Genomic DNA, 54642 nt, shown 5'->3' with positions numbered 1-54642 from the left:
TAGCCTTCCGTCGCGCCGTCGCGCTGGCAGGGCAGCGCTTCAAGGACGAAGGCGAGTGGTTCTTCACGCTGTTCCAGCCGACCAAGGTCACCATCAAGGGCAAGCAGGTCGCGTTCCAGGAGGCGCCGCTGGAAGTGCTGGTGGAGTCGCCGGATTGCTGGACGCTGCGCACCGGCGAGTCGTGGCACGGCCTGCCGGATGACGTGGTGCGCGACGACTTCTGCATGCTGGACCCGACCAAGGTGACGATCCTTTGTCCGGGCACGGACGCCAAGGGCAAGCTCGCCAAGCATGGCATTCCCGGCGCCATCCTCGCCAAATTCCTGGACGCGCGGCGTCAGGCCATCGCACGCACGGGTGACTACACCATCCTCGTGCTGTTCTCGGTGGGAACGACACAGGGCAAGTGGGGCACGCTGCTCGAAACCCTGATGTCGTTCAAGCGGCTGTTCGACAGGAAGGCCGCACTGGAAGAAGCGCTTCCCGATCTGGTGCAGTCCTATCCCGAGCGCTATCGCGGCATGACCCTGCCTGATCTCTGCAACGAGATGCACGACGTGATGAGCGAGCTCAAGTTGCAGGCGATGGCAAACGAGGCCGGCGAGATCCTGTCCGAGCAGGTGCTGACGCCGGCGGAGGCCTATCAGCACCTCATCCATGGCAACACCGAAGAAGTGCGCATCGGTGATATGGCCGGCCGCATAGCCGCGCTGATGATCGTCCCATACCCGCCCGGCATTCCCGTGCTTATGCCGGGCGAACGGGTCGATCCCAAGGGCGGCACCATCGTCAACTTCCTCAAGGCGGTCGAAGCCTATGGCAGGAAGTTCCCGGGATTCGGTCGCGAGGTGCAGAACGTACACGCTGACTCGAATGGCGACATGTGGGTGCGGGTCATCAAGGAGAAGGACGCACCTGCCAAGCAAGGGAAGTCGGCCAAGAAGAAGCACTGATCTGGCAGCGAACCCTGAGGGACAGACATGGCTGAGCCAGGGAAGATCGGGGTAGTGGCGGCGACGCTCATGGTGGCTGGAAACATCATGGGCTCGGGCATCTTCATGCTTCCCGCCAACCTCGCGGCCACGGGAGGCATCGCCATCTTCGGCTGGCTGGTCACCATCCTGGGCGCCGTATCGCTGGCGATGACGTACTCCAAGCTCACCGGCGTCGTGGACAACAGCGCCGGGGGCTCTTACGCGTTCGCCCGCAAGAGCTTCGGCGACTTCTCGGGCTACGAAGTGAACGTGCTGTACTGGCTTGGCTCGTGGATCGGCAACGTCGCCATGGTCGTGGTGGGCGTGGGCTATCTCGCGTTCTTCTTCCCGGTGCTCAAGAACCCACTGATGGCCGCGTTCGCGGGCATCGCGGTGATGTGGCTGTTCACCTTCATCAACATCCTCGGCCCGATGCTGACCACGCGGGTGCAATCCGTCGCCATCGTGCTGGCGATGGTGCCGATCATCGGCGTCGCGATCTTCGGCTGGCTCAAGTTCAGTGGCGGCACCTACATGGCGGCGTGGAACGTCAGTGGACAGAGCGCCATCGGGGCCGTGCAGGGTACGCTCAACGTCACGCTGTGGTCGTTCATTGGCGTGGAGACCGCGTCCGTCGCCGCTGCCGTGGTGGAGAATCCCAAGCGCAATATCCCCATCGCGACCGTTGGCGGCGTGTTGATCGCTGCGGTGCTCTACGTGGCTTCGTGCACGGCCATCATGGGCATGATCCCGAACGGCGAGCTGGTGAAGTCCGACTCGCCTTTTGCCGACGCCATCGGTCTCGTGCTCGGCCGCTGGGGAGCCGGACTCGTGGCGTTCTGCGCGGCGGCAGGCTGCCTGGGCTCGTTGGGGGGCTGGACCCTGGTGGTGGGACAGACCGCCAAGGCGGCGGCGGACGACGGCCTGTTTCCTCCCCTGTTCGCCGAGACCAACGCGGCCGGTACGCCGGCCAAGGGTCTGATCATCGTGGCGGTAGCCATGAGCATCATCATGCTGCTGACCATCTCGCCCAGCGCGAGCAAGCAGTTCGGCGTGATTTCCTCGGTGTCGGTCATCTTCACCCTGGTCGCCTACCTCTATACCGCCGGCGCGCTGTTCGTGCTTGCCCGGGGCAAATGGGGTCCGCATGGCGCGGTCTACATCACCTTCGGCGTGATCACGGTGATCTATTCGGCCTGGGCCATTCTCGGCTCGGACTCCAAACAGGTGGTGTGGGCCTTCATCCTGACCCTGCTCACCACGCTGCTGTATGCACGCAATCTCGGCAGGCGCGCCGCGCGGCCCTCGAAGCAGCCTGCAAGCCTCGACGGCTCCAAGGCGCAAGGGCAGGGCGTCCTGCCATGACTCGAATGTATTGATACGTGGCCACCCCAGAACGGCGCCACTCACCCGCTGTCAACCAGGAGAACCGTCATGCTCGAACGTCGAAACCTGCGCCAGAAATTCCGCGTACTGATGGTTCACTCCCATATCGGCACCGAGAGCGCCGGCGGGCGCGCCTGCCGCACGCTTGCCAACGAATTCGGCGACAGGAACATCGAGACGGTCACGGCGGCCAATGTGGATGACGGCCGCTCCCTGATCATGGCCGACACGGCGCTGCATGCGATGCTCATCGACTGGTCGCTGCCCGCCTCGGACGGTCACACCGGTGAGAACAGCGCCGCCATCGACCTCATCAACACGGTCCGTTCGCGCAACGAGAACGTGCCGATCTTCCTGATGACGGAGCCGGGCAAGGCCCGCACGCTCAACGTGGAGATCGTGCAGGCGATCAACGAACTGGTGTGGATTTCCCAGGATTCGGCCACCTTCGTGGCTGGCCGCGTGCAGGCCGCGATGAAGATCTATCTGGCCGCCTTGCTCGGACCGCTCACCACCGCCCTGGCCAACTTCAACCAGGTCCATGAGTACTCCTGGCATACGCCGGGGCACACCGGCGGCACGGCCTTCCTCAAGCATCCGACCGGACGGGCCTTCTACGACTTCTACGGCGAGCATGTGTTCCGCACCGATCTTTCGATCAGCGTCGGCGAGATCGGCTCGCTGCTGGACCACACGGGACCGATCGGCGAGAGCGAGAAGTACATCTCCCGCATCTTCGGATCCCATCGCAGCTATACGGTCACCAATGGCTCGTCGACGTCGAATCGCATCATCTTCATGGCCTGCGTGGGGCGTGACCAGGTGGTGATGTGCGACCGCAATTGCCACAAGTCCATCGAGCACGGGCTCACCATGACGGGTGGCGTGCCGCATTACCTGGTGCCATCACGCAATCGCTATGGACTGATCGGGCCGATCTATCCGGACAAGTTCGTGGAGTCCAGCGTGCGCAAGGCGGTGGCCAACCACAGCCTGTCGAAGGGCCTCGCCGACCAGCAGCCCGTGTTCGTCGTCGTCACCAATTCCACCTATGACGGTCTTTGCTACAACACCAAGCGTGTGCTGGAAGAGGTCGGCGGGTGGGTGGATCGCGTGCATTTCGACGAAGCCTGGTACGGCTACGCACGCTTCAATCCGCTGTACTCCGGGAGGCTGGCCATGCACGGCCCGTCCACCGAGCACGATCCCAACGGACCGACGGTGTTCACCACGCACTCCACGCACAAGCTGCTGGCCGCGTTCTCGCAGGCGTCGTACATCCACGTGCGCGATGGACGGAGCGCGATCCCGCATGCGCGCTTCAACGAGTCGTTCATGATGCACGGCTCCACCTCGCCGTTCTATCCGATCATCGCCTCCAATGAAGTCGCCGCCTCGATGATGGACGGCGTGGGCGGCGTGTCGCTCACCCGCGAGAGCATCGACGAGGCCATCAATTTCCGTCAGGTAGTAGGGCGGCTGCATCGCGATTTCGCCAGCAAGGGATCGTGGTTCTTCCGCACCTGGAATCCGGACGAAGTGACCGACGAGGGCGGCAAGCGGATTGCGTTTGCGGATGCGTCACCCGAGTGGCTAGCCACCGACTCCAACGCCTGGGTGCTGCATCCGGGCGAAACCTGGCACGGCTTCGGTGATCTCGAAGACGGCTACTGCATGCTCGATCCGATCAAGGTGTCCGTACTGACCCCCGGCGTCCAGGACGATGAGTCGTTTGCCGAACAGGGCTTCCCAGCCACGCTGCTGACGGCCTACCTGGACGCGCGCGGCATCGAGGTGGAGAAGACCAGCGACTTCGCAGTGCTGTTCCTGTTCTCCATCGGCATCACCAAGGCGAAGTGGAGCACGCTGGTCACGGCCATGCTCGACTTCAAGCGCGACTACGACGAGAACAAGCCGCTGGAGCGGGTGATGCCCAATCTCGTCGCCAGCCACCCTGCACGTTACGCCGGCCTCGGCTTCCGCGACCTGGGTGACCAGATGTTCGCCGAACTCAAGAAAACCGGACAGACGCGCCACCTGCAAAGCGCCTACTCGAACCTGCCCGAAATTCGCCTGTCGCCGGCGGATGCGTATCAGGAACTCATCCGCGGCAAGGTCGAACGCGTGGCGCTTGCCGACCTGGCGAATCGCACGTTGGCGACCAGTGTGGTGCCGTACCCACCGGGCATTCCGATGCTGATGCCGGGCGAAGCGGCCGGCCCTGCGGACGGTCCGTATATCGGCTATCTGAAGGCCCTGCAGAGCTGGGACGACACCTTCCCGGGATTCGGCCACGACACCCACGGCGTCGAGGCGGAAGACGGGGAGTACTACGTGCAGTGCCTGAAGTCCTGAGGAGCGGTCGCCATGGTGACGGGGGGTGGCAAGAAGATGGGCCTGGTTGGCGCCTCCTCGCTGGTGGTCGCCAACATGGTCGGTACAGGCTTGTTCCTGTTGCCTTCCAGCCTCGCGAGTATCGGCAGTATCTCCATCTACGGCTGGGTGGTGGCTGCGATAGGCGCGAGTGCGCTGGGCCTGGTCTTTGCCCACATGGGCATGATCGACCCCAAGCCAGGCGGGCCGTACGCCTATGCGCGCGACTATGTGGGTCGCTTCCCGGCGTTCCAGACCAATCTGCTGTACTGGTTTGCCAACGTGATCGGCAATGTGGCGATCGCCGTGTCCGTGACCGGTTATCTTGCGATCTTCATTCCCGCACTGAAGCATCCCTGGACGGCCAACGTCTGCACCGCTGCGATCATCTGGCTGTTCATCTGGATCAATACGCGTGACGCAAAACTGGTAGGCGGCTTCACCACGATCAGCACTATTGCCGGCATCATTCCCATCGCGTTCGTGGGCCTGCTTGGCTGGTTTTGGTTCAAGCCGGACGTGTTCATGGGCAGCTGGAATCCCGACAATGCGCCAGTGGTGTCCGCCACGGCCCGCAGCGCCTCCATTGCGCTGTGGGCCTTCCTTGGCGTCGAAAGTGCAGCGGTATCGGCGGGTGTCATCGAGAATCCGAAACGCAACGTGCCTCTGGCGACCATCATTGGATTGCTGGTCTCCACGGTGATCTACATCTCCTGCTGCACCGTGCTGATGGGCATCATTCCGGGCAAGGAGCTGCGCATCTCGGGGGCGCCATTCGCCGATGCGGCGCGCATGATGCTTGGTCCGTGGGCCGCCATCGGCATTTCGCTGGCGGCGATCCTCAAGGCTTCCGGCTCGCTGGTCGGCTGGATCCTCATTGTGGCCCAGTCGGCCCAGGCGGCAGCCGACGATGGCATGTTCCCCATGCGCTTCGCACGCACCAATCGGCATGGCATGCCCGTGCAGGGCCTGGTGATTACGGGCCTCATGATGATGGTGATGCTGCTTGCCTCGACCTCCCCGGACGTGGCCACGCAGTTTGCCCATATCACCGACGCAACCGTGATCCTGATGTCGGTTCCTTACATCTACTCCGTCCTTGCGATGTGGCGACTCAATCAGACGCTGGACCTGTCCACGGCAAAGACACAGTTTTTCGTGGTCACCGGTGTCGTGGCCTGCGCCTACTGCCTCAGCGTCGTACTTGGCCAGTCCGCCGAGCTCGACCAGAAGGCGCTGCTGGTGCTGCTGATCTCGACACCACTGTTCGCCTTCATCAAAAAGCGATAGCTATCGGACTGCACCATCCGCGCATTGACGGTTTCTTACCCGCCAGGGTGACACGCTCGTGGCTTCTTCGGCTGCCGGGGCAGGCATCATGAGCCAACGATTCGATGCCGTGGTGGTGGGAACAGGGCAGGCAGGGCCTTCGCTGGCCGAGCGACTCGGCCAGTCGGGCCGCAAGGTGGCCGTGATCGAGCGCAAGCTGGTGGGCGGCACCTGCGTGAACACCGGCTGCATCCCGACCAAGTCGATGGTGGCCAGTGCGTACGCCGCCCAGCTGGGTCGTCGGGCGCTGGATTATGGCGTCCGCTATGGCGGCGATATCCAGGTGGACATGGAGCTGGTGTGGAAGCGCACCCGCGGCATTTCCGATCGTTCGCGCAGCAGCGTGGAAAGCTGGCTGGATGGCATGCCCAACATCACCCTGTTGCGTGGTCACGCGGCATTCGAATCGGCGCACACCTTGCGCGTCGGCGACACCCTGATCGAGGCCGGCGAGATCTTCCTCAACACAGGCGGTCGCGCGGCAACGCCGGACTTTCCCGGTATCGACACCGTTCCGTATCTCACCAACGTGGGCATCATGGATCTGCGTGAACTGCCGCGTCATCTGGTCATCGTGGGCGGCAGCTACATAGGACTGGAGTTCGGCCAGATGTTTCGCCGTTTCGGCGCCGAGGTCACCATCGTCGAGCGCAGCGAGCGGTTGCTGCCGCGCGAAGACCCGGAAGTATCCGAGGCCATCGTGGATATCCTCCAGCGCGAAGGCATCACCCTTCATCTGGGCGCTGAATGCATCGAACTGCACGGCCAGTCGGGCGACGTCAGCATCGTGGCCCGATGTGCGGACCCGCGCATGGAAGTGCAGGGCACGCACCTGCTGCTGGCCGTCGGGCGGCGGCCGAACACGGACATGCTCGGACTGGACAAGGCCGGCATCGCCGTCGACAAGCGCGGCTACATCGTCGTGGACGACCAGTGTCGAACGAATGTCGAAGGCATCTGGGCCATGGGCGATTGCAACGGCAAGGGGGCCTTTACCCACACGTCTTTCAACGACTACGAGATCGTCGCCGCCAATCTGCTCGACAAGGAGCCGAGGCGCATCTCCGATCGAATCGCAGCCTATGCCCTGTTCATCGACCCGCCGCTCGCGCGCGTCGGGTTGACGGAACAGGAGGCGCTGCACAAAGGCCACGACGTGCGCGTGGGAGTGCGCCCGATGACCCGTGTAGGCAGGGCCATCGAAAAGGGCGAAACGCTCGGCTTCATGAAGGTGATCGTGGACGGAGGCACCAACCAGTTGCTCGGGGCTGCCATCCTTGGCGTCAATGGTGACGAGGCCATCCACTGCCTGCTCGACACCATGTATGCCAACGCGCCGTACCAGACGGTGACCCATGCGGTCCATATCCATCCCACGGTCGCCGAATTGCTGCCGACGACGCTGCAGAGCCTGAAACCCGCGACGACTGCCTGACGCCACCCTCGGGCATCCGTGCGCCCGGGTGTGCGACCATGCAACGTCTTATGTTTCTGCACACCGGCGTGCAGTCGCCAGGAATCGAGCCATGGCCACCATTCGTACGGGAAACAAGTGCGCGCTTCTGGTCCTCGACATGCAGGAGGGGATCCTTGCCAACGCCTGGCGAAGGGAGTCCGTCATCGCCCATGTCGCGCAGCTGGTGGTGCAGGCCCGGGAGTCGGGCGCGCCGGTAGTCTGGATACAGCACCACGATGAGGAGTTGGCGCGGGACTCCGACGCATGGCAGTGGGTGCGCGAGCTGCAGCCGTCGCCTGAAGAGCGCACGTTCCACAAGAGCGCCAATTCCGCCTTCGAGCAGACCGACCTCGACGCGGAACTCGGTCGGCTCGACATCAGCCACATCGTGCTTGCCGGCGCCATGAGCAACTGGTGCATCCGGGCCACGGCCCATGGAGCGCTGGACCGCGGCTATGACCTGACGCTGGTGAAGGATGCCCATACGACCGAAGACCTGAAGCTGGCCGAGGATCGCGTCTTGGCGGCCCGTGACATCGTGGATGAACTGAATACCGCAATCCATTGGCTGGCTTATCCCGGCCGCAGCAATACGAGCAAGGCAACGTCCGCGATCGACTTCGGCAAGCTTGCTCTTCCACAGGCATCGTAGATTTACCTGCAGGCAGCATGGCCAACGGGGCAGGGAAGTGCATGGGCGTTGGCGCAGGTAGTCCTCAACCATGGAGAGAACGATGAGCGGAGTGTCGGGACGGATCCTCACGGGACTGGCAATCATGGCGCTGGCGTGCGCCGCCGCATCACAGGACGTATCGAGGCCCGCTTCCGCTATAGGAGCGGCGCCGGCCATCCATATCGAGGATGTCTATCTTTTCTACAAGGTCTACGATGCCGCCAACGGGCATCCGGGCGCGGAACCACTTCAGCGCGACTACCTGGATCAAGGCTCGGACGGCCTGCGTCGCTTCGCCGAGCAACGGCACACCACAGCGACCTCGCTCGCCAACGCCATCGCCGCACATCCGGCGATCTATACGGACGCCAAGCGCTGCATGGCCGCGTTGCCTCAAGTGCGCCGACGGCTGGACGTTGCCCTGGACAAGCTGAGTCAGCTCTATCCTGAAGCCGTATCCGCACCGGTGACCGTTGCGGTTGGCCGGGGCAAACCCGTAGGCATCACGGACGCGACCGGCGTCATGATCGGCCTGGAGGCGCTTTGCGCGATCAGCTATCTCGATGCCAACGTCGAAGATCGATTCGTGCATGTACTGGCGCATGAATATGCCCACGTGCAGCAGGCTCACCGCTCGCCGGCTGTCTACGACGATCCGAACCCCACGGTGCTCGAACAATCGTTGATCGAGGGTGCCGCCGAATTCGTGGGCGAACAGATCTCGGGAAGCGTGGCGTACGTCGACCTCGCGGCAATGACCAAGGGGCGCGAGAAGGACATCGAAACGGATTTCGTCGCCGACGAAGACAAGACCGCCCTGTCCAAGTGGCTCTACAACGGCACCCTGACCAAGCCCGGCGACCTTGGCTACTGGGTGGGTTATCGCATCTCCAAATCCTATTACCAGCACGCCAGCGACAAGCGCCAGGCGCTGCGCGACATCCTGGAAATGCATGATCCCAAGGCGTTCCTGGCCAAGAGCGGCTGGTATCCGGGCATCGAGCTCAAGAAGTAGAGGCCGGGTGCGGTATCAGGCGCCGCCCCTCGCGGGCAGCAGATGCGCCGAGTAATCCCCGGCAAGCCAGCGCTCCCGCAACACAAATTTCTGCACCTTGCCGGATCCGGTCAAGGGCAGGGCATCGAGTACCACCCAGTGCGCGGGCGTCTTTGGTGCAGCGAGTTCGCTACGAACATGCCGTACTAGGTCGATCGCATCGAGCGTCGCGTCGACCCGTGGACGCAGGAAGGCAACCGCTATTTCTCCCCATTGCGGGTCGGGCACGCCGACCACCGCAACCTCGGCAACACTCGGGTGCATGGCAAGGACATTCTCTATCTCGGCAGGAAAGAGGTTCTCGCCGCCGCGAATGATGAGGTCCTTCAGGCGGCCGGCCATGCGCACGAAGCCGTTCGCGTCCATGACACCAAGGTCACCGGTGTGCAGCCAGCCATCCTTGTCGATCGCACGCTCCGTGGCCTCGGGGTTATCGTTGTAGCCGAGCATCACGCAATAGCCGCGTGCACATATTTCACCCACGACGCCTAGCGGAACGACATCGCTCGCGGCATCACGTATCGACAATTCGGTGTGAGGGAAGGGCTGACCGATCGAATGCATGCGCTCTTCAATCGGATCATCGACACGCGTCAGCGCAAGTCCACCGGAGCTCTCGGTCTGGCCATACAGGATCACGAAGGCACAACCAAACGTCTGCTCGATGCGGACAGCCACCTCCGGAGGCACGCCCGTACCGCCGGAAAGCACGGCACGGAGCGTATCGATGTTGCGCGGTTGATGACCGTAGGCCTCGAGCATCGCGATCAGCATGGTCGGCACACCGATGAACAGATCGACGCGCTCCCGCTCGATCACGGACAATATGTGGTTCGGCTCGAACAGGCGCGCAAGCACGATCTGGCAACGCCACTGCACGCAACCCAACACCCCGATGGAGCATCCCGCCGTATGGAACAGCGGCATGACGTTGAGATAGATATCGCCCGCGCGTGGCCCCATGCGCGACAACCAGAATCTCGCGTTGTTCGTGAGGCCGCGATGGGAAAGGACTGCACCTTTCGGGAACCCCGTGGTGCCGGAGGTGTACTGCACCTGGACCGGATCGTTGGGCCTTACCACGGGTCTCGGGCGAGATGGGCTCGACCGTGCAAACAGCGCGGCAGGATCGTCCAGGTCGACCACTTCGCGGATCGCTTCAAGTGAAGCACTCACGTCGCGAGCGATCTCCGCCATGGCATTGCCACGCCATTCGCGCACGAGGAACAACCCGACGCTACGCGATTGCTCGAGCACGTAGGCAAGCTCTTTGCGCTGATAGGCGGGATTGACGGTGACGAGCGTCAGCCCCGCGAGTCCCGCAGCGAATTGGACGATCACCCATTCCGGTGAATTCGGCGACCAGATCGCCACCCGCTCGCCGGGTTCGTAACGTGAGAGCAGGGCATCCGCCAGCCGCTCGGCATCGGCAAGCAGTTCCCGGTAAGTCCATTGCCGCCCCCGTGAGCCATCGGCCCGCACCTCAAGCAGCGCCAGTGCCCCAGGCGCCTCCGCAGCCGCCTCGATCAGAATGCCGCCAACTGTCGTATCCCGTAGAGGCTCATCGGCCTGCGCCGGAAAGCAGGACGCGCCCAGCGAAACGTCGTACATGATTTCCCCCTTTGTGCAGCGAAACGCTGCACCAGCACGAACGGGCAAGCAAGGCCCGCCCGCTGCACAAGAGTGGCTTGGCTGCCATCGGGCATGGCCATGGAGCATCGGCCACGGGTGCCCGCCGGCCAATAGTGCTTTTGTCAGGCTTCGCCTGAAGGGAGAAACCCATGACTAGGCAAGACGCCGCTCACCGCGTGCTGGCCGCGCTGCTGCTCGTGGCATCGATTCCGCTTTACCGGATCATCCTTGAGCGCGCGCGTGCCTCTGAAGGCCAGTCATCCAAGCCGTATTCGACCGCAATACTGCCGGAGGCCGCGGAAAGTCCCGCAAGGCCCGTAGGCTGTTTCGCGGAACGGGCAACTGGCCCACTGCGAGATCCACGAGGCAACACCCGCGGGAGCGCGGCGCGCATCTGATGCCGGAGCTTCTGATCCATGAAATAGGTAATGGGGCTTGGCGGCCTGGGCGGCAGCGGTGATCGTTGCGGACCTTTGAGCTCGAGGCCTCTTCAGGCCCATCCATAATTTTACATAATATACAGTTTGACAGGTTCAGCTGACTGACCGGCCCAGGACGGGCCATGGTTGAAATACAGGGGTTTACGGGCATTTCGGACGCTGGGCACGCAGTGCCGCAGGCTGATCGTGGCACAGCCACGACTGGCGTCCATGACCCGCGAGTTTCACCCGCGAGGAGCCGGTAATGGACTGGTTCCGAGCCTATCACGGGGCGCCAACCGATCCGAAATGGCTGGTGGTTGCCCAGGTCGCTGGTCACGGCGTCACGCCCGGTCACGTGGCCGCCATCTGGTTTGCGCTGCTCGACCACGCGTCGCGCGCCAAGCCGCGCGGCAACGTCGGCACCTTCGACTTCGACTCCATTGCGGCCCAGTTCCAGTGGCCGGTGGACCTCATTACCGCCACGTATGCAGCGCTCGAGCAGCGTCGCCACATCGTGGACGGCGTGCTGCGCAAATGGGATGAGCGCAACCCGGCCAAGGCCGATGCCACGGCGACGGAACGGCAGCAGCGGCATCGGGCCAAGAAGAAGGCGAGCAAGCCGGTCGGCATCGCCCCGACCGGCGAAATCCCTGTCGATGGTGACGACATGTCACGCCGTGACACGCGTGACAGTCACGCGTCACGCCATGTAACGCTCCTAGAGGAGAAAGAGCAGAGCAAATGCTCTTTCTCCGATAGCTCTAGGCAAGAAAGTAACGTTACTACTCCGTTAGACAGTCAGCGCATCGTGCGCGAGAGGTCTGCTCTGATCGCCAATGTCGGCGAGTTCTGGAGCCGCATCGAATCCGAGGGCATGCCAGCAAGCCTGTTCGTCAGGACCAAGCTGCGCGGCCAGATCCTCGGTTGGCTGAGCCAGGGCATCACCGTCGACCAGTTCGACGACGCAGTTGCCCGTGCACGACGGAAGCGCAAGGCCGACAACGATGCGCGGCCCATCAATCCCGGCTACGTGGCGTGTCAGATCGACGACGTGCTGGCTGGTCTCGCAGATCGAACTCAAGGGGGTGGCTATGAGCACGGAGATGAGCTCAGCCGTGAATTCGCCCGCGGCTGACGAAACGCTGCGCGTGGCAATTGCCAAGCTGTTCAGCGTGTTCAGCCGGAAGTACGGGCACCGCTGGCAACGCCAGTTCGAAGATCCGAAGGCACGGCCCACGTGGTTTGCATCCTTCCGCACCGCGGGCGTGACGGCGGAGATGGTGGATCACGGCCTGGCGCTGCTGTCGAAGGTCGGTACCGGTTGGCCGCCGAGCGACGAGGAGTTCATTCGCCTGAGCCGTCCAACCGAGCCGACGCTCGAGGCAGCACTGATCGAAGCGGGGCGATGGGCACGTGACCAGTCACACGAGTTCTCGCATCCGGCTATCGGCGCAGCAGCCAAGTCGATCGGCATGTGGGATCTGCGATCACTGGACCTGAAGGCTTTGCGCGCCTGTTTCGGCACGGCGCTGCGCACGGCACTCGATCGGCATGCACGTGGTGAAAACCTCGACGTTCCGATCCCACGTGCGTTGCCCGCAAAGGTCCGCGTGACCGTGCGACCAGGTGAGCCAGAACCAGCCAGCATCACTGCGGAGAGGTTGAAGTGCGCCAAGATTCTCGGTCTTTCCCCATGAGGGCTCGCCTTACCAGTGTTACCGGGGGTAACTCACTCCGTGCGGTGATGCCTCGCGGATGGCTCTGCGCTGCGGTCTTAGCCGCTGCGCTCTCTCCCCTGAGTTTCCGCCTACGTGGGTTTGGCACGAAGCCGAAAGGCGAGGGCTGCGAAGCCTTGCGTGGTGCGGCTTCCGGCTGTGCGGCACGGGTCGGTGCAGGACACCCCCCTACAAAAGCAAACCCCTCCGACCCCACCACCCAAACCTGTTTGCCCCTCGAAAAATGGGGAGGGTTTTTAGATTTCGCGGAGGTGCGCCGTGGCTGATGTTCCGCCGCCGCCGGCAACGCTGGTCCTGCCGCCGCAGGAGATGCAGATTCGCGCTCAGCTGCTGAGCCAAGGCGGACCCTTGGCGTCGGCCATGCGTGCCGTGGAGGGTCGCGCATGGCGCGATGCCCTGTGGCTCGGTGAGTGCTGGCTCTGGGTGCAGTTCCTGGTCGTGGTGAGAGGCTTTCGGGGCATGACCACGGCGGCGGATTACGTCGAGGCCGTGGCCCGCTTCATGGGCTGGGTCGAAGACAACGGCCACGACTACCGCACGTTGCGAACCGCCACCCTCGACGCCTGGCAGAAATGGCTGTTTGCGAAACGCCGCCTGTCCGTTTCGTCGCGTCGGCAGGCGTTGATGGCCGTGCGCAGTCTGTACAGCTACCGCGCCACACGCGGCATCGGCGCTGATGTGACCGCTGGCTATGCCGCACCGAAGCTGGTGAAGACGCAAGCGAAGAAATACACGATGGCGCAGCTCAAGGCGCTGTTTGTCGCGGCGCTGCAGGCGCCGATGCCGCTGGTGGCGCAGCGCGATCACACGATGCTGCTGACGTTCCTCACGACCGGTCTGCGCCGCGAGGAGATGACGGCGCTGCGCATCGATCAGTTGGAACTCAGCAGCGACCGCAAGGGCGTCGTGCATGTGTTCGGCAAGGGCAGCAAGGAACGCACGGTGCCGATCGAAGGCCCGGTGGTGCGCGCGCTAGTCGAATGGCTGGAGGCGCGCAGCAAGATCGAGACGCACACCGACGCCGTGTTCGTGAATCTCTCGCGCGCCGGCGGCGCCGGCCATGCGCTCGGCGTCAAGGCCGTGGAGGACCTGGTGAAGCGTGCGGCGCGACGCGCGGGTCTTGGTTCGTGGGGCGTGCACCGCTTCCGCGTGACGTTCGCGACGATGCTGTACGACGACGGTACCGACATCGAGCGCATCCGCATCCTGATGGGGCACGAGTCGATTGAAACCACGCGCCGCTACCTCGCGGTGAGTGCGCGCATGAACAAGCACAGCCTCAAATCCCACCGTCAGCATGCTGCGCTAGGCACGCTGCCTGACGACCTGCCGCTCTGGGCACAAGACATCGAGAGGAAGCGCAATGGATCCAGCATTCTCCCGCCGCGGTGAAGCGCCCACATCGTTCGAGCGGGAGCTGCTGGCGAACCATGGACAGCATGCGCCGCGCACGGATGACGACCTGTGGATGCTGCTGGCCCAGCGCATTGGCCTGGAAAACCTGATGGCCGTGCTCGACGAGGTGGGTGGGATCAAGCTGTGGGTGCCGACCCGCGAACAGCTGGTCCGGCGCGTCTGGGTCGACCTGCGCGACCGGGAAATCCGACGCCTGCGCAACGAGCACCACCTGTCCACCTGCGAAATCAGCACGCGGCTTGGGGTGAATCCTCGCACCGTGCGCCGGGTTGTCCATGGCCGGCCTGTAAGCGCCGCCCCCATCCGTGAGAAACAGCGCGCATGAGTGACAAGACCAAGCGCCCCTACACCATGAGCGACGCTGCCCGCGAGCAACGCCGCAACAACCTGCCTGCCGCCGCGGCAGCCGCGACAGGGCCGGTCACGATCGAGGGAAAGGCAGCCAGCAGCCGCAATGCCTGGGTGCACGGTCGCTACAGCGCCATCAATCGCTCCCAGTTCGCGCAGGGTGCGGCCAGCATGGCCAAGATGTTCGGCAAGCCGTGCGTGACGACGTGTCCGTTTCATCCCGACAATCCGTCGCGCACCGAGGCGCCGTGCAGCCTGGTGCTCGATGGCCTCACGCATGCCGGCGCCAGTTGCCTGGACAAGACCGTCTACGTGCACGCGCTTGATGCGCTGATGAGCGCCTTCACGGACGGCGAGATGGATGGCATGCACGGCCTGCTCGCCACCGAGATGGCCGGCAACATGGCGTTGCTGCGGCAGATCCGTGAGTCCATTGCGAACGATGGTCTTCTGCTGGCCATCCCGTGGGTCTCCAAGGAGGGCGAGGTGGCCAAAGACGACAAGGGCAACCTGGTCATTGCCGAGTACAAGGCGAACCCCATGCTGCCCATGTTGATCAAGTTCAACGAGACACTGGGCATCAACTTCGCCGAGCTGATGGCGACGCCCAAGGCGCGCGAGAAGCTGCGCGATGAGGATGAGGCGGCGGGCGGTCTGCAAACGCTGCTTGGCGCGATTTTCAATCGCGCGCAGAAGCGATTGCCGGGTGCTGGCCATGACTAGCCTGATGGGGTGGCTGGTGATCAGTGCGCTGATGTACGCCGCCGGCTGGCTGCAGCGCAATGCGAGCGCCTCACGCAAGGAGAGGGCGCTGCTTCGCAAATTCGTCGCGTTGACGACAGAGCGTGAGCAGCTTGAGTCCGACAATCGCTTCCTCGAGGAGTGGTGCAACCGCTTTCGCGAGCTGTATTTGAGCTCGGTGACCAGCGTGGATCCGGAATACGGCGCCAAGCTTCGCGATCGTTGGGCGCACGTGCAGGCCCGCCCCAACACATGGCGTCTTTTGCGGCGCGCGCGGCGTGGCTAAGCGCTCGCTTCCTACCGCCGATCACGATGTGCTTCGCCAGATGAGCGAGCGCGGCGTGTTTGCGCCTGATGAGTTCGATGCTTGGATGGCCGCGCGTGGCTGGGCGTGGCAACGCCTCGACCGCGGCGACTACGGACTGACGCTGGAGCAGGCGCTGTTCCTGTTCGTGTTTGAAGATCCGGTGCGCTGGAGCGAAACGTTCCTCGTGGAACCACGTACAGGCGAGCCCTGGCAGTTCTTCGATTACCAGCGCGAGAGCTGCCGCGCCTGGTCGCAGGATGTGGTGCACCAGGACGGCGCCGAGGTCGGCAAGACGCGCGAGATCACCGTGCTGGTGTTGTGGGGGCAATGCACCTGCATGGGCTTCACCGTGCGCCGGCCGTGGATGCTGGTCGGCGCGCCGCAGCAGACGCACCTCGACGAAATCATCCTCGCCATCGAGGAGCAGGTGGGCGCGCAGGAGGGCGGTGAGAAAGCCAGCGGCTCGTTGCTCAGCCAGTTCTGGCTCAAGCCCAAGCGCACGCCGCACATGATGCAGCGGTTCCTGACCATTCCGCTCGGTGAGAGCGAGAAGCCCGGCATCGGTCGCGTGTACTACCGGCCCGCTGGCCACGATGGCGAAGCCTTCCGTGGTGTGCACGTCAACGCCATGGCCTTGATGGATGAGGCAGCAAAGCTCAAGCGCGCGGTGCAGTGGTCGGAATTCTGGCGCTCCGCCATGCCTGGCTGCCGCAAGCGTGTCTACAGCGTGCCGGACGGTGACCGCAGCACGGAGTTTTTCCGGCTGAGTCAGCAGGCGCTGCCGAGTCTCGATGCCATGGCCAAGGGGTGGCGCCTGTTCCACTGGCCCAAGACGATCATGCCGTCGCCGTTCTGGAGCGCCGACCGCGATGCGGAGTTCATCCGTCTGTTCGGCGGGCGCCACACGCCTGGCTACAAGCGCAACGTGCTCGGCGAGTGGGGCGAGGCGGAAAATCCGGTCTGGAGCTGGGATCTGCTGCTGCCCAACGTCACCGACCTGCCGGACTATCGCGTGCTCACGCTCAACGTGGATCGTCAGCGCGGCGAGCTGCACGTGGGCGTGAAACGCGTAGTTCTCCACGTGGAACAAGGCCGCAAATCGGGCACCTATGACTGGCTGTTCGATGGCACCGTGGCCTTGGCGCCCTTCGCCAGTCGCGACGATAGCGAGCGGCGATCCGCCATGCGCGCACTCCTGCGTGAGCACCTAGTCGGCGTCAGCACGGGCGTGTTCTGGGCAGGCGCTGACCTGGGCGAAACCAACGACCCCACCGAAATCATCATCAGCGAACAGCGCGGCCCCAAGCTGCACGACGTACTTCGCATCAACGCCAAGGGCGTCGACTACTACATCCAGCGCGAGCTGATTTTCTGCCTGCAGGAGTTGTTCGGTGGCCGCCCGCATTGGGGCGTTGACCTTGGCAGTGCCGGTACGGTGGTGGTGAAAGATCTGCAGACGCTGGAGGCCTACGCCGAGCAGCGCTTCGACGAGGTGATGACCGGCTTCCAGTTCTCCAACGCCGTGGATTGCGTGGGCGAGGATGGCGAGCCGCTGATCGATCGCGCCCGCGATGACGGCGCCGGCGAAACCATCGTGCGTGCGCCGGCCAAGCATTGGGCCACGCAGTGCATCAGCCAGCGCCTGCAGGCGATGGGCTATGCCATGGCCTATGACGTGGAAGTGCTCAACCACCTCACCAATCACACGGCACGGCAGGGCACTAAGTGGCCCATCTATGCCAAGAAAGATGACCACGACATCGATGCGCGCCGCATGCAGATGCTGCGTCAGCTCTACGACGACGTGGGCGGCGAAATCGACGTATTCAGCAGCGGCAGCGAGGCGAGGGTGGCATGACCAAGGCAAAGATCGTGACCGATGGCGAGGGTCGCTTCTATGGCGTCCAAGTCTTGTGTCCTGGCTGTCTCTGGCCGGATGGCCGACCGTCAGCTCACCTTTTGCAAACGGACTGGGTGGCGCCTGGCATGGAGCGCTCGACGCATGCTAGACCGGATCTTTGGACGTTTAACGGCGATCTTGATCGCCCAACGTTTGCCCCGTCGCTGCTCTGCAAATCCCACCGCTGGGATGGTGAGAAACAAGTTCCCTATGTGTGCCATACCTTCATTCGCGAGGGTCGCATCCAATTCCTCGATGACTGCACGCACGCGCTTGCGGGGCAGACCGTCGACCTGCCGGAGATTGCTGAATGAACCTCAATCCACTCGCGTGGCTGTCTGGCCGCAAATCCAACGATGTAGGCAGTAGCGCACTCGTGCGCAGCAGCATGTCGATGGGTCCATGGCAGGGCGCCATCGGCCAAGGCTTCATCCCGCGCGAGGTGAATCCGTGGTTCCTCGAGGCATTGCGCTCATCGCTCGGCGTGCTCGATGGCGCCATCAATCGACTGGTGACCGTGGATGGCATCATCGATGTGGAGGGCGGCAACGACGCGCTGGTGCAGCTGATCCAGAGCGAGCTCATCGCCTCCATTCCCGTGGGTGACCTGCAGGGCGGCCTGCAGGCCTTCTACGCTTCGCAAGGTGGTGAGGTATACGAGCAGGGCTTCACTGTCGGCGAGATGGTGTTCGACCGCCGTGGTCGCGAGCTGATCGGCCTGCGCGTGGCCGACAGCAAGGGCGTGCTATTCCACCGCAACACTGACACCGGCCAGATGGAGACCTGGTATCTGCCGCCCATCCCGCGCGCTGTGGGACGCCGTGACGGTACCGACAGCGTGCAGACGGTGCTGCGCAATTCGCCGCAGCAGCTCAACGCCTCGGTGATCCAGGGCAAGGGCTATACGCAACTCAACCCGGAGACGCTGATCTACAGCGCGTTCAACCCGGAGAATGATGGCCCGTATGGCGTCAGCCTGATGCGCGGCATCGAGTTCGTGAGTCAGATCCTCCTGCGCATGCATAACGCCCAGTCGCAGGCATGGGATCGTTTCGGCGATCCCATCTTCCACATCAACTACAAGACCAAGAATCGGGCATTGAAGGATGCGGCGCTCGAGTCGCGTCGCGCGAAGCTCGCGAACGATCTGGCCACGGCCATCAATGCCAAGCGCGGCGGCAACAGCGCGGATTTCACGACGGCCGTCGGCGCCGACGACGACATCACAGTGAGCATTGTGGGTGGAGATGGCAAGGTACTCAGCATCGAGATGCCCGCCCGGCACATGTTGGAGCAGATCCTCGGCAAGGTCGGCCTGCCGGCCTGGATGCTCGGTATCCAGCTCGGTACCGCCGAGCGCATGGCCGATAACCAGGCCGAGGTGGTGCTGCAGGAGAGCAAGACGCGCTTCGAAGCACGCCTGCCGGGCCTCGACCGGCTGGTGGCCACCTGGTTGCGAGGTCGCGGCAAGACGTGGAAGCCGGGTGATTGGAAACTGGTGCAGCGCCTGCCGAACCTCCGCGACGAACTCAAGCGCGCGCAGGCGGGGTTCCTCAACGCCCAGACCGCGCTGATGCTCCGCAACGGCGGCGTGACACTGCCTTCCGACAACACCGACCCGCAGAGCGACGACGCGCCGACCAAGGCGTCACGCAAGCAGCTGAATGATCTGCTCGCCGAGACAGCGGCTTCGCTGGTCGGCGATGGCTTCGTGGTCAAGGCGCTCTCTTCGCAGTTCACGCCGCGCGCCAAGGTCACCCGCAAGGCGGCGTCCGAGCAGTGGGCTATCGACGACCCCAACTTGCCGCGTATCCAGAAGGCGGCCGTGTCCGCACTTGGTTCCGCGTGGAACAAACTGCGTGATGACACGCTGGCTGCGCTCAAATTGCCGACCACCAAGGCGGCGGCTGAAACTTTCCAGTTCGACGTGATGACGATGCTGAAGAAGCTGACCGACCTGCAGGCCGAGTTCATTGCCACGAACACGTCGCCCGACAGCGCGCTCGTGCAACTGGCGTTGGAGGTGTGGGTACGCGGTATCGAGAATGCGGCTTCCGGCGTCGACCGTGCCGACGAAGCGTCGACCATTGCCGAGCAGGCGCGCACGCGTCGGGCCGTGGCGCTGGCCACCGATCTGCATTCGACTCTGCAGAAAACCACGGTGCGCGTGTATGAGAACGACATCGTGCATGCCCTGATCGACGGCGCCTACAACGGCGACAACCCGGATGACGTGGCCAAGCAGCTGAGCGATCAGTTCGATACGCACGATTACGACTGGGAGCGCCTGGCCGAGTCGGAAATTGCGGCAAGCCATGCGCAGGGGCAGATCGACGGTCTGTCTGGCATGGGCATCGCGCAATACGACTGGATCCTCGCGCCGGAGGCCTGCAAGGTCTGCACGCGCATCGCCGAGGAAGGCCCGTACGCCGTTGGGGTGGGCCCGATGCCGGTGCGCGATTCGCACCCATCATGTTTTTGTGTCGTTGCTGGCCATGTGTAGGCGGCGCCTCGGGCCTTGATGCGCCGCCCGCGTCACGGGTGTGATGTCGTCTACAACGACATTCACGCCTGAGGCGCTCGCAATGGACAAGGCCGAGATTTCCAACCTTCAGCAGCAGTCGGTGGCCCAGATCAGTGAGGCGCTTCCGACCCTCGACCGCGCCTCGTTGATCGAACTGGCAGCCCAGGAGGCTGCAGCGCCGACGCCGCGCACCACGCTGCAGGCAGCCATCGATAAGCAGCTCGCCGCGCTGGATGCGCAGGACGAGGGTGGCGACAAAGACTCCACGGCGGTGGAAGGGAAGGGCGAGCCGGCGGCGAAACCCGCCGGCAAGCTCTCCATCGATGACTACCGCCACCCCGACTATGCGGGCCCGCTCAGCGGCGAACAGGCCGCGTGGCGCGTGGCCAACGTGAAGCCGGTACGCGAGGCTCGCACGAAGTGAGCCAGCACAAGGCGCTCGCACTCCACGTCAAGGCCGCGCTTGCGGCCGATGACGCTGCTCTCGCGAAGATTCGGCAGTACACCCTTCGCGACTTCACGCCAGACGAACTGCAGTTGCGAGAGTACGTGCTCGCGCACAACTGCATCGATCGTGACAACGAATGCTTCGATGAGGCGCTGCTCGACAACTTTGCGACCACGCTGCTGGGCAAAGGCGTCTATGTGACGCATCCGACCAGCTGGCGAAGCGACGGCGGTCCGGCCGAGGGCAAGGTTTTTGACACGCGCACGGAGATGATGTCGCTGGCCGATGCCCGCGCGCTGCTCAATGAGCCGAACCTTCAGCTGCCGCCCGATCGCACGCAGGTCAAGGTGCTCTATGCGAGCGCCTATTACGCGCGCACCGAAGATAACGCCAGCCTGCTGATCAAGCAGGACGCCGGCATTGCCGGTGACGTGAGCATCGGTTTCACCGCTCCGTCGCCGCAGCCCATCTACGACAACGACAACCGGCAGCTGACGGCTGTGCGCTGGCCTGCGCCGGGTCAGGCGCTGGAAATGTCCCTTGTGTGGCTCGGTGCTCAGCAGGGCGCGCGTGCCGTGAAGAACGCCAGACACCAATCCAATCCGGAGCACACCATGGAACTCACGAAAGAGCAGATCGACGCCCTGAAGGAAAAGGCTGCGAACAACGAAAAGGCCGCGATCTCGCTGGCCGCGCTGAAGACCGCGCTGGGCGACAACGCCACGCTGCTCGACGATCCGGCCTCGCTGGCTCGCTTGGTCACCGATGGCAAGTCCTACAAGGCCTCGCTGGTCGATGACATCGTGGGCATGGAACGCCAGCTCAAGATCACCGGCGACGACGAGCCGTCTGTCTCGGCTTCCAAGGAATTCCTCAGCGCCATGCCGGTGGATCGCCTGGTGGCGATGCAGAAGGGCCTGGAGGCACGGCTGCCGACCAATCACGGCATCAAGGGCGCCAATCCGAACCCGCCGCCGGCCGGCAGCCAGGAGGCACCCGCCGATTCGCCGATCAACAACCCGGCCTTCTCGGCCTAATCGGTCCACACGGTTTCAGGAGACAGCATCATGCTGCAGACTCGTTCGCCGGCCGCCCGCATCCGCACCACGCAGCTGATGCTCGCTGTGGCCACCGTCGCCCACGCTCCCATCGTCAACAACGGCCGCGTGCTCATCCCGACCTCGACGGCCGACGCCAACGCCCTCAACGGCTACGTCTATGACGCGGAAATCAGCGACGCCCCGAAGGCGGCCGTCGCGTGGAGCGCGATGGACAAGCTGTACTGGGATAACACCAACAAGGTCATCACCAACGTGGCCACGAGCAACACGCTCATCGGCTACGCGCTGGAGCCTGCGGCTTCCGGCGATGCGGTGACGGGCCTCGTCGCGTTCAACGCATTCGCGGCCTAAGGAGCCAAGCCACATGCGCAACTTCAGCAACTTCCACGCACTCGGCAAGGTGACCGATCCCGCGCAACAGCTCAAGCAGCTGGAGCAGGCCATCAACCTCGACTTCAGTCTGCCGGCCATGTACTCGCAGCTCGGTGGTTCGCCGCGAATCGCCATGGTCGGTGGTGTCAAGGTCATCGGCGGCGCGAGCGGCGACCTCAAGATGCCGAGCGCCGAGCGTGTGCGTTCGCATCTGGCCACCAAGTGGGCCGTGCCGGGCGACAACCCCAACCTGGTCGATCCGACCAACCGCGTGGTGGAGTTCTTCCACTCCAACATGCCGGACATGGATCTGGGCTACACCCAGTTCTTCGACTTCGTCGACATGCGCAGCAGCCCGCTGGATCGCTTCGACATTCTCGACGCGAACCAAGGCATCACCTTCAACCAGGTGAAGCCGGGCGCCGAAGTGAAGATCCGCCGCAACGTCACCGACAGCCTGATGAGCGTGCCGTATGTCACGTTCGCTGACGGCGTCGGCATCCTCGACGATTGGCTGCGCTTCCAGAAGTGGTGGTCGGTGAGCGACACCGTGGCCGAGTTCAACTCCAAGGCTTGGGACAAGAAGGCGCAGTGGCATTACGACCTGCTGACCGCGCTGCCGTCGTCCATCAACGTGGCCTTCGACACCAGCGACACGAAGACGCTGAACAAGGCCGCTGCCGGCATTCTCCGCAAGGTGAATGCCAAGGGTTACGGCGCCGGCCAGGGTGCGGGCTTCGTGATCGCCTGCGCGCCGGAAGATGTGGGTCGCATCACGCAGATGCTGACGGCGAGCGCCGGCAGCCTGATCGTGGCCTACAACAAGGACATCCAGCCGGTCACGGTGCACGTGTCCGCCGTGGTGGCCTCGACCAAGCTGCCGGCGAACCTCGGCGGCTATTACCTGATCCTGCCGGGTCGCAAGCTCAAGCGCGGCGACTGGCTGGACCTGTCCATCGAAAGCAATCGCAACATCTATGTGCGTGCCAACGACTACGTGGGCACGTTCCAGACCAATGCCGCCATCGGCGACCAGGACCAGGTGGCACGCGTCCTGTTCACCTGATCGCGCTCACCTCCCCGAGCGATCCGCCGCGCGGGTTCCACCGCGCGGCATTTTTTCACGAGGCAGCATGAGCACTCCCAAGGCCACCCACGACGACCTGCTGGATGAAGGGTTTGTCGCCTCGCAATTCGCCCAGAGCGACGGCGATGCGTTCAATGCCTATCTGGACAAGGTCTTGAAGTCGGCCAGCCTGTGGGTGGAGCAGAAGTGTTCGGCGGCCATCTATGCGTCGCTCGCGGAAGAAACCTACGCGTTCGACTGCGCCGTCAAGGCGGAAGTGGCGTACTCCAGTTCGGTGCTGTTTCGCCGCCGCTATGCGGTGGTCGATGCGGCGGTGGTCAACGGCCTGAACAAGGATCAGGCCGCGCTTCTGGCCGAGTTGCGCAAGAAAGAGTCGGACGCCCTGCAGGATGCGACGTACTGGCTCGGTGAGGCCATGCAGGCCGCCGGCACAGATGACAGTGGACTCTACGACGGCAGCGGCATGGCCAGTGGCATCGTGGAGACCGGTCGTTACCCGTCGCCCAACCGTGCGCTGGGGTGCCCATGAGCACCTACGCACCCAACGAATTTGCCGCGAAAGTGGGCGCCATCATCGCGTCGCTCGATGCGGCGCTAAGCACCGGCGTCAAGCAAGCCATCACGCTGACCAATCGCGCCGCGATTGCCCTGCTGAGTGGTGGGCGCAAGGCCGATCCATGGACCTATCCGGTGCCCATTCGCACGCCCGGTGGCTTGCGCGCCAACCAGGCGACCGCCATGGCCTCGCCGATCAGCGGCTATGTGATCAACACGTCGGCTTATGCCGTCGCCATCCACTCCGGTCTCGTGCCCGAGTGGGCGGGCCGCGGCAAACACCGCATGACCCAACGCACGCCGCGCCCGTTTCTTGATGACGCCGTGGCGCAGGTGCAGCCGTTGACGGTGGTGCAGGGCAACGTCGAGGAGGCGCTCAAGGCATGGGCGTGAAGGATTTTACCGACGGCGTGCGCGCGTTGCTGATAGGCGATGCCACGTTCGTTGCCGACATTCAGACGGTGCTGGGCAAGCAGGTCACCACGGTCATGCGTTCGAACGTGCCGTGGGCCCAGATCAACGACAAGCAACTGCCGTGCTACCTGATGGAGCAGGGCAATGGCGACGCGTCATCGTTCGGTGGAAGCGATGAGACCGGACTGACCATTGGTCACTACGAACAGCAGTTCGAGAGCGGCCTGGATGTTTGTCTGCTGTGGAACGAGCAAGACCGCGAGCGCGCCGCTGATCAGCGCGCGCAGCTCCCCGATATTTTCGCGCGGCTGTTCCTGCGTAACCCGCAGCCTGGTGGCGTCGCCGGTGCGTGGTTGCAGCAATGGGTTCCCGACCAGGGCGTGCTTCACCCGCGCCAAGTCTGGGCCGCACGCATTCAGGCGCAACTCGTCATTGAGAGGGATGTATGAACAAGACATACGAAGTGGTGTTTCGCGATGGCACGTTGCCTGGCGTATTCGCGGTCGGTGGTGTCCGCCGCACCCAGAGCATCGATGTGCCCGCAGCGGAAGCCGTGCGCCTGGTGGACGTGAAGGGGCTTGCCTTCGCCAATCCCGATGACGAGCGCGCCGCCCGGGCTGAACTTGCACCCGCATCGGCACCGCTGCCGGCACCGACCCCCGAAACACACGAGGAGGCCTGATCATGGCTCAGCAGGTACGTGGCTCCAATGTTCGCCTGATCGGCTGCACCGATTCGGCCTATGGTGTTCCGGCGACCACGCCGGATGCGCTGATCCTGCCGTACGTGCAGAACAGCGTGAAGGCCTCGCAGACGCGCGACAGCGACGCCACCATCACGGGCTTCCGCGGCATGGTGCGCAGCGTGGCGGGCAACCGCACCGTGAGCGGTACCGTGCAGATCAATGCCGCACCGCAAACGATCGGCTTCTGGCTGAAGCATCTGCTTGGCGCCCCGACCAGCACCACGGCCTCCGGTGTCACCACGCATGTGTTCCAGCCGGCCGCCAGTGGCGCCAACGCGTTGCCGCCCAGCTTCACGATGGAATCCGATCTGGGTCCATCGTTCACGTCCGCCTCGCGTTATAACCGCCTGCTGGGCTGTCGCGTCGCCTCGGCAACGCTGAGCATCAGTCCCTCCGGCTTCATCCAGTTCACGCCCACGGTGACCGGCTCAGATTACGTGGCCAGCGATACGCCGCTGGATGCCACGCCGACCGATACCGGCCATGCCGCATTCAGCGCGCTGACCGCGACGCTGGTCTTTGGCGGCGGCGCCATCGAGCTCGATGCGGCCAAGGTCGACCTCACCATCAGCAACAACCTCGATGAGGACACCTATGTCGTCGGCGGCGGTGGCAAGCGCGGCGATCTGCCTGAGGGTCAGTTCGCGGTGTCGGGCACCATCGACACCCTGCTCAAGGACGATGGCCTCCTGCAGCTCGCCTTGAACGATACCGACACGAGCCTCGTGCTGACGCTGATGCGCGGCACCGGTGACGGCACTCTCGGCAACGAGAAGCTCACCATCAATATCCCGGCGCTCGTGTTTGCAGCGACCACGCCCGAAGTGACCGGCCCGAAGGGTGTGCACCTCACCGGCACCTTCGACAGCCACCGCACCACCGGCGAGACGGGCGTGACCTTCACGCTCAAGACGCCGATCGCCACCATTCAGTAAGGGGTTTGCATGTTCGTACACGCCAACAATGGCTGCGTCCGCTGGCCGGTGGAGGTCAACCAGGTGCAGCCGGACGGTAGCACCACGACCGTCACCATTTACATCACGTATCAGCGACTGACGCGCACGGAACAGCGGGCGCGCGATGAGGAAATCATCGCGTATTCCCGCCAGTTTCGCCTGCTGGTGCCGGCTGATGGCGAGTCGGACACGGATGACCTGCGTGCGAAGCGCGTGGCGCTCAGTGACGAGCGCACCAAGGCCGACGACGACCGCCTGCGCACTCGCGTCAAGGGTTGGTCGAACATCGGTGATATCGAGGGCAACCCGCTGGCATTCACCGCGCAGGCGCTGGAAGCCTTCATTGACGACAGCCTTCTGCGCGACACGTTGTTGAGCGGCCTGCTCGATGCGTCCGTCGGAGCGAAAGCAAAAAACTCGTCGCCTGGGCTCGCTGGGTATCCGGAGCCAGTCCAGGCGTAACCACCAACGGCAAGGAGGATCGGCTATGGGACACGGAGTGCCTGTTCCCCGACACCGATCTCCCGGCCTACTGCAAGAAGTGCCGCGAAAGCGGCGGCTGTGGCGATCGCTGCCCGCGGCCGACGTTGCTGCCGGAATGCCGCCTGGCGGTGCGCGCGTTCGACACCTGCGAAACGCAATGGCGGGTCGCCTTTGGCGGTGCTACCGGTCTCGACTACGCCGCCTGTCTGGCCGTGCTGCAGCTGTACCTGCCGCGATGGCTCGCTGAGGCGTCCGCGGAGGAGGGTGAGGATGTCGGGCTGCCGGAGTTGATGGACGACCTGCGCATCATCGAGCGGGCCTTTCTGGACGCCATGGAAGAGAAAGCCGAGAAAAAACGCCAGCAGAAGCAAACCGAGGACTAATGGGCACGATCACCGAGAACACGCTTCGGGTAAAGATCGAGGGCACCACCGATGGGTCGCTCAAGGCGACCCTTGATGGCGCCACCCAGAGCACGACAGCTCTCGACCAGGCGCAACAGGGGCAGGCGAAGTCGGCGGCTGACGCTGCCGCCGCCCAGCTGGCCCTCGGGACGGCCACCGCACAGTCGGCCGCGCAGGCCACGACGGCAACCACCGCACTGGGTGAGTCGTCGGAGGCGGCTTCCGCGCGCATCAAGGCGATGGTGGCGGCATCCGTGGAGCAACAGGCGGCCACGTCGGGCATTGCGCTCAGTGAGCGCGCCCTGGCGGAGGCGGCCGGTAAGCGCGTGGAACTCACGGCCGCGCAAACGTCGGCCTTGCGCACGCAGATAGAGGCCAGCAACCTCAAGGTCGCCGCCGACCATGCGCTGCTGGCATCCGAGGCAGAAGCCACTGCCGCGATGGTCGTTGCCACCAAGAGCAATGACGAGCAGGCCGCGCACTTCGGGGTCAATTCCCGCTCGATGTCCGAAGCCGCCACCATTCTCAGTGACGTCATCAGCGGGCAGTACGGGCGCATCCAGCGCTCGGGTGCGGCGCTGGCCAACAGCTCTGGCTTGATCGCCACGCTGCTCACGCCAACGGGCCTGGCATTGGCCGGTTTCACGGCCACGGTAGGGCTGCTGGCCACGGGATTCCTCGAGGCTGCCGAGCAGGAGTCCGCGCTGGAGCAGGCCATTATTCGAAGTGGCAATGCCGCCGGTCAAACGGCGGACCAGGTCAAGCAGATGGCTGCGCAGTACGCGACGTTCTACACGAACCAGCGTCAGGTGCTGAATCTGCAACAAGGCCTGATGGCCTCGGGCGCGGTGACCACCAGCACGTTCAAGCTGGCGACGGAGGCGGCCGTAGCGTTTGGCGAGGCCACGGGCGAGAGCCAGAAGCAGATCATCCAGACGTTCGATGAGCTGTCGAAGGATCCGCTGCAGACCCTCCAGAAGATCGATGCGCTCTACGGCAACATCACGCCCGAAGTTCTGGACCATGTGAAGGCATTGCAGGAGGAGGGCGACAAGGCGGGCAGTGTGGCCACGGCGTATCAGGCCATTATCGATGCCATGCGCAACACCGCCGCGGCGGAGCACGACCAGGAAAGCCTGATCGATCGCCTGATCCAGCGCTGGAAGAATGGCGCCGCCTCCATCGCCGATGCCACCTCCAAACTGTTCACCGGCAAGTCGCCGATGGAACAGTTCCAGATGGCGCGCCAAGATTACGAAGCGCACCTGCAAAGCACTCAGCGCAATAGCCCGCTGGATCGCCTGTTCGGTCAGGTCTACACGCCCGAGCAGCTGGAGGCCGAACGCCAGCAGGTTCAGGCCATGGCCGATGCCATTCAGAAGGCGCGCGACCAGGCGGCGCAGGCCGGTCAGACCAGTGACGACAATCGCCTGGGTGCCCAGGCTGACGCCTATTACGACCAGCATTTCGCGAAGCTCGACAAGATCCGCGCCAAGCAGCAGGAGATCAACGACCTCACTGCCACCTATGAGCAGATGTGGGAGCACACCTCGTCGAGCAATCCGCGCCTGGCGGGTGTGCAGCGCGTGGTGAATGCCGATGGCAGCTTCTCGTTCTCGGGCGGACAGTACGACCGTGATCTGGCTGGCATCAACGACAAGTACAAGCAGCGCAAGGGTCCCAAGGACCCCGAGGTGGCCGCTTACGCCACCTTCTCGGGTCAGGTGGATGCGCTGGATGTCAAATCGATCAGCGCCGACGATGCGGCACTCACCCAGTACGAGCAGGGCATCGCTCGACTGGCCGACGAGATGGGCGTCTACATGTCCAAGGGTGGCGATGCCACCAAGGCAGCCGACCTGTTCAATCGCGGACAGCAGGCGCTGCAGAAGACTCTCGACGCCAACCGCCAGAAAGAGCTGGATGGTGAAAAGGAGTACGCCGCCGCGCTGGACAAGAGCAACGCCGCGCTCCAGCAGCAGATGGATAGCGAGGTCGCTCACTACGGCATGGGCGACAAGGAGTACGCCCAGCAGCAGAAGATCAACAAGGCCTATCAGGATGAAGCTGAGGCCATGGAAAAGCTCGCGCTGCAGCGCCAGGCGGGCATCGATGGCAAGGCCGGCGGATTGTCCGAAGATGCCTACCAGGCCGATGTGGCGGCATTGCAGCGGGCCACCCAGCAGAAGGTGCAGATCATCCAGAACGGCTATGCCCAAATGGATGCGGCGCAATCGGACTGGACCAATGGCGCAAAAACGGCACTGCAGAACTATGTGGATCAGGCGCGCGATTCCGCGGACTACGTCAAGGATGCCTTTGGCGGTTTGAACAACGACCTGGAAGATGGCCTGGCCGATTTTGCTCAATCAGGAAAGGTGAGCTTTGCCTCGTTCGAGAAGGATTTCGACAACATGCTGGCCCATATGGCCGCGAAAGCTTTGATTGCTGAGGGCGAGTCGGCGCTGCTGAGTTTCTTCGGGGGCGGTAGCAGTGGCTTCAACTCCCTGGGCGGTAGCGACAGCAGCTACAGCAATATCGGAAGCGATGGTTCCTTCGGTGGCAACTTCAACTTTGCCAGCAGCGCTGGTGGACGCGCCAATGGCGGCCCCATCGACGGCCCGGGCACGGCCACCAGCGACAGCATCCTGATGTGGGGAAGCCGCGGCGAATACATGCAGCCGAAGGATGCGGTCGATTACTACGGCAGTGATTTCATGGACGCAGTGCGGTCCAAGCGCCTGCCGCGGCATGCGTCGGGCGGCATGATCGGTGGCGGGGATGGGACGTCAGGGTCTTCAGGCGCCGCCCAAGTCGTCGTGAATATCCATGGGGCGCCCGAGGGCACCCAGACGCAAGAGAGTCAAGACGGCAACGGCAACCAGGTGATTGATGTGTTTCTCGCACAGGTCGCGCAAAACGTGATGAAGAACGGCGTGGTCGGGCAGGCCATTAGCCGCACCTTTGGCGTGCGCCGCTCGGGCCGCAGCTATGCGCCTGCCTTGTCGGGTGGCTAAGCGATGGCCAACCCCGTCTATCCGAGCACGCTGCCGCCACCGCTGGCTGATCCGTCGACCGCTTACGCGGGGGTGAATAACACCATTCGCAGCAGCACCGATGCCGGCGTGGCGAAGGTTCGGCGCCGCTATACGGCGGTGGCTGAGCCGTTCACTTGCACCATGAAAATGAACTCAGCTCAGTGGAATACGTTGCAGTCGTTTTTTCGTGACGTACTGCAGGACGCGCTTCCCTTTGATTGGGTCGACTGGGTGACGGGCGACGTTGCCACCTATCGCTTCCTGCAGCGCCCGGGGCGCGCATTTGTGAAGGGCAGCGTCGATCGCTGGCTCGTAACGCTGCAGCTGGAGATGGTGCCATGAGTACCAGCACGATCAGCGTTACGGCGTTGCAGGCCATGTTGGCGCAGGAGACGGCGGAAGTGTTCCTGGTATGCGTGACCATCACGCATCCGGACATCGATACGCAGCGCCTGGTCAACAACACGGAGGTGGTCAGTCGCGCGGCCGGCGACTACTTGCCGTGCCCCATGAATTTGGCGCTCCCTGATCAGACCGAAGACCAGGTGCCCGAGGTCAATATCGTGATCGACAACGTTGATCGCGAAGTGCTGCGCCAGATTCGCCTGATCCGAGGCGTGCCGCAGGTGACGCTGGAGGTGATTCTGGCCAGCAGCCCGGACACGGTAGAGGCAGGCCCGTTCGATTTTTCGCTCAAGTCCACCAACTACGACGTGTTGTCCATCAACGGCACGCTGGGATACGACGACGACATCTTGAACCAGCAGGTGCCGGCGCAGACCTATACGCCGGTCAACTCACCGGGGCTGTTCCTGTGAGTGCGCTCCCGATTTGGGCTGCCGGCTACATCGGCATTCCCTACCGCGACAAAGGGCGCAGTCGCGAAGGCATCGATTGCTGGGGCATCGTTCGGCTGGTCTATCGCGAGGTGTTCAACACGCTGCTGCCGGACTACAGCGAGTGCTACCGAAATGGCGAAGACTGGCCGGCGATTGCCAATGCCATCGAGACGGGTCTGAAAGACGGCTGGACGGAGACCACGCAGCCGCGGGCTGGCGACATGGTCACGCTGAAGATTGCGGGTCGCCCGTGGCACTGCGGCGTGATGCTCGATGCCAACTGGTTCATGCACGCTGCTCCGGGTGACAGCGTCGTATGTGATGAGCTGAGAAACGACCGATGGAAGAATCGCATCGAGGGCATTTACCGCCATGACTGACGGCAGCGTTCAGCTCAGCTATCGCGAGCACCCCGCCGCCATGCATGAATACGTGGCGGAGGCGCAGGCAGGTCAGACCGTCGCCGAAATCCTCGGCGATGGTGCGCGCCACACCCTCAAGGTCACACTGGGTGGCATCGAGTTGCCCCGTGCGTTCTGGCCCAAGCTGCGCCCACGAATGGGCCAGAGGTTGGAGATTACGGCGTTCCCGCAGGGTGGTGGGAATAACAACAAGCTCCTGAAGCTGGTTGTGATCATCGTGGCCATTGTCGCCACATTCGTCACGCGAAACCCACAGGTTGGCATGGCCATCCTGAGCTTGGGCTTCACCGCGGTGAATCTCCTCGTTCCGCCGCCGCAGCCAAAGCAGGCGGGCGCCATGGATCCGTTCAATACGCTGGCATCGCTCACGGGTACGCAGAATCAGGCGAGCCCGTACAGCCCGATCCCGCTGGTCATCGGCACATGTGTGTTCTACCCGCCCCACGCAGCACTCCCCTATACCGAGATATCAGGCGACGACCAATACCTGCGCATGATGCTCGACTGTGGGTACGGTGATCTTGATGTCAGCGACATCAAAATCGGCGAAACACCCATCGAAAGCTACGATGATGTTGAGTGGGAGGTCACCACGACGCCCACGCTATTCACACAGGACGTGTACGAGCTGTCGGTAGGCACCGTGCTCAACAATGACAGCGATAGCGATACGCGCACGGGTCAAGCGGGGTCGGCCGAGATGTCTGTCGACTTGCAGTTTCCCAATGGCCTGTATGGCTTCAACAGCGATGGTGACAAGATCTATGCGGGTGTGAATGTCGATATCGCCTACCGCAAGGTCGGCACAACTACATGGTTTGGCATCTATGACCAGCCGGGCCTTTCGGTATCGTCGAGCGCGGCGACCGTCGACCATGCGATGAACCAAATCACCATCAAGAACAACGAAAGCAAGACGCTTCGCGTTGGCATCCGATGGAAGAACTACACCAGCGATCAATACGAAGTAAAAGTGACGCGCCTTGGTCACTTCGGTGATTCGGGGCGCGAATGGTTCTGGGATATGACGTGGACTGTCCTGCGCAGCGTCGACAACCGACCTCCAAGCAATACGGGCACGACCAAGCTGGTCATGCGGATCAAGGCGACCGACCAGCTCAACGGTATGGTCAGCACGGTCAACGTCAAGGCCGTGCAGAAGATCCGCACCTATGACCCATCGACGGCCACCTGGACAACGGGTGTCGCGACGGGCAACAGCGCATGGGTCTATCACTGGCTATACACCACCAGCCCGGGCGTGGCGCGGCATGTGCCAGACACGCGCATGGATATCGATGGCATCGTGGACTGGGCAGCCGAATGCACGGCACGGAGTTACGAATACAACCACGTGGAGTCGGACGGCCGAACCTTCTTCGAGCTAGCGCAGGATGTGTTGGCGAGCGGCCGGGCCACCTTCGGCATGCCCAATGGCAAATATGGCTGCGTGCGCGACGTGCCGCAGACCGTGCCGGTGCAGATGTTTGCGCCGGCCAATAGCTGGAACTTCAGCGGAACCACGCAGTATTACGACCCGCCGCACGCGCTGCGCTGCCGCTTCATCAATCCCGAAGCCAACAACCAGGAGGACGAGCTGGTTGTCTATGCGTCAGGGTATGACGCCTCGTCAGCGACGATCTATGAGGTGATGGACCTACGCGTTTGCACGAATCCAGCGGCCGTCTGGAGCATCGGCGCCTATCACCTGGCGGCGGCGTGGGAGCGCACAAGCGTCTACACATTCAATGCCGACATGGAGCACCTCATTGCCAAGCGCGGTGCGCTGGTGATGGTGGCCCACGATGTCGTTGACTGGGGCATCGCGTCCGGTCGCATCAAGGCGATCAATGGCAATCGCATCCTTCTGGATGGGCCGGTCGACCTCGACCCCGCCAAGCTCTATGGACTGCGCGTTCGGCGTTTTGACAACACGCAAGCCACGAGCGGCGTCACGCCGTTGATCACGTGGGACTGCACGTTCGTGCGCTTCGACATGGATGCGGATGTGGATGACCTCCATGGACCGACGCGGGTGCTGGTGGTAGGCGATCCGACGATGTGTGAGGTCGGTGACCTCTATGTACTCGGTGAGGCCAATCAGGTCGCTTTCCCGGCCATCGTGCAATCCATCAAGCCGCAGAATGACCTGGTGGCCACGATCACCGTGGTGGACCAGGCGCCCGATGTGCCATTGGCCGGTACCGGCACGCCGCCGACATTCGTCTCGCAGATCACTGGCAAGTCGTGGTGCTCGCCGCCCGATCCGCCGAAGCTGACGATTCGCCTGGGTACAAGCGCCGCCAACGATGCTGGCATTGTGCATAACGAAACCGGCATCACCGGCGATGTGGCCAGCGGCATCTACCGCATGCCCGTGACCTTCGGTGGCAATGGCCGCTCGGTGGCGATGCGCTGATGGCCAAGTCAGTCGCCGTGCGCAACGAAGTCCGCTGGCGAGTGGCCGGATCAACCGGCGGCTACAGCTCACCGCAATCGTTCAAGGTGGGCGCCGATATTGTCATCAATGGGCTAGACCGCACCCAGTCCTATGAATTCCAGGCGCGCTCAGTGAGCGCCTGCGGCGCCACCTCTGAATGGGCTGACCAGGACGTGGTGGTCATCCCCGATGCCAGTCAGCGTGTCTCGCAGGCGAATCTGGCCATGCTTCGCGTGGGCGGCATAGGCAGCGCGTGGACAGGATTCACCATTTCCTACATCGCGACGCCAACGAGCGCCACGATCAGCTGCACTGTTGGCACGCTGCAGGATGGCGTAAACAACCCCACATATGCTGCCAGTGACGTGGTGGTCACCGGCACCGCCGGCGCCACGGTCACGTATTACCTCTATTACGACGACCCCGTGGGGAAGGGTGGCACATTCCCCCTCGGTGCCACGACCGTTTACTCAGACCTGTCGCTCAATCAGGGCCGTATTTCGGTGGGCAGCGCCGTCGTTGATTTCCCCACGAGCGGATCAGGTTCCGGTGGCGGGTCACCCGGTGGTGGTGGCAGTGGGTGTGTCTGCATCGATATGTGGCTGCTCGAGGGGCTGCTGGCTGGTGATGTGCAGGTCGGCGATGTCATCGATGGCGCCACCTATGAGCCCATCGGAATGGTCGATCGTGCGGTGACCATGAATACGGTCACGCCGCAGCCGTGCTACCGACTCGAAACGGAATCCGGCTGCGTGGTCGAGGCATCGGCCTCGACACCCATGACGATGCCCGACGGAAGTCTTCGCATGTTCCCGGACATGATCCACCAGCCGGTGCTGGTCAATGATCGCGGGCGCATCGCGTGGGAGCGCGTCGTCTCTCTCAAGCCCATCGGAATTCGACTCGTCGTGCTACTTCGCGTCGGCGACCAATGCTACTTCGCCGGCGTTGATCCCGACCGGCGTGTGGCAACCCACAACATCTTCGCGGCGAAATAATCATGGCCTACGAAAAGCAAACCGACATTCCCTGCGCTGACGGCGAGACTGTTGTGAAGCTGCTCGACATCGGCGAGCTGGTGGCGGTGCAGTGCCCAGCATCCCGGGACGACAGCACGAACATGAATCTGTTCGCCCCGTCGGCACGCTGGATTGATACCACGGGGGCAACCAAGACCGACCCGTCAGGACGGAAGGTGTCCACTGTGCGCACGGTGTCGATCGCGCCAGGTGAGGTGGCTCGCCTCACGCCAACGGTCATCGTCAGGGAATGCGTGTGCCTGGTGCTGGGCGAGCCACTCACGCCCGATCCGGATTTTCCCGACCTGAACCTGCTCAAGTGGGGGCCTGACACCGTGGCGCAAATGTCGATCCGCAATGCCATCGCCGCGGCAAGCATTGCCGCGCCCGCTGCTGCCGACGTGCTTTAAGGAGCGATACATGACTTTTATTCGCCCGCTTACTCGAGTTAACAATGGCCTTCAGGCCAACGACGGCACGGGTGATTCGCTTCGGCTTGGCGCCAACGATATCAACAGCAGTTATGCGGCCATTGAGCAGGCCGTGAACGCCCTGGCTGCATCGCAGGGTTCGGGCGTAAAGCCTTATCCCACCTATGCGGCCATGGTCGCTGATGCCCAGCCCGATGGCGTCGTGGCTGTCGTGTATGCCGACCCGACGCCGGCAAGTAATACAAGCTATGCGCGCGAGGGCGGCGTATGGATCACCGCCTATGACCGGCTTGCGTATGCGCTCGGCAACGGATCGGGCTATCAGTCGGGCACGGGTTCCGACTTGCGCACCGTGCAAGACAAGATGCGAGAGCAAATCAGCATCTACGATTACATGACTCTGGCGCAGCGCGCCGATGTCGATACCGGCTCTCCCGTGCTCGACCACAGCGATGCCATCTTGCGTACGCTGCTGGATGGAACAGGCAGGCGTGTCATTGCGGGCAAGGCGCGCGTGATGAATGTGGATAATCTGGTGGTGCTTTATGCATCGCAGATCCATGACTGCGACATCGACTTCCAGGGCGCGAAAATCTACTGGCGAGGCAACCGCAAGACGGACGGGTCGCAAGGTCAGGAGTACGACTGGAATTGGGGTGTGTTGTCCTTTAAGGGCGAAGTGGTGGCCACGACCAGTACGACGCTCGCCGTGCTTCTAGCGGCGGGCGCCACGACCATCACACTGGCCTCAGGCCATGGCCTGGCAGTGGGCGACTTCGTCTACCTCAAGATCACCGATCCGGCCGCTGGCGGTTCGACGCTGCTCAAGTACAAGCTTGCATCCCGCCACTGCCGCGTGGTTGGCGTATCCGGCAACGATGTGACCTTTGACTTCCGTACGGCGTTCGACATGCCGTCTGGCGCCACCGTGGCCGTCTCGAAGCTCAACCCGATGACGGGTATCCATGTCGGAAAGCTGAATATCGAAGACATCTCAGCCTACCCGTATGGCGGAGCAACAACTGACGATCAGAAGTGGAAGGGTGCCTCGGGTGTGGTTTTCGAGTATGCGAGCTTCTGCACGGGCACGCACATCAAGACCAAGGGCATTCCTAAGGTCTCGTGTGAGGCGCAGGCGTGCTACCGCGTCAACTTTGAGGACTGCTATCTGGACACCCCGAAGGAAACGGTGTCGGGTGGCTACTTGTGCAAGTTTGAGGATAGCCTGTTCTTCCGTGCCAAGGGCATGACAGCGGACAACGAGCGGCACGTGGTGGACTGCACGGCCAGCTCGCAGGGCAAGATCGAACACTCGGGATCGTGGAAGACGGCGAATGCATCGTTTGTCACCCACGGAACCTACGAGCATGACATTACCTACAGCGACTGCTGGGGCTACATGTCGATGGCCAATAGCGGAACGGACTTTGGCCAGAAGTCTCGGCGCATGAAGGTCGATCGGCACAACGGCTCGAACCTAGATATCGCGTCGACAGGTCAGAACGTCTATGACTCGACCTTCACAGACTGCCTTTTCTCATCGGTGTCCTATATCAACGCTGATGGCAACGTGTTCCACCGCTGCGATTTTGGCAACCTGGCCACGATCCAGCAGAGCGGTGCGCTTTCCTCACGCGGAAAATCAGTGTTTTATGACACCTACTTCTTGCAGGTGAACAGCCCGTTCATTAGCTCGTCGGTATCAAGCCCGCTTGAGTTCCATGGCGGCCGCATTACATGCCTAGCGGCGGCGGACATTCTTGGCACCGGCAGTGTGCTTCTCGATCAGGCCGAGTACCTCTCAGCCGGTGCCCCAACGTTCTCGGGCGCCTCAATGACCGTCCTTGGCGGTAGTCTGGCGCTGACCAACACGGCCAACATCATCACCTGCACGCTGCCATACCTGTTCATTGGCGGCGGCGCCGTGGTGAAGGCCGGCTTCAACTACACGGGGTCGAGCGGGTCGCACAAGATCGTCTTCGATGGCATCGTGGCCGATATGACCGGGCGCACGACGAGTGCGATCTTCGCCAGCGCCAAGACCGGCGGTACCATCGACTACCGCTGCGTCAACTCGACCCTTGATCGCACGGGTACGACCTCGCGGCATATCACGGCGATCACCTCTGGCGCGGCGATCCGCATGACGAACATCGGCAATACCTTCCTTGGCGGCACGATCAATGTCAGCTCCGGCGCGCTGGGCGGAGGCGGGCTGATTCACACTGGCAACGTCACGGTGAGCACCTCTACGATTACGCTACCGACCGGTGCCAACGTCGTGAACGCCAACAACCTGGCGCTTTAATTACTGCTCCCGCAATTGAGCCCGCAGTGCCTGCCGCTTGGCGCGGTGGGCGGCGGCGTCCTGCGCTTGCCAGGCGCGGAACTCGTGGATCATTCGCAGCCTGGTGCTGCACCAGGAGCAGTGCAGCGGCTGCATGCGCGGGCAGTAATCCTCGGCCGCCGCATCGGCATCGTAGGCCCTGCCGCACTCCGGACAGCGGGCGTTCTCCAGCATCGACATGGCTTGCCGGAAGATGGGCCTGGGATTGATGGGGTAGGGCATGGCCGTGAGGCTACGCCGCGAGCGTCTCATTAACCGAGAACCGGGATGGCGACAGAGGAAACCGCATTGCATGGACCGGCGCGTGCGGCCTTGAAGCGCCGCGCTGTTGACCCGGACGCTTACCTCATCAAACAGTGACGGGGTCGGCATGCAGGGGATTGCAGCGAATGGACGGGCGCAGTGACGGCGGCCAACTTCGCCGCATGCCTGTCGCTGACCCTCGTCTACGAGGGTGGCTGGAGCAACGACCCAAACGACCCCGGTCGCGCCACCATGTGCGGCATCACGCAGGCGGTCTACGACGACTACCGCGATAGCTGCCATCTCCCCAGACAATCGGTTCGGCTCAGCACGCCAGTTGAGCGCGCCACCATTTACCGCAACCGATATTGGATGCAAGCGGGCTGCAACGGCATGCCTGCAGGCGTTGATTACGCCGTGTTCGATTTCGCGGTGAATAGCGGCGTTGGCCGTGCCATCAAAACGCTGCAGCAATTGCTGCAGATAACCAGTGATGGTATCGCCGGTCCGGCGACGCTGGCTGCTGTGGCGCGATTCATCGACCGCTACGGTGCGCACGCGTTGACGGATTGCATTTGCCAGGCGCGACTGAAGTTCATGGAATCGCTGCCCGGCTTTGCGCGCTACGGCAACGGCTGGCGAAGCCGCGTCATGGGCAAGGTGGATGGCAGTCAGTTAGGCGATACCGGCGTGATCGATCGCGCCTGGGCCATGACAGTTGGCAACGTCGTGGCGTTCCCGTCGCAGCCAGTCGCCACCGTGAAGACCTACAACGCCAAATACCTTGGAGCTGCTGCATGACGGATCAGGCGTCGAACTCGGTACTCGCGGCGCTCAGTATCAAGCTGGTGACTGCCGTGTTCGGCTTCACTGGCGCCATGGTCTCGCTGGCCTTCGGGCGCCAGGTGACCCGGGCACAGGCGCTGGTGTCGGTGGCCGTAGGCCTCACCACCGCGCTGGCTGTAACGCCACTGGTGCAGGCGATGCTGCACCTCAGCGACTCGCTCCTGGGCGGCATCGCGTTCCTGATCGGGCTCACGGCGATGGGCGTACTTCCCGTCGTCATGCACGCTGCGCCCGGTCTGTTCGCCCGCTGGGTCGCTCGCACGCAAAACCAACCCACACAGGGGGAAGGGGATGCGAAATGATCTTTATCGCGCTGCTGGACATATTTCTGCTATCGATCATCGTGCTCTGGTCCGCCGACGAACTACGGCAGTTACATGCCACCAGCAGCCCGCTGCGCTCAGCGCTCTTTTACGTGCTCGCAATCACCGCGTTCGGATGGATCGCACACATCGTCCAGACGCACGTCGTCACCTGGTGGGCGCTGACGTTGCACACGATTGTGGCCACCGTAGCGATATTCGCTTTTGGCACCCATCCACCCCACGGAAGCCCTCGGCATGAGCTGGATCGGCACTCTTCTCGCCGGCCTGTTTGAAGCGCTGGCCGGTTGGCTGCTGAAGCGCAAGTCAGCGTCGGACGCAGTGAAAGCGGCCAATCACCAGGTGCAAGCCGAAGCCCACGAATCAGACGTGCGCGATGACACCGCGCGCAAGGTCGCCAACGACCGGGAGCAGAACGATGCGGATCTGGATCGCGCTAGTGCTGATGCTGGTGTTGCTGGTGGCGTGCGCAAGCAGTCCGACGACATCGCAGCGGCCATTGCCGACGCCAATCGTGAGGTGCGGTGAGCATGAGCCTCTGGAAAAGCTTCATCCATTTCCTGCAATCCCCGATGGTCTCGACCTCGACAGCAACCCCGTCGACCTCGATGCCGCCCGTGAGCAGCTCCGACTTGCCCGCGAGCACATCGTCGCCACAGGCCAGTGGGCCATCGGCACCGCTGGCGTCTTCAAGCGCAACGCCGATCGCTACAACGGCGTCACCGATTGCCTCGACGACGACCGTCGCCGTGGCCTCATTCAGTAACTCACCGGAGAATCCCATGTCCCTGAAATTGACGGCCATCGCCACCGCGCTGGCACTCATCCCCAACCTGTTCACTGTTGTCGATCAGGCAGTGCTGAGCGTTGAGGCGTCTCTGGCCAATGTGCCTGGCATCAGCGGCAGCGCGAAGCTGCAGGCGGCTGAGCAGAAGGTCAATGCGCTGCTAACGTCCGCCGGCGCCGATATAGCCGCTGTCGCCAACCTTGGCGCGATCGTTACCCCGTTGATCAACGAGGCGGTGTCGATCTTCAATGCGGTGGGCCTGTTCAAGAAGTCCACTGCATCGGCGCAGGGCGCGGCGACTGGCTGACAGGTCAGGCTGATTGGATAGACAAAAGGCGGCATATGCCGCCTTTTTTTATAACTTCAAGTGGTGGCTGATGATTGCGCGGTTATCCACAGATGACCACATGCATTTGGGTTGACCGCCCCTGATTGGCCCGATATGTTGGGGGTGAGTTCACAAAAAAACCGCCTGGCTTTAACACCAGGCGGCTTGGGGACTCGAAACACCACGGAGCTGTCCGCAGTCGCTATCGAGTGCTGTCGCAGGTTCACGGTAACGACCCAGCAGGCGCCCTGTCAACGACAGGGCCGTGGTCCTTATCACACCTGCAAAAGGCTATCGCCACCATGGCTAAGAACACCAAGCAGACCAGCCCCAGCGTTGCATCCAAGGCAAGCGCGATTCTGCGCAATCCGAAGTCAACGCCGATACAAAAGTCCGTCGCTGCATCCGATCTCTCGCAAACGCGACCGACCGGAAAGAAGAAATCTTAAAAAGAAAGGGCCGGGAAACCGGCCCTTTTTTCGACGCCATATTTGGCGGAAATCTATGCGATTTAGCTATTGCAATTCAGCGTGAGCCTTGGCTGTATTCCAATTTGCTTTGGTGGCTTCGCTACCCTGCGACTGATCTGGCGTAATCTCATCCATATTGCTAAGCCATGCTGTCATCAGAGATTCGGCATCAGGTAGCGCGCGTTTATTCTTAGGATCAGCCTTGAACGCTTTGTATTCTTCCTTGCCATGCTGCTTTGCTTCATCTATGCATGCCAGAGAAGACTGCTTGTCTGAACTGTATTTATCGGAAATGTTCTTCAGGGTTTGTGCCTGAGCATCGCTATTCGCTTTCAGGCGATCGATGAAATATTGCTGGGTCTCGCGAGAGCCATGCCCAACGCCGTAAACCCTGGCATCCATCTGTGCCTGAGTCCTGCCAGTGTCAGCATCAAGATGCGCCTTGAAGGTAGCAGTAGAGAAGTCGTCCCTAGCCTTCTGGGCTTGTTGGGCGCATTCGTTTCGCATCGACGCCAGGCTCGATAAAAGTTCACCCAAATGGTTTGGTTGATCGGCGAAAGCACTTGTCGCCATCAATGCAGCTGACACCAAGAGCATATATTTCATTGGGCGACTTCCGTTTCTCATCCAAATCCCCTTGATTAAATGGCGCATGACACATCTACAGAGCGATGCGCATCATGCTTTCGATACATATTGCTCTAAGGCCTTAAGGCGTTTATCAGGCCATTGCGCGATCTTTGCGCCAACACTATCTGACTCCGGCCTTACCCTGCGCTCAGCCAGCACGAGTCCCGTCGCTGCAATCAGCATGCCGGCAATGTCGCCACCGATAAGGAACGGGTCGCGAGCAGGTATATCGTGGAGTAGCCCAGCAAAGAACATGCAGCCACAGATGCCTAGGCCAGCGAAAAACCACCTGGCGAATTTTGGTTCCATATCACGCTTCTTCACTTCGCCCCCTCCGGATCAACAAACGTTACAAATCCTGCGCGCTGTGCCTGGTCCATACGTCGCATAGCTCGAATGACGCGCCACTCGCTTTCATCTGGCTGATCATAGGAAGGGCCATGCGCGTCGCTGACGCCGGCAATCCGTTTCTTATGCGAATCGCCGCAGATGAGCTCATCAAGCGACACGCGAAGCGCCTTCCTTAGTGGCTCAAGCATGGCGAATTGCGGCTGGTCCTGATCGCTTTCCCAGCGAGAGACGGCTCCCTTACTGACTCCAATTGCGTCACCAAGACGCTGTTGGGTCAGGTCGGCGGCAATTCGTGCAGCCCTCAGTCGAGCCCCGAATGTATTCATGGCGGAAGAGTATCGGAGCGCGAAACTTCGGGGTTTCGCACCACTTGACAAATGAGTTGAGCGTGGCGAAACTTTAGTCATGAGCACAGCGCAACTTCATCCGATTCGTGCGGCCAGGCTGAAACGGCGCCTGACGCAGCAAGAGGTCGCCGATCGCCTTGGCGTGACCAAGGGGACCGTGTCTCGCTGGGAGACGGGCACCGATGAGCCGATGCCGCGCACGGCCATCGCGCTGATTCGCGTGTTGCCAGGCCTGACGTTCCAGCAGATCTACAGGGAAGCGGCATGAATTTGCTGGGATATGTCCGCGTCTCCACGGAGGAGCAGGCCCGCGATGGCATCAGCCTGGGACAGCAGGTGGCACGCATTGAGGCGTACTGCGCGCTGCATGGTCATGTGCTGCTGCAGGTAGTGGCTGACGAAGGCGTGAGCGCCAGTGTGGCGCTGGCCAAGCGGGAAGGGGGCAGGGCGGTTCTGCAGGCGCTGAAGACCGGCACCGCCGATGGCGTGGTGGTGGTGCGCCTGGATCGCCTGTTCCGTGACGCGCTGGATGGCCTGGCGTTTTTTCGCGGCACGGCCGAGCGTCACGGCGCGGCCGTGCATAGCGTCAGCGAACTGATCGACACCAGCACGCCAGCCGGCAAGCTGGCCTTGACCATCCAGCTCGCGGCCGCCCAGTACGAGCGCGACCTGGCCGTGCTGCGCGCCACCGAGTGCAACGGCAGCCTGCGGGAACAGGGCAGGGTGTATGGCGGCATCCCTTATGGCTGCGTAGCCGTGGGCAAGGGCGATGAGCGTCGCCTCTATCGCGACGCGGAGACGTGGAAGTGGCGCGCGCTGATCGTGTCGGAGCTTCGCAGCGGCCAGTTCAGCCTGCGCGAGCTCGCTGCGCATCTCGCTGACCTTGGCGTGCCCAGTCCGACCGGCAAGAAACAGTGGAGTCCCAACACGCTTCGCGAGATGCCCCTGCATCACGACTCCCTTAGCGACCTCCCCATGCATGCATCCGCGCTGCCCGAGCAGCGTCCCCATGGCGCCCAGTGTGCCGTGTCCGATTCCGCTGGCAATGAAGCAGGAGTTTCAACCCATGCGTGACCGCACCACCGCCCAAGGATTGCCGACCATGACTCAGGAAGCCCGCGCCGCCTTTGCTCGATTGACCCATGCCACGGCGCACGAAGCCATGACGCTTCGCGCGGTGAATGCGCGCATCGTGCGCGATGGCCTGACCACGGTTGAGCAGGTGCACGCACTGATCGCCGAGATGCTGGCTGATCGCGTGCAGCGCCTCGGTGGCGAGCCGGATCTGGTGAGCGACGCCTATGAGGCGGCTTCGGCGACCCAGAAGGCAGATTTTGCCCTGGTGTGCGGAGTGGCCGGCCATGCGTGAACCGCGTCATCAGGTGATTGCTGACCACGTGGCGCTCGCGCTGAGCCGCTGCAGCATGGTCGAGCGCACGTACGCCCAGGCAGTCGTCGACATCTATCACGAGCGCACGCCGGATACCGCGCGCACGCTGAAGTTCCATGTGACGAAAGACCCGTATGCGGACCAGCGTGCGAATTGCCAGTTGGTGCGCCGCATGCTCGATGGTGCAGTGCGCATGCCGGTGGAGTTGGAGGAGGCGCTGGTATTGGCGCTGCCGCAACCGTACCGCCGCGGCTTGCTCACCGAGCTGGCCCAGCGCGTAGGCCTTTTGGCTGCCGAGGAACCCTCAGCGGACGCTGCGGGGCAGCAGCACCAGGTAGCCGACCTGTTGCGTGATGTGGGCCAAGCGCTCGACAAGCTGTCGGGCATGCTCGATGACGGTGTGCTCGATGAGCGCGATGAGGCCTATGCCCACGACGCATTGCTGGCCCTTGCGCAATTGGAGGCGCGGGCAGCCACGCTCACCGCCGCCATTCAACAGCATGTGCTGGGTCAGGGCGGTGCACTGCGGAGTGCGAAGTAATGGGCCGCTTCCGGTGGTCCGCCATTCGCGCAGCAGCTGAGGCAGTGATCAACGACGTATTGGCTGCCGATGAGGCGCAAGCCGCTGGCCGGTGCCATGCCGCTGCCTTTCATCGTTGGCGTGCTGCCCGTCGCGCCACGGATATGGAGATAGCAGCCAGGCAGCACCGCGGTCTGGATTACAGCGAGCAGGCCGGTCGCTATCACGCCATGAACCCGGGGGCATTCGTCCAGTGAACCGCGATAGCTTCGCTGATGGCCGTGTCGTAGGCCGCATCTGCATGGGGCAGGGGCGGTCCGTTCCAAGGGCCGGCACGGTCATCAGCGCAGCGATTGCTGCACAAAAAAAGAACGCCCGGGGCGGCAACCCCAGGCGTTCGGGTTGTCCCACCGCGCTTTGGAGTACGGAAGACATGACTACTGTATCTCAGCCCCCTACGGCACGCCACCTGCGTGCCGCCGACGCCGCCCTGATGCGCTGGTATCCCCGCGCGTCGCTCGGCCTGATCCACCGCGTGCGTGCACGCCGCCCTGGCTATCCGCTGATTGATGGCGGCAAGGGGAGGGCTGCCGCATGAGCAAGGAAAACCTCACCGCCGATCTGGACGCCGCCGTGGTCAGCAACGTCCAGAAGTTCGCCGCTGTTGGCGATATCCGCTACTACCTCAATGGCGTGCACGTGGTACCTGGCACTGCAGATGTGCCGGCACGCATTGAAGGCACCAACGGCCACATGCTCTATGTCGAGGAAGACAAGAGCGCCCGCGCCACCCGCGACCTGATCATCAGTATCAGCAAGCGTGGCCATGCGCTGCTGAAAGACGGCAATCGCGTCAAGGTCTACGACGACGGCGCATTGCACATCGTCAACGAGTCGGGCGCGGTGCTCTATGTCGAACCCGGCAAGGCCATCATCGACGCCCAGTTCCCGGTGATCGACCACCTGGTGGGCGTACCGACCGATTGGCACGAAGGCCTCGTGGCGCCCTGCAATACGGGCTACCTGCAGAAGGTGTTCGCGCTGCCCGGCTACGTGCGGTTCTTCAGCCGCAAAGATGCCGAGGGCAACTTCACCTACGCCTCGTCCGTGATGTTTGTGGTCGAGCGCTCGATGAAGCGTGGCGGCAAGGCCATGGGCCTGATCATGCCCGTACGCACCGATTTTGGCCCCGGCGCATCGGTAGCAGACATGCTGCCAGCATCGCTCGTGCCGAGCCGTGGTCCGGCAAGGGTGGCTGCATGATCCTCGCCCTTGGCATCGTCATCGGCCTTGTCATTGGCGGACTTGGCGGATTCATGGCCGCGACCCTCCTGCGAGGCATTGATGGAGGTGACGCATGAGCGCCACCATCTATGCCGGCCTCACCAACCCGACGCGCTGCGCTGAAGTGCATCAGGCACTCAAAGATGGCGCCAAGGTGAAGGACTTGTCCGAGCGCTACGGTTGCGCGCCGTCGACCATCCGCAACCAGGCGAAGCGCCATGAGAAGGCCAAGCGCTTCAGCGTGTCGCTCGAGCGCGATGGCGAACGCACGATATCCGTGTGCCACGTCATCACGCCCGGTGGCGCCATGGCGGCAGCCGTGGCGGCAGCCGTGGCGGCAGCCGTGGCGGCATTCCGCCATTACTCAGGAACGCTGAAGGCGCTTGAGCTTCCGGGTTGGCGCCTGCGCGTGAGTGATGAGGTTTTCGCTCTCGCTGACGTGCGCAAGGAAGCCGGTCCTCAGAAGGGGAGGGAACTCTGATGCGCGCCATGGAAATCAAATACCCGCTCGGCGGCAGCGACCTTTCAGATACGTTTGGTGCGCGTCTGCGTCTTGCGCGCGAACATGCGCGGCTGACGATCGATCAGGCCACCAGCCGCGTGTCCGGCTTGTCGGTCAAGCGGCTCACGAACATGGAACTGGGCACTGACAACGGCAAATCGCCGGACATGGTCATGCTGCAGCGTATCGCGGATGTGTACCAGGTGAAGGCCATGTGGCTTTGCGCCGGCGCACTGGCTGGCGACAAGTTCATGCCGGAATGGCTTCGCGCCAAAGGCGGTGCGGTATGACCTCCAACGTCATCACCATCGCCGGTCACAACGTGACACCCGTGACCGTCAAGGATGCGATTGAGCACTTTCTAAATCGCAAGCGTCTGCGCGGTGCCGCGCTCAACACGATCATCGCCTACCAGGGTGACCTGGACGACTTTGCCGGCTTCGCCGAACTGCAGGACATCGGCCTGATCGGCCTGGTGGGCGAGCGTGTGATCGAGCGCTGGCTGGATCGTCTTGGGCATCGCGGCCTGTCCACCCGTAGCCAAGCGCGCAAGCTGAGCTGCCTGCGCATGCTCATGCGTCACGCCATCCGCGAGGGCTGGTGCAAGTACGACGCCACCACGGACATCAATCTCAGTTTCGAGACGATGCCCGTGATTGCGCCGGAACTGAAGCCGATGCTGGCCATGCTCGACGGCATGCCCATCGAAACACCGATGGACCTGCGCGATCGCGCCATGCTTCGCCTCGCGCTGGATGCGGCGCTGCGCGTGAGCGATGCCATCCAGCTGGATCTGTCGCCGCCGAACAGCCCGCCGCGCATGGGCGTCGATCTGACGCGGTTGACCGTGCACTGCATCGGCAAGGGCAACAAGCCGGCGTGCCTTCCCATCAACCAGCGCACTGCTGACTGGGTGTCCGAATGGCTCGCCGTGCGAGCGAAGATGGCCAAGGAGACCGCCTCGGCCTTGTTCGTCAGCAACCGCGGCACGCGTATGACGCGGCAGCAGGCGCACAACCGCATCAAGCATTGGGGTATGCAGTTCGACCTTCCCCAGCTTCACTTCCACCTCATGCGCCATCGTCGTATTGGTGAGGTGATCGAGACGCTGGGTATCGATGCGGGACAGCACCTGGCACGCCACAAGAAGCGCAGCACGACCATCAACGTGTATGGCATGCATGCGGCCAATGTGGTTCGCCACCAGCTGCGCTCCCATGCCGACCTCGATGCGCCCCGGGCAAAGGCGGGCGCCCTATGAGCTCGACGAGCACGTACCGCCCGCTCGCCAGCCGCCATCGCCCCGATCGCATCAGTGTTTACATTGGGGCCCAGTACAACGATCTGCCACGTGACGCCGCCCTTCGCCTGCTGGTTGAGCTGAGCGAAGCACTGAATGTGACGCTGCCCGCGCAGCAGCGCTTCCATGCATGGGCTGCGGGGCTTCGCATGCTGCCCACCGTGGATGATGTGGCCGAGCGCTTCTCGGTGTCCCGCGCAACGGCCTATCGATGGCTCACCGCCGAGCGCCGCGAGCGCCGAAAGGCGGCGCCATGATGCACAAGCAGATCACGCACAAGCCCGGCACTTTCGCTGCATGCAGCGACTGCCGGAAGGAGCCCCGGCATTTCGTCGCCCTGGGCTCAACCACACGGGAAGGGGTTGCCTTCACGACGGTGCCCGAGCGTCACCAGCTCGAATGCCGTTGCGGTCGCCGCACAGGGTGGCGGCCATCACTGGCTGAGACCACCAAAGCCTGGGGCGAACTCGGCGAAACCCTTCCGCTTCCCCTGCAAGCACCCGCGGCCAAGGTCACGCCGATGCGCCGCGGCAACCGGAGTGCCACCGCATGAATGCCAACGCACAGAACGTCACGCAGAACATGGTTGATACCCGCGCCGGTCAGCGAGCCAAGTCTGCGGTGCTCGCCCAGGCTCGCCGCTGGCAGGCCACGACCGGCTGCTATCGCTGCACGTGCTGCAAGAGTCGCGTTGAGGTGGAGGTGAAGTACGACGCCGCCGGCGCCATCACCGCAAGCAAGGGCAAGTGCCGTACGCCCGGCTGCATTGCGTGGGAGGAGTAAGCGATGTCGGAACTCAGCCCCCAGCACCAGGCCATTCTCGCCGAACTGCGCCGCGGACCCGTAACCACAATTCAGGTCATCAGACGCTGCGGCGTTATCTGTGTCAGCGCCCGCATGCATGAACTGAAAACCATGCACGGATTCGCCATCGGCATGCAAATGGTCAAGGTCCGTGATCGCCGCCGGCACATCGTCCGCGTCGCCCAGTACAGCCTGCTCAAGGGTCGCGCTCAACAGCGCGCCTGAGCCACCACCGCCAAGGAAGCCATCACATGTTCTTTCGTCATTTGTCACTGTTCCGCTTTTCCGCTGCCGTTTCCGCTGACCTTGCGCGCCTGAGCGAGGTGCTGGCCGAGCATCGCCTTCGCCCCTGCGGCGCCATGGAAATTGGCACCGCAGGCTTTACCGGCGTGGCCGGCAACGATGCTGAGGCCGAGCCGGCGCTGACGGTCAACAGCACGTTCACGCTGTTCGCCGCAGCACGCGAGGACAAGCTGCTGCCGGCATCGGTCGTGAGCGATGCGCTCGCACGGAAGGTAGCGACCATTGCCAGCGAGGAGGGCAGGAAGGTCGGTGGGCGCGAACGTACACGCCTGCGGGAAGACCTGATCACCGAGATGGTGCCGAAGGCCTTCGTTCGCAGGTCACGCATCCATGGGTATGCCGACACCCGCAACGGCTGGCTCGTGCTCGACACCTCCAGTCGGAAGGCGGCGGAAGGCGTGCTCACGCAGTTGCGTGAAGCCTTGGGAAGTTTCCCGGCAGTGCCGCTGGCACCGGAGGAGGGGCCGCGCGTGCTGCTCACCGACTGGCTGGCCAACCGCAATCTGCCGGCCGGTTTCGCGCTGGGCGACGAGTGCGAGCTGCGTGACCCGGCGAGCGCCACGGGCGCCATCGCGCGCTTCCGCAATCAGGAAATGGACAGCGAGGAAATGCGCGAGCACCTGCGCAACGGCAAGCAGGTGTTTCGCCTCGGCCTTGTGTACGACGAGCGCCTGAGCTTCGTGCTGGGCGAAGACCTGGTCATCCGCAAGTTGCGCTTCGGTGATGTGGTGGTCGATGAGCTGGGCGACAGCCATGAAGATGCCACGTCTGAGACGACGGCCGCGTTCGCACTGATGGCGTTGGAACTGGAGCGCCTGCTTGGACGTCTCGCCGCCATCTTTGCGCTGCCGCGCCCGGAGGCCGCATGAGCGACGCTGCCACCACCGCAAAACTACAAGCGGCATTGCTGAAAGCCTTCCCGCTGCCCGAATACGCCACTTTCTTTGAGGTTGGCGATGCCACCGGTGGCCGCCATTCACGCTGGGCCGACGCCGTGTCGATGGCGTGCTGGCCGTCGCGCGGCCTGCGCATCTCCGGTTTCGAAATCAAGGCAAGCCGATCTGACTGGCTTCGCGAAAAGAAGAAGCCGGAGAAGTCGGTTGCCATTCAGCGCTTTTGTCACCACTGGCTGCTGATCACCGCACCAGGCGTGTTGTTGGATGGCGAGTTGCCGTCGACATGGGGCCATATGGAGCTGGCCGGTGGAAAGCTTGTGCCGCGTGTTGCACCTCCGCTACTGACCCCTGATGCCTTGGAGCCGTCGTTTGTGGCTGCGCTATTGCGACGCGCGCACCAAGCCGGTACCGAGCTTATTAACGCTCAGGTCTCTAACGCCGTTGCAGAGGCGCGAGCGCGGATCGACGAGCGCGTGAAAAGCGAAGTCGATCGGCGCATGGAGCTCAATGGAAAAGCGATGGTTGCCGTCAGCAAATTCAAAGAGGCAACGGGCATCGATCTGACGTGCTGGTCTGGCAAGGAAGCGGGCCCGGATTTCGCGCTATATCGGAAGTTCAAGCAATCGCTGAGCTACAGCGGGCTGGAACGGCTTGCGCACCAGTTTCGTGGGTTCGCCGATCAGGCGGATGCACTGATGGGCGCCATGAAAGACGAAGGTGCCGCAATGCTGCTTGACGAGGAGAAAGCAGCATGAGTGCAGACGCAGATATCCAGCGCCTGGAGAACCGGGCGCGACTGGCCATCCAGACCGGTGTGAGCGCCCTGACCGCCAAGGGCCACGTCGAATATGCCATCAACCACGCGAAGCATGCGCGCATCGACGGCACGCTCCGGAAGGATCTCGATAAGGCGCTCGAACTGCTCGACCGTGTGGTGGTGGGTGCCGAACATAGCCGGCGGCGCATTGCGCGAAAGATCGAGCGCAAGGAGCAGGCCAATGGCTAAGCACACCGCCGGACCATGGGAGTGGCGCACAAATGCGGGTCGCGTGTACTTGCGCACAGTTAATCGCGGCGGCCTTTACATCATGGACTTTGTGCGGAAAGGCATGCAGGGCGCGCAGCCACGGTTCGCCGTCTGGAAAGGTGAGGAACGCGAAAAGCTCGGCGGGGTCATGCATGGCGCCGATGAGATCGACATTCGCCTCCATCCTGATGCACGTCTGATCGCAGCTGCTCCGGACCTTCTTGCATCGCTGATCGAGATGCGCGATCTGTTCGATCTAATGTGCGGCCTTGGCTTCAACCCTGCGGAAGGTCGCGAAGGTAGCCCAAAGGCAAATGCGGATGCCGCGATCGCTAAAGCCACTGGGGTATCCCATGGCTGATGGAACGCAGCATGGCTTCAACTTTCCACGGAAGGCCGGCGCGTCTGCATTGCATCCTGGCGAAATCATTGTCGATCTTTTCGCCGGTGGCGGCGGCGCCAGTGAGGCCCTTCGCCAGGCGCTTGGTCGTGATCCCGACATCGCGATCAACCATGACGAGCAGGCCATCGGCATGCATGCGGCGAACCACCCGTTCACGAAGCACATGCGTGAAGACGTGTGGCAGGCGAACCCGGTCGCCGAGTGCGCTGGCCGACGCCCTGGCTGGTTTCATTCATCGCCCGACTGCACTCACTTTTCGCAAGCGAAGGGCGGCCAGCCGCGTGATCGCGCCACGCGCTCGCTCAGCTGGGTCGTGTTGAAGTGGTGCGGAAGCCTTCGCAAGGCCGGTCTGCAGCCGCGCATCGTGACCCTCGAGAACGTAAAGCAGATCCGTTCATGGGGGCCGCTGGTCGCCAAGCGCGACAAGGCGACGGGCCGGGTGATGAAGCTGGATGGCACCGTTTCCGCCAAGGGCGAGCGCGTTCCCGTCGACCAGCAATTCCTGATCCCGGACAAGCGCCACGCCGGCCGCACCTGGCGGCGGTTTCTCTCGGAGCTGCGCGCGCTCGGCTACCTGGTGGAGCATCGGCTATTGGTCGCCAGCGACTTCGGCGCTGGCACCAGCCGCGAGCGTCTGTTCCTGCTGGCTCGATGCGATGGCGAGGCGCCGCGCTGGCCTGAGCCGACGCATGGTCCCGGCCGCGCGCAGCCCGTGGCTACCGCCGCCGATTGCATCGACTGGTCAGTGCCATGCCCATCCATTTTCGAACGCAAGCGTCCGCTGGCCGATGCAACGTGCCGGCGGATCGCCAAGGGCGTGAAACGCTATGTGCTGGACGCAGCTGAGCCATTCTTTATTACGGAGCATGCGAACGGCTCGAACCAACGCAGCTGGTCCGCCCGCGAGCCACTGCGAACACAATGTGCAGGCGTGAAGGGTGGCCACTTCGCATTGGTGTCTGCCTTCCTCGAGCAGGCCAACGGTGGCGGCGAGAACGGAAACCCCGCGCGTGCCAGGGGTGCCATGGAGCCCGTGAGCTCAATAACAGGTACCGGAAGCCAGCAGCGCGTTGTTCAATGCACGCTGAGCGCCACCCACGAGGATGGCGCGTTGCGCGTGGCCGCCTTCCTCATGCGCTATCACAGCTGTGGCGGCCAACATGCCGAGCTGGGCGAGCCACTGACGACGGTTACCACCAAGGACCGCCTGGCGCTTGTCACGGTCACCATCAAGGGCACGCCCTATGTGATCGTCGACATTGGCCTTCGCATGCTTCGCCGCGAGGAGCTGTATCGCGCCCAGGGATTCCCTGTCGACTACATCATCGATCGCACCGCCGATGGCCGCCCGCTGAGCATCAGTGCCAGCGTTCGCATGGTCGGGAATAGCGTTAGCCCGCCGCCGCTCGCGGCAATAGCCCGGGCCAACCTTGAGCCCATCTATTCGGCCGAGAGGATGGCAGCCTGATGCACACGTGCCCGTTGTGCCAGTCGACGACGACCGCGCGATGGTGCTGCGGGCTCGATTTGTCCGTGCGAAAGCGTTGGCGCATGACGAAGGATCATGTGCGACTGGTGCATGTGCTCGCCCGCTCACGGAAAGGCCTGACCGAGGAGGAATACCGCATGCGCCTGGGCGCCGTTGGTGTCACCACATCACTGGCTCTGAGTCGCGAGCAGTTTCACCAGCTGCTTGCAGGCCTGCGTGCATTGCCCGATTGCCCGTCATTCCTCAGTCGTAGCGCCAAGCGAGCGGCCTGACGCGTGGAAACGGGGGTGCTTCCGAATCGCGGCCTGCAGATGGCTGATGTCGGCGCCAAGGTATCGCGCCGTGCTGTCGAGGCTGTCATGGCCGAGCATCTGCATGATGGCGGGCAGGGGGCAGCCATGGCGGAGCAGGGTGGTGGCCATGCTTGCACGCAGCAGGTGCGGGTACTGCCCGCTCCACGGACGCTGTCGAGCCGCCCGACGCACGCGGTCGTATCCAACGGCGTTGCCCAGCGTGGCGCGTGCCCAATGACTGACGATGAACCACACGCTTCGACGACTGCGCAGCGCCAAGCCAGCCGCCGTGACCCACAATGCGTTGCGCTTTCCGGGACGAGTCGCGGATCGAAGCGCCTGATATCCCTGCAGGAGCTGGTACAGCTCCTCGCTGATCGGCACCCATCGGCTACGTCCACCCTTGCCGGCGGCGACATAAATAGCGTCCGGCAATACATCGCCCACGCCCAGGCTGACGAGTTCGGTGGCGCGCAATCCGGTTTCCCACAGCACGCGCATCAGCACGCTGTCGCGATAGCCAATGAAGGTCGATACGTCAGGCGCCGCAAGCATGGCGAGCACCTGGTCATCGGTGAAGGCACGGACCACGCGCACCGGCACATGACGATTGGACGGAAGATTATTCGATTCTCCTTGCGGCGCGATGCCCAGAACGGTCATCGTGTCGTAGAAGGCGCGCAGCGCCTTCAAATCCACATTGATGGTGGCCGGCGATGCCTTTTGGTTTCGCCGGTCGGCCAGCCAACGATGCAGCAGATCGGTATGCAGCCGGTCAGCGGCGCCACCGTAGGCAAGCCAGCGACGAATGATGCCGAGGTACAGGCGCATCGTCGTTGGCGAACGAATACCGGACAGGAAGCGCTCAAACCGCGCCAGCGCATCCTGACGATCCACATGCAGCGCTTGTCCATCTGGAGCAGAGCGCTTGATTTGACTGTAACGGCGCGGTATCACACATCGGGTCCAATTCTGGACCCATCACTAGCCGGTAAGTTGCTGAAAAATCAAACTGTTAAATGAGAAATTTAAAGTAATTTCTCATATTTTACATAATATACATTATGCGAAATTACGGAACGCGTCGTCGCAGGGGCTCCCTTTTGGGCTTGGTGTCGCGGCCCTCTTAATTCTGTCGCCGAACCGCTAATCGTGTCATGTGCGCTTATTCGGTCATCTTTTGGCGCGCGGCTTTCGACACGATCGACTTCCAGGTGCACGCTACGGCCCGTAGCGCGGAGGTTGTGGAACTAATTGTCGGCCCTTTTGGCAAGTAATCGTCGCCTTTTAACCACAAGTAGGTGCAGGCTAGTCGCGCTGACCTTTATCGCCAGGCAGGTTGTGCTAGGCGCGCCAAAGCGCCCCTTCGGGCAGTGGTTCTGACTCATCAACCATAAGTAAGAAGTCCGGCGGCGTCTCCTTCAAAGGATCGACAGCCGCTCGGAAAGATTGCATTAAGTAGTGAGCCATGGGTTTTCGAACCTCAAAGACATGAGCTGTCGTTCCTGCCATGTATTCGTCTCTCACTAACTTTTGCTGGAGCGCGCTCAGACCTCTATGAGGAACGAGCCTCAATCTGACAAAAGTATTCCAATCTCTATCATCAACTAAGCCAGGAAGAGAGAGATCTAAGTCCTGCTTAATAGAGCTAATGCGTCCTAGATTGAAGTCGCGAAAATCATCGGATTCTTTGCAGAAAGCTCGAACGTGCCAACGCGGCCCTGCTTGAATAAAGCTATGAGGGCGAATGAGCCTCTGATGCTTCTCTGGATGACTCATCGAGCGATATTCGATAAGCACGCTAGTTCCCATTCGTATTGCCGAATGGAGTCGAGAGAAACTTCGATAGTCGATTTGAGTGTGATCGAGTCGCGATGACTCGATAGGGATAGTGGATCCACTCACCCCCTCCCCATTGATACCAATCAGCTGCTGATACTCAGCAAAGGTTCCTTGAGTGAGTTCTGGCCTGAGGCCAATGCTCGCGTCGTAGGCCTTGCCCGACGGGTCCCCTTCCAAGGCGCGCGGATACTGCCGCCGGAAAGCGAGGAGGTCTCGACTGGCGATGGTCTCATGCACCGCAAAGAGGTCCAGGAGACGGCCGCGCGAAACTCGCCCCTCCCATAGGAGAAGGATCTCAATCGCCCGCAGGCGTTCTTCAGGGGCGGCGTTACCTCGAGGCATGGGCATGTGCACTGCGCATTGACCGGCACATAGCATAGTGCTATTGCTGGCTCTATGCTATGGTCGCCAGCCGGCCCGCACCGAGAGCACGAAACGCTTGGAAACCGCCGCCGCACCTCTGTTTGACCGCCTGACCCCGGAGCTATTCAGCCTTCTGGGGAGCCCAAATGCGCGGCATTACTGGGCGGTACTCGACTCCCTCATGGATGAAATGTGGGGCGACCACGCCATGTCCCCGGGCGAGGACGCGGCCAAGCCGCGGGTGGTTCGTGCGATCGAAGCGTTCCTGGCGGCCCATGACCCGTGGGACGAAGACCGGGACTCCCCCATCACGGTTCGGGCGCACGGCATCCTCAACCGCCTCATCGGTACCGGCTGGCTGTCCGCCAGCAAGGTCGGTGCGGTCGAGAAGATCACCGTCCGGCCAGTGGTTGCCCAGTTCTACTCAGTGCTGTGCGAGTTCGCGGTCCAGGAGCCTGAGTTCCTTGGCAGCAAGGTCCGCTCAATCTTCCTCAACCTGCGGGCGGTGGAGACCGGTGAGGCTGGCGGTGATCAGTACGCTGAAGCCGCCAAACAGGCCAAGCACTGCA

At 62.9% G+C, this 54642-nt stretch carries 67 protein-coding genes (2 of these 67 running past the window's edge); 60 read left to right on the top strand and 7 right to left on the bottom strand.

Annotation, left to right across the window (positions count from 1 at the left end; all coding sequences use genetic code 11):
- The 7 genes from EPB08_RS05155 to EPB08_RS05125 all read left to right on the top strand — a co-directional run.
- On the top strand, positions 1 to 953 hold the 3' portion of the coding sequence (locus EPB08_RS05155; RefSeq protein ID WP_130618018.1) for an Orn/Lys/Arg family decarboxylase. 1384 nt of this gene lie to the left of the window's left edge; the window shows 953 of its 2337 coding nt (coding positions 1385-2337); the start codon falls outside the window, past its left edge; it ends in the stop codon at positions 951 to 953.
- A gap of 27 nt (positions 954 to 980) precedes the next feature.
- Positions 981 to 2339, top strand: coding sequence for an arginine/agmatine antiporter (adiC, locus tag EPB08_RS05150; RefSeq protein WP_130618017.1), 1359 nt, complete (start codon positions 981 to 983; stop codon positions 2337 to 2339).
- Between the two features lie 69 nt (positions 2340 to 2408).
- A complete protein-coding gene (locus EPB08_RS05145; protein ID WP_130618016.1) occupies positions 2409 to 4715 on the top strand; it encodes an Orn/Lys/Arg family decarboxylase in 2307 nt (768 codons plus the stop codon).
- 12 nt (positions 4716 to 4727) lie between these two features.
- Positions 4728 to 6023, top strand: a complete 1296-nt coding sequence (locus EPB08_RS05140; RefSeq protein ID WP_130618015.1) for an amino acid permease — start codon at positions 4728 to 4730, stop codon at positions 6021 to 6023.
- A gap of 88 nt (positions 6024 to 6111) precedes the next feature.
- The gene (locus EPB08_RS05135) at positions 6112 to 7497 is read left to right on the top strand and encodes an FAD-containing oxidoreductase (protein WP_130618014.1); all 1386 of its coding nucleotides are present in this window, start codon (positions 6112 to 6114) and stop codon (positions 7495 to 7497) included.
- A gap of 91 nt (positions 7498 to 7588) precedes the next feature.
- Positions 7589 to 8170 carry an isochorismatase family protein gene (locus EPB08_RS05130; RefSeq protein ID WP_130618013.1) on the top strand — a complete coding sequence of 194 codons (582 nt, stop codon included), beginning with the start codon at positions 7589 to 7591 and terminating at the stop codon, positions 8168 to 8170.
- A gap of 82 nt (positions 8171 to 8252) precedes the next feature.
- Positions 8253 to 9206, top strand: coding sequence for a DUF2268 domain-containing putative Zn-dependent protease (locus EPB08_RS05125; protein WP_130618012.1), 954 nt, complete (start codon positions 8253 to 8255; stop codon positions 9204 to 9206).
- Between the two features lie 15 nt (positions 9207 to 9221).
- Here the strand turns inward: EPB08_RS05125 and EPB08_RS05120 are convergent, their stop codons facing one another.
- Positions 9222 to 10856 (bottom strand): AMP-binding protein, encoded by a 1635-nt coding sequence (locus EPB08_RS05120; RefSeq protein ID WP_130618011.1) that lies wholly within the window; start codon positions 10854 to 10856, stop codon positions 9222 to 9224.
- Between the two features lie 705 nt (positions 10857 to 11561).
- Here EPB08_RS05120 and EPB08_RS05115 point away from each other — a divergent pair.
- The 28 genes from EPB08_RS05115 to EPB08_RS04980 all read left to right on the top strand — a co-directional run bounded on the left by EPB08_RS05115 (position 11562) and on the right by EPB08_RS04980 (position 37293).
- Positions 11562 to 12434 carry a hypothetical protein gene (locus tag EPB08_RS05115; protein WP_130618010.1) on the top strand — a complete coding sequence of 291 codons (873 nt, stop codon included), beginning with the start codon at positions 11562 to 11564 and terminating at the stop codon, positions 12432 to 12434.
- Positions 12403 to 12996 (top strand): hypothetical protein, encoded by a 594-nt coding sequence (locus tag EPB08_RS05110; RefSeq protein ID WP_130618009.1) that lies wholly within the window; start codon positions 12403 to 12405, stop codon positions 12994 to 12996. Before EPB08_RS05115 ends, EPB08_RS05110 begins: the two co-directional genes overlap by 32 nt.
- A 297-nt stretch (positions 12997 to 13293) precedes the next feature.
- Positions 13294 to 14427: a tyrosine-type recombinase/integrase gene (locus EPB08_RS05105; RefSeq protein WP_130618008.1), complete on the top strand. Its 1134-nt coding sequence runs from the start codon at positions 13294 to 13296 to the stop codon at positions 14425 to 14427.
- Positions 14399 to 14776, top strand: a complete 378-nt coding sequence (locus EPB08_RS05100) for a hypothetical protein (RefSeq protein ID WP_130618007.1) — start codon at positions 14399 to 14401, stop codon at positions 14774 to 14776. The genes EPB08_RS05105 and EPB08_RS05100 overlap by 29 nt, the downstream gene beginning before the upstream one ends.
- Positions 14773 to 15522 (top strand): hypothetical protein, encoded by a 750-nt coding sequence (locus tag EPB08_RS05095; protein ID WP_130618006.1) that lies wholly within the window; start codon positions 14773 to 14775, stop codon positions 15520 to 15522. Before EPB08_RS05100 ends, EPB08_RS05095 begins: the two co-directional genes overlap by 4 nt.
- A complete protein-coding gene (locus EPB08_RS05090) occupies positions 15515 to 15826 on the top strand; it encodes a hypothetical protein (protein WP_130618005.1) in 312 nt (103 codons plus the stop codon). The genes EPB08_RS05095 and EPB08_RS05090 overlap by 8 nt, the downstream gene beginning before the upstream one ends.
- A complete protein-coding gene (locus EPB08_RS05085) occupies positions 15819 to 17705 on the top strand; it encodes a hypothetical protein (RefSeq protein WP_130618004.1) in 1887 nt (628 codons plus the stop codon). Before EPB08_RS05090 ends, EPB08_RS05085 begins: the two co-directional genes overlap by 8 nt.
- Complete coding sequence (locus tag EPB08_RS21015) at positions 17702 to 18061, top strand: ubiquitination-like system serine protease family protein (RefSeq protein ID WP_165418410.1); 360 nt, start codon at positions 17702 to 17704, stop codon at positions 18059 to 18061. Before EPB08_RS05085 ends, EPB08_RS21015 begins: the two co-directional genes overlap by 4 nt.
- Positions 18058 to 20250, top strand: a complete 2193-nt coding sequence (locus EPB08_RS05075) for a structural protein (RefSeq protein WP_130618003.1) — start codon at positions 18058 to 18060, stop codon at positions 20248 to 20250. The genes EPB08_RS21015 and EPB08_RS05075 overlap by 4 nt, the downstream gene beginning before the upstream one ends.
- An 82-nt stretch (positions 20251 to 20332) precedes the next feature.
- Complete coding sequence (locus EPB08_RS05070; RefSeq protein WP_130618002.1) at positions 20333 to 20695, top strand: hypothetical protein; 363 nt, start codon at positions 20333 to 20335, stop codon at positions 20693 to 20695.
- A complete protein-coding gene (locus EPB08_RS05065) occupies positions 20692 to 21756 on the top strand; it encodes a hypothetical protein (RefSeq protein WP_130618001.1) in 1065 nt (354 codons plus the stop codon). The genes EPB08_RS05070 and EPB08_RS05065 overlap by 4 nt, the downstream gene beginning before the upstream one ends.
- Positions 21757 to 21786: 30 nt before the next feature.
- On the top strand, positions 21787 to 22131 hold the full coding sequence (locus EPB08_RS05060; protein ID WP_205746285.1) for a DUF2190 family protein: 345 nt from the start codon (positions 21787 to 21789) through the stop codon (positions 22129 to 22131).
- A gap of 13 nt (positions 22132 to 22144) precedes the next feature.
- A complete protein-coding gene (locus EPB08_RS05055) occupies positions 22145 to 23218 on the top strand; it encodes a hypothetical protein (RefSeq protein WP_130618000.1) in 1074 nt (357 codons plus the stop codon).
- Between the two features lie 67 nt (positions 23219 to 23285).
- A complete protein-coding gene (locus EPB08_RS05050) occupies positions 23286 to 23768 on the top strand; it encodes a hypothetical protein (protein ID WP_130617999.1) in 483 nt (160 codons plus the stop codon).
- Entirely contained in the window at positions 23765 to 24187 is a 423-nt protein-coding gene (locus EPB08_RS05045) for a hypothetical protein (RefSeq protein ID WP_130617998.1), read from the top strand. The genes EPB08_RS05050 and EPB08_RS05045 overlap by 4 nt, the downstream gene beginning before the upstream one ends.
- The gene (locus tag EPB08_RS05040; RefSeq protein ID WP_130617997.1) at positions 24178 to 24657 is read left to right on the top strand and encodes a hypothetical protein; all 480 of its coding nucleotides are present in this window, start codon (positions 24178 to 24180) and stop codon (positions 24655 to 24657) included. Before EPB08_RS05045 ends, EPB08_RS05040 begins: the two co-directional genes overlap by 10 nt.
- The gene (locus tag EPB08_RS05035; RefSeq protein WP_130617996.1) at positions 24654 to 24890 is read left to right on the top strand and encodes a hypothetical protein; all 237 of its coding nucleotides are present in this window, start codon (positions 24654 to 24656) and stop codon (positions 24888 to 24890) included. Before EPB08_RS05040 ends, EPB08_RS05035 begins: the two co-directional genes overlap by 4 nt.
- 2 nt (positions 24891 to 24892) lie before the next feature.
- Complete coding sequence (locus tag EPB08_RS05030) at positions 24893 to 25888, top strand: phage tail tube protein (protein WP_130617995.1); 996 nt, start codon at positions 24893 to 24895, stop codon at positions 25886 to 25888.
- A gap of 9 nt (positions 25889 to 25897) precedes the next feature.
- Positions 25898 to 26371 (top strand): hypothetical protein, encoded by a 474-nt coding sequence (locus EPB08_RS05025; protein WP_130617994.1) that lies wholly within the window; start codon positions 25898 to 25900, stop codon positions 26369 to 26371.
- Positions 26372 to 26496: 125 nt separating this feature from the next.
- Positions 26497 to 26775, top strand: a complete 279-nt coding sequence (locus EPB08_RS05020; protein ID WP_130617993.1) for a DUF1799 domain-containing protein — start codon at positions 26497 to 26499, stop codon at positions 26773 to 26775.
- Complete coding sequence (locus EPB08_RS05015; protein WP_130617992.1) at positions 26775 to 29813, top strand: phage tail length tape measure family protein; 3039 nt, start codon at positions 26775 to 26777, stop codon at positions 29811 to 29813. The genes EPB08_RS05020 and EPB08_RS05015 overlap by 1 nt, the downstream gene beginning before the upstream one ends.
- Positions 29814 to 29816: 3 nt before the next feature.
- Positions 29817 to 30176 (top strand): hypothetical protein, encoded by a 360-nt coding sequence (locus EPB08_RS05010; protein WP_130617991.1) that lies wholly within the window; start codon positions 29817 to 29819, stop codon positions 30174 to 30176.
- Positions 30173 to 30652, top strand: a complete 480-nt coding sequence (locus EPB08_RS05005; RefSeq protein WP_130617990.1) for a DUF1833 family protein — start codon at positions 30173 to 30175, stop codon at positions 30650 to 30652. Before EPB08_RS05010 ends, EPB08_RS05005 begins: the two co-directional genes overlap by 4 nt.
- On the top strand, positions 30649 to 31053 hold the full coding sequence (locus EPB08_RS05000; protein WP_165418409.1) for a C40 family peptidase: 405 nt from the start codon (positions 30649 to 30651) through the stop codon (positions 31051 to 31053). The genes EPB08_RS05005 and EPB08_RS05000 overlap by 4 nt, the downstream gene beginning before the upstream one ends.
- Entirely contained in the window at positions 31046 to 33514 is a 2469-nt protein-coding gene (locus tag EPB08_RS04995) for a host specificity factor TipJ family phage tail protein (protein ID WP_130617988.1), read from the top strand. Before EPB08_RS05000 ends, EPB08_RS04995 begins: the two co-directional genes overlap by 8 nt.
- Positions 33514 to 34533, top strand: coding sequence for a hypothetical protein (locus EPB08_RS04990; protein WP_130617987.1), 1020 nt, complete (start codon positions 33514 to 33516; stop codon positions 34531 to 34533). Before EPB08_RS04995 ends, EPB08_RS04990 begins: the two co-directional genes overlap by 1 nt.
- 2 nt (positions 34534 to 34535) lie before the next feature.
- Positions 34536 to 34964 (top strand): hypothetical protein, encoded by a 429-nt coding sequence (locus tag EPB08_RS04985; protein ID WP_130617986.1) that lies wholly within the window; start codon positions 34536 to 34538, stop codon positions 34962 to 34964.
- 10 nt (positions 34965 to 34974) lie between these two features.
- Positions 34975 to 37293 (top strand): hypothetical protein, encoded by a 2319-nt coding sequence (locus EPB08_RS04980; protein ID WP_130617985.1) that lies wholly within the window; start codon positions 34975 to 34977, stop codon positions 37291 to 37293.
- Here EPB08_RS04980 and EPB08_RS04975 read toward each other — a convergent pair whose 3' ends face one another.
- Entirely contained in the window at positions 37294 to 37554 is a 261-nt protein-coding gene (locus tag EPB08_RS04975) for a hypothetical protein (protein WP_130617984.1), read from the bottom strand.
- Positions 37555 to 37734: 180 nt separating this feature from the next.
- Here EPB08_RS04975 and EPB08_RS04970 point away from each other — a divergent pair, with 180 nt between their 5' ends.
- The 5 genes from EPB08_RS04970 (at position 37735) to EPB08_RS04945 (ending at position 39838) form a co-directional block, all read left to right on the top strand.
- Entirely contained in the window at positions 37735 to 38376 is a 642-nt protein-coding gene (locus EPB08_RS04970; protein WP_130617983.1) for a glycoside hydrolase family 108 protein, read from the top strand.
- Positions 38373 to 38723, top strand: coding sequence for a hypothetical protein (locus tag EPB08_RS04965; RefSeq protein ID WP_130617982.1), 351 nt, complete (start codon positions 38373 to 38375; stop codon positions 38721 to 38723). The genes EPB08_RS04970 and EPB08_RS04965 overlap by 4 nt, the downstream gene beginning before the upstream one ends.
- 258 nt (positions 38724 to 38981) lie before the next feature.
- Positions 38982 to 39272: a hypothetical protein gene (locus EPB08_RS04955; RefSeq protein ID WP_130617980.1), complete on the top strand. Its 291-nt coding sequence runs from the start codon at positions 38982 to 38984 to the stop codon at positions 39270 to 39272.
- Positions 39259 to 39510 (top strand): hypothetical protein, encoded by a 252-nt coding sequence (locus tag EPB08_RS04950; RefSeq protein WP_130617979.1) that lies wholly within the window; start codon positions 39259 to 39261, stop codon positions 39508 to 39510. Before EPB08_RS04955 ends, EPB08_RS04950 begins: the two co-directional genes overlap by 14 nt.
- 16 nt (positions 39511 to 39526) lie before the next feature.
- Entirely contained in the window at positions 39527 to 39838 is a 312-nt protein-coding gene (locus tag EPB08_RS04945) for a hypothetical protein (RefSeq protein WP_130617978.1), read from the top strand.
- Positions 39839 to 40374: 536 nt separating this feature from the next.
- Here EPB08_RS04945 and EPB08_RS04940 read toward each other — a convergent pair.
- The 3 genes from EPB08_RS04940 to EPB08_RS04930 all read right to left on the bottom strand — a co-directional run bounded on the left by EPB08_RS04940 (position 40375) and on the right by EPB08_RS04930 (position 41636).
- A complete protein-coding gene (locus tag EPB08_RS04940) occupies positions 40375 to 40935 on the bottom strand; it encodes a hypothetical protein (protein ID WP_130617977.1) in 561 nt (186 codons plus the stop codon).
- 72 nt (positions 40936 to 41007) lie between these two features.
- A complete protein-coding gene (locus EPB08_RS04935; RefSeq protein ID WP_130617976.1) occupies positions 41008 to 41283 on the bottom strand; it encodes a hypothetical protein in 276 nt (91 codons plus the stop codon).
- Complete coding sequence (locus EPB08_RS04930; RefSeq protein ID WP_165418408.1) at positions 41280 to 41636, bottom strand: helix-turn-helix domain-containing protein; 357 nt, start codon at positions 41634 to 41636, stop codon at positions 41280 to 41282. The genes EPB08_RS04935 and EPB08_RS04930 overlap by 4 nt, the downstream gene beginning before the upstream one ends.
- A gap of 79 nt (positions 41637 to 41715) precedes the next feature.
- On the opposite strand from EPB08_RS04930, the gene EPB08_RS04925 reads away from it, so the two are divergent.
- The 19 genes from EPB08_RS04925 (at position 41716) to EPB08_RS04835 (ending at position 51847) form a co-directional block, all read left to right on the top strand.
- Positions 41716 to 41925, top strand: a complete 210-nt coding sequence (locus EPB08_RS04925) for a helix-turn-helix transcriptional regulator (protein ID WP_130617974.1) — start codon at positions 41716 to 41718, stop codon at positions 41923 to 41925.
- Positions 41922 to 42731 (top strand): recombinase family protein, encoded by an 810-nt coding sequence (locus EPB08_RS04920; protein ID WP_130617973.1) that lies wholly within the window; start codon positions 41922 to 41924, stop codon positions 42729 to 42731. Before EPB08_RS04925 ends, EPB08_RS04920 begins: the two co-directional genes overlap by 4 nt.
- Before the next feature lie 28 nt (positions 42732 to 42759).
- The gene (locus tag EPB08_RS04915; protein ID WP_130617972.1) at positions 42760 to 43026 is read left to right on the top strand and encodes a hypothetical protein; all 267 of its coding nucleotides are present in this window, start codon (positions 42760 to 42762) and stop codon (positions 43024 to 43026) included.
- A complete protein-coding gene (locus EPB08_RS04910; RefSeq protein ID WP_130617971.1) occupies positions 43019 to 43588 on the top strand; it encodes a hypothetical protein in 570 nt (189 codons plus the stop codon). The genes EPB08_RS04915 and EPB08_RS04910 overlap by 8 nt, the downstream gene beginning before the upstream one ends.
- Positions 43589 to 44000: 412 nt before the next feature.
- Entirely contained in the window at positions 44001 to 44165 is a 165-nt protein-coding gene (locus EPB08_RS21010; protein WP_165418406.1) for a hypothetical protein, read from the top strand.
- The gene (locus EPB08_RS04900; RefSeq protein ID WP_130617969.1) at positions 44162 to 44830 is read left to right on the top strand and encodes a hypothetical protein; all 669 of its coding nucleotides are present in this window, start codon (positions 44162 to 44164) and stop codon (positions 44828 to 44830) included. Before EPB08_RS21010 ends, EPB08_RS04900 begins: the two co-directional genes overlap by 4 nt.
- Before the next feature lie 94 nt (positions 44831 to 44924).
- The gene (locus EPB08_RS04895; RefSeq protein WP_130617968.1) at positions 44925 to 45332 is read left to right on the top strand and encodes a hypothetical protein; all 408 of its coding nucleotides are present in this window, start codon (positions 44925 to 44927) and stop codon (positions 45330 to 45332) included.
- A complete protein-coding gene (locus EPB08_RS04890) occupies positions 45332 to 45643 on the top strand; it encodes a helix-turn-helix domain-containing protein (RefSeq protein ID WP_130617967.1) in 312 nt (103 codons plus the stop codon). Before EPB08_RS04895 ends, EPB08_RS04890 begins: the two co-directional genes overlap by 1 nt.
- Positions 45640 to 46614, top strand: a complete 975-nt coding sequence (locus tag EPB08_RS04885) for a tyrosine-type recombinase/integrase (RefSeq protein WP_165418405.1) — start codon at positions 45640 to 45642, stop codon at positions 46612 to 46614. The genes EPB08_RS04890 and EPB08_RS04885 overlap by 4 nt, the downstream gene beginning before the upstream one ends.
- Complete coding sequence (locus tag EPB08_RS04880) at positions 46611 to 46910, top strand: helix-turn-helix domain-containing protein (protein WP_130617965.1); 300 nt, start codon at positions 46611 to 46613, stop codon at positions 46908 to 46910. The genes EPB08_RS04885 and EPB08_RS04880 overlap by 4 nt, the downstream gene beginning before the upstream one ends.
- On the top strand, positions 46907 to 47206 hold the full coding sequence (locus tag EPB08_RS04875; protein WP_130617964.1) for a hypothetical protein: 300 nt from the start codon (positions 46907 to 46909) through the stop codon (positions 47204 to 47206). Before EPB08_RS04880 ends, EPB08_RS04875 begins: the two co-directional genes overlap by 4 nt.
- Positions 47203 to 47436 (top strand): hypothetical protein, encoded by a 234-nt coding sequence (locus EPB08_RS04870; RefSeq protein ID WP_130617963.1) that lies wholly within the window; start codon positions 47203 to 47205, stop codon positions 47434 to 47436. Before EPB08_RS04875 ends, EPB08_RS04870 begins: the two co-directional genes overlap by 4 nt.
- Positions 47437 to 47439: 3 nt before the next feature.
- Positions 47440 to 47682 (top strand): helix-turn-helix domain-containing protein, encoded by a 243-nt coding sequence (locus EPB08_RS04865; protein ID WP_130617962.1) that lies wholly within the window; start codon positions 47440 to 47442, stop codon positions 47680 to 47682.
- Between the two features lie 26 nt (positions 47683 to 47708).
- Positions 47709 to 48629, top strand: a complete 921-nt coding sequence (locus EPB08_RS04860; protein WP_130617961.1) for a recombination-associated protein RdgC — start codon at positions 47709 to 47711, stop codon at positions 48627 to 48629.
- Positions 48626 to 49411, top strand: a complete 786-nt coding sequence (locus tag EPB08_RS04855) for a hypothetical protein (protein ID WP_130617960.1) — start codon at positions 48626 to 48628, stop codon at positions 49409 to 49411. The genes EPB08_RS04860 and EPB08_RS04855 overlap by 4 nt, the downstream gene beginning before the upstream one ends.
- Complete coding sequence (locus EPB08_RS04850) at positions 49408 to 49662, top strand: hypothetical protein (RefSeq protein WP_130617959.1); 255 nt, start codon at positions 49408 to 49410, stop codon at positions 49660 to 49662. The genes EPB08_RS04855 and EPB08_RS04850 overlap by 4 nt, the downstream gene beginning before the upstream one ends.
- A complete protein-coding gene (locus tag EPB08_RS04845; RefSeq protein ID WP_130617958.1) occupies positions 49655 to 50044 on the top strand; it encodes a hypothetical protein in 390 nt (129 codons plus the stop codon). Before EPB08_RS04850 ends, EPB08_RS04845 begins: the two co-directional genes overlap by 8 nt.
- Positions 50037 to 51554, top strand: a complete 1518-nt coding sequence (locus tag EPB08_RS04840; RefSeq protein WP_130617957.1) for a DNA cytosine methyltransferase — start codon at positions 50037 to 50039, stop codon at positions 51552 to 51554. The genes EPB08_RS04845 and EPB08_RS04840 overlap by 8 nt, the downstream gene beginning before the upstream one ends.
- Positions 51555 to 51637: 83 nt before the next feature.
- The gene (locus tag EPB08_RS04835) at positions 51638 to 51847 is read left to right on the top strand and encodes a hypothetical protein (protein ID WP_130617956.1); all 210 of its coding nucleotides are present in this window, start codon (positions 51638 to 51640) and stop codon (positions 51845 to 51847) included.
- Here the strand turns inward: EPB08_RS04835 and EPB08_RS04830 are convergent.
- Both EPB08_RS04830 and EPB08_RS04825 read right to left on the bottom strand, forming a co-directional pair.
- Positions 51812 to 52765: a tyrosine-type recombinase/integrase gene (locus EPB08_RS04830; protein WP_130617955.1), complete on the bottom strand. Its 954-nt coding sequence runs from the start codon at positions 52763 to 52765 to the stop codon at positions 51812 to 51814. The genes EPB08_RS04835 and EPB08_RS04830 overlap by 36 nt on opposite strands.
- Before the next feature lie 447 nt (positions 52766 to 53212).
- Positions 53213 to 54052, bottom strand: coding sequence for a WYL domain-containing protein (locus EPB08_RS04825; protein WP_486598946.1), 840 nt, complete (start codon positions 54050 to 54052; stop codon positions 53213 to 53215).
- Positions 54053 to 54149: 97 nt separating this feature from the next.
- On the opposite strand from EPB08_RS04825, the gene EPB08_RS04820 reads away from it, so the two are divergent.
- A protein-coding gene (locus EPB08_RS04820) for a Wadjet anti-phage system protein JetA family protein (RefSeq protein ID WP_130617953.1) crosses the window boundary here: on the top strand, positions 54150 to 54642 show its 5' portion. 926 nt of this gene lie beyond the right edge of the window; only the first 493 of its 1419 coding nucleotides appear in the window; the start codon lies at positions 54150 to 54152; its stop codon lies beyond the right edge, outside the window.

The sequence above is a fragment of the Dyella amyloliquefaciens genome, assembly GCF_004296575.1.
In the GTDB taxonomy this organism is placed as follows: domain Bacteria; phylum Pseudomonadota; class Gammaproteobacteria; order Xanthomonadales; family Rhodanobacteraceae; genus Dyella; species Dyella amyloliquefaciens.
Note: the sequence above shows the minus strand (reverse complement) of the source record. Positions and strands in the feature narration are given on the sequence as shown.

Coding starts and splice junctions, on each gene's coding strand:
- adiC (WP_130618017.1), top strand. CDS start 981: ATGGCTGAGCCAGGGAAGATCGGGGTAGTGGCGGCGACGCTCATGGTG.
- EPB08_RS05145 (WP_130618016.1), top strand. CDS start 2,409: ATGCTCGAACGTCGAAACCTGCGCCAGAAATTCCGCGTACTGATGGTT.
- EPB08_RS05140 (WP_130618015.1), top strand. CDS start 4,728: ATGGTGACGGGGGGTGGCAAGAAGATGGGCCTGGTTGGCGCCTCCTCG.
- EPB08_RS05135 (WP_130618014.1), top strand. CDS start 6,112: ATGAGCCAACGATTCGATGCCGTGGTGGTGGGAACAGGGCAGGCAGGG.
- EPB08_RS05130 (WP_130618013.1), top strand. CDS start 7,589: ATGGCCACCATTCGTACGGGAAACAAGTGCGCGCTTCTGGTCCTCGAC.
- EPB08_RS05125 (WP_130618012.1), top strand. CDS start 8,253: ATGAGCGGAGTGTCGGGACGGATCCTCACGGGACTGGCAATCATGGCG.
- EPB08_RS05120 (WP_130618011.1), bottom strand. CDS start 10,856: ATGTACGACGTTTCGCTGGGCGCGTCCTGCTTTCCGGCGCAGGCCGAT.
- EPB08_RS05115 (WP_130618010.1), top strand. CDS start 11,562: ATGGACTGGTTCCGAGCCTATCACGGGGCGCCAACCGATCCGAAATGG.
- EPB08_RS05110 (WP_130618009.1), top strand. CDS start 12,403: ATGAGCTCAGCCGTGAATTCGCCCGCGGCTGACGAAACGCTGCGCGTG.
- EPB08_RS05100 (WP_130618007.1), top strand. CDS start 14,399: ATGGATCCAGCATTCTCCCGCCGCGGTGAAGCGCCCACATCGTTCGAG.
- EPB08_RS05095 (WP_130618006.1), top strand. CDS start 14,773: ATGAGTGACAAGACCAAGCGCCCCTACACCATGAGCGACGCTGCCCGC.
- EPB08_RS05090 (WP_130618005.1), top strand. CDS start 15,515: ATGACTAGCCTGATGGGGTGGCTGGTGATCAGTGCGCTGATGTACGCC.
- EPB08_RS21015 (WP_165418410.1), top strand. CDS start 17,702: ATGACCAAGGCAAAGATCGTGACCGATGGCGAGGGTCGCTTCTATGGC.
- EPB08_RS05075 (WP_130618003.1), top strand. CDS start 18,058: ATGAACCTCAATCCACTCGCGTGGCTGTCTGGCCGCAAATCCAACGAT.
- EPB08_RS05070 (WP_130618002.1), top strand. CDS start 20,333: ATGGACAAGGCCGAGATTTCCAACCTTCAGCAGCAGTCGGTGGCCCAG.
- EPB08_RS05060 (WP_205746285.1), top strand. CDS start 21,787: ATGCTGCAGACTCGTTCGCCGGCCGCCCGCATCCGCACCACGCAGCTG.
- EPB08_RS05055 (WP_130618000.1), top strand. CDS start 22,145: ATGCGCAACTTCAGCAACTTCCACGCACTCGGCAAGGTGACCGATCCC.
- EPB08_RS05050 (WP_130617999.1), top strand. CDS start 23,286: ATGAGCACTCCCAAGGCCACCCACGACGACCTGCTGGATGAAGGGTTT.
- EPB08_RS05045 (WP_130617998.1), top strand. CDS start 23,765: ATGAGCACCTACGCACCCAACGAATTTGCCGCGAAAGTGGGCGCCATC.
- EPB08_RS05040 (WP_130617997.1), top strand. CDS start 24,178: ATGGGCGTGAAGGATTTTACCGACGGCGTGCGCGCGTTGCTGATAGGC.
- EPB08_RS05035 (WP_130617996.1), top strand. CDS start 24,654: ATGAACAAGACATACGAAGTGGTGTTTCGCGATGGCACGTTGCCTGGC.
- EPB08_RS05030 (WP_130617995.1), top strand. CDS start 24,893: ATGGCTCAGCAGGTACGTGGCTCCAATGTTCGCCTGATCGGCTGCACC.
- EPB08_RS05025 (WP_130617994.1), top strand. CDS start 25,898: ATGTTCGTACACGCCAACAATGGCTGCGTCCGCTGGCCGGTGGAGGTC.
- EPB08_RS05015 (WP_130617992.1), top strand. CDS start 26,775: ATGGGCACGATCACCGAGAACACGCTTCGGGTAAAGATCGAGGGCACC.
- EPB08_RS05010 (WP_130617991.1), top strand. CDS start 29,817: ATGGCCAACCCCGTCTATCCGAGCACGCTGCCGCCACCGCTGGCTGAT.
- EPB08_RS05005 (WP_130617990.1), top strand. CDS start 30,173: ATGAGTACCAGCACGATCAGCGTTACGGCGTTGCAGGCCATGTTGGCG.
- EPB08_RS04995 (WP_130617988.1), top strand. CDS start 31,046: ATGACTGACGGCAGCGTTCAGCTCAGCTATCGCGAGCACCCCGCCGCC.
- EPB08_RS04990 (WP_130617987.1), top strand. CDS start 33,514: ATGGCCAAGTCAGTCGCCGTGCGCAACGAAGTCCGCTGGCGAGTGGCC.
- EPB08_RS04985 (WP_130617986.1), top strand. CDS start 34,536: ATGGCCTACGAAAAGCAAACCGACATTCCCTGCGCTGACGGCGAGACT.
- EPB08_RS04980 (WP_130617985.1), top strand. CDS start 34,975: ATGACTTTTATTCGCCCGCTTACTCGAGTTAACAATGGCCTTCAGGCC.
- EPB08_RS04975 (WP_130617984.1), bottom strand. CDS start 37,554: ATGCCCTACCCCATCAATCCCAGGCCCATCTTCCGGCAAGCCATGTCG.
- EPB08_RS04965 (WP_130617982.1), top strand. CDS start 38,373: ATGACGGATCAGGCGTCGAACTCGGTACTCGCGGCGCTCAGTATCAAG.
- EPB08_RS04955 (WP_130617980.1), top strand. CDS start 38,982: ATGAGCTGGATCGGCACTCTTCTCGCCGGCCTGTTTGAAGCGCTGGCC.
- EPB08_RS04945 (WP_130617978.1), top strand. CDS start 39,527: ATGTCCCTGAAATTGACGGCCATCGCCACCGCGCTGGCACTCATCCCC.
- EPB08_RS04940 (WP_130617977.1), bottom strand. CDS start 40,935: ATGAAATATATGCTCTTGGTGTCAGCTGCATTGATGGCGACAAGTGCT.
- EPB08_RS04930 (WP_165418408.1), bottom strand. CDS start 41,636: ATGAATACATTCGGGGCTCGACTGAGGGCTGCACGAATTGCCGCCGAC.
- EPB08_RS04925 (WP_130617974.1), top strand. CDS start 41,716: ATGAGCACAGCGCAACTTCATCCGATTCGTGCGGCCAGGCTGAAACGG.
- EPB08_RS04920 (WP_130617973.1), top strand. CDS start 41,922: ATGAATTTGCTGGGATATGTCCGCGTCTCCACGGAGGAGCAGGCCCGC.
- EPB08_RS04915 (WP_130617972.1), top strand. CDS start 42,760: ATGACTCAGGAAGCCCGCGCCGCCTTTGCTCGATTGACCCATGCCACG.
- EPB08_RS04910 (WP_130617971.1), top strand. CDS start 43,019: ATGCGTGAACCGCGTCATCAGGTGATTGCTGACCACGTGGCGCTCGCG.
- EPB08_RS21010 (WP_165418406.1), top strand. CDS start 44,001: ATGACTACTGTATCTCAGCCCCCTACGGCACGCCACCTGCGTGCCGCC.
- EPB08_RS04900 (WP_130617969.1), top strand. CDS start 44,162: ATGAGCAAGGAAAACCTCACCGCCGATCTGGACGCCGCCGTGGTCAGC.
- EPB08_RS04895 (WP_130617968.1), top strand. CDS start 44,925: ATGAGCGCCACCATCTATGCCGGCCTCACCAACCCGACGCGCTGCGCT.
- EPB08_RS04890 (WP_130617967.1), top strand. CDS start 45,332: ATGCGCGCCATGGAAATCAAATACCCGCTCGGCGGCAGCGACCTTTCA.
- EPB08_RS04885 (WP_165418405.1), top strand. CDS start 45,640: ATGACCTCCAACGTCATCACCATCGCCGGTCACAACGTGACACCCGTG.
- EPB08_RS04880 (WP_130617965.1), top strand. CDS start 46,611: ATGAGCTCGACGAGCACGTACCGCCCGCTCGCCAGCCGCCATCGCCCC.
- EPB08_RS04875 (WP_130617964.1), top strand. CDS start 46,907: ATGATGCACAAGCAGATCACGCACAAGCCCGGCACTTTCGCTGCATGC.
- EPB08_RS04870 (WP_130617963.1), top strand. CDS start 47,203: ATGAATGCCAACGCACAGAACGTCACGCAGAACATGGTTGATACCCGC.
- EPB08_RS04865 (WP_130617962.1), top strand. CDS start 47,440: ATGTCGGAACTCAGCCCCCAGCACCAGGCCATTCTCGCCGAACTGCGC.
- EPB08_RS04860 (WP_130617961.1), top strand. CDS start 47,709: ATGTTCTTTCGTCATTTGTCACTGTTCCGCTTTTCCGCTGCCGTTTCC.
- EPB08_RS04855 (WP_130617960.1), top strand. CDS start 48,626: ATGAGCGACGCTGCCACCACCGCAAAACTACAAGCGGCATTGCTGAAA.
- EPB08_RS04850 (WP_130617959.1), top strand. CDS start 49,408: ATGAGTGCAGACGCAGATATCCAGCGCCTGGAGAACCGGGCGCGACTG.
- EPB08_RS04845 (WP_130617958.1), top strand. CDS start 49,655: ATGGCTAAGCACACCGCCGGACCATGGGAGTGGCGCACAAATGCGGGT.
- EPB08_RS04840 (WP_130617957.1), top strand. CDS start 50,037: ATGGCTGATGGAACGCAGCATGGCTTCAACTTTCCACGGAAGGCCGGC.
- EPB08_RS04835 (WP_130617956.1), top strand. CDS start 51,638: ATGACGAAGGATCATGTGCGACTGGTGCATGTGCTCGCCCGCTCACGG.
- EPB08_RS04825 (WP_486598946.1), bottom strand. CDS start 54,052: ATGCCTCGAGGTAACGCCGCCCCTGAAGAACGCCTGCGGGCGATTGAG.